The 54,529-nt window shown below is 65.4% G+C and carries 59 protein-coding genes and 4 pseudogenes (2 of these 63 only partly in view); 28 read left to right on the top strand and 35 right to left on the bottom strand.

The genetic code is table 11. From position 1 onward, the window contains the following. On the top strand, positions 1–1,114 hold the 3' portion of the coding sequence (locus tag ACQP0C_RS23310) for an MFS transporter (protein ID WP_433723056.1). The gene continues 356 nt to the left of window position 1, outside the view; only the last 1,114 of its 1,470 coding nucleotides appear in the window; the start codon falls outside the window, past its left edge; the stop codon is at positions 1,112–1,114. A 102-nt stretch (positions 1,115–1,216) separates the two neighbouring features. Here the strand turns inward: ACQP0C_RS23310 and bfr are convergent, their stop codons facing one another. The 3 genes from bfr to ACQP0C_RS23295 all read right to left on the bottom strand — a co-directional run bounded on the left by bfr (position 1,217) and on the right by ACQP0C_RS23295 (position 3,503). Beyond that, on the bottom strand, positions 1,217–1,699 hold the full coding sequence (bfr, locus tag ACQP0C_RS23305; RefSeq protein WP_433723054.1) for a bacterioferritin: 483 nt from the start codon (positions 1,697–1,699) through the stop codon (positions 1,217–1,219). A gap of 60 nt (positions 1,700–1,759) precedes the next feature. After that, the gene (locus ACQP0C_RS23300) at positions 1,760–1,960 is read right to left on the bottom strand and encodes a (2Fe-2S)-binding protein (protein ID WP_433723052.1); all 201 of its coding nucleotides are present in this window, start codon (positions 1,958–1,960) and stop codon (positions 1,760–1,762) included. Between the two features lie 502 nt (positions 1,961–2,462). Then, positions 2,463–3,503, bottom strand: a complete 1,041-nt coding sequence (locus ACQP0C_RS23295) for an epoxide hydrolase family protein (protein ID WP_433723050.1) — start codon at positions 3,501–3,503, stop codon at positions 2,463–2,465. A 37-nt stretch (positions 3,504–3,540) separates the two neighbouring features. Here ACQP0C_RS23295 and ACQP0C_RS23290 point away from each other — a divergent pair, with 37 nt between their 5' ends. Further along, positions 3,541–4,101: a TetR/AcrR family transcriptional regulator gene (locus ACQP0C_RS23290; RefSeq protein ID WP_433723048.1), complete on the top strand. Its 561-nt coding sequence runs from the start codon at positions 3,541–3,543 to the stop codon at positions 4,099–4,101. 246 nt (positions 4,102–4,347) lie between these two features. On the opposite strand, the gene ACQP0C_RS23285 is transcribed toward ACQP0C_RS23290, so the two are convergent. The 8 genes from ACQP0C_RS23285 to ACQP0C_RS23250 form a co-directional block, all read right to left on the bottom strand. Next, positions 4,348–4,545, bottom strand: a complete 198-nt coding sequence (locus ACQP0C_RS23285; protein WP_433723046.1) for a hypothetical protein — start codon at positions 4,543–4,545, stop codon at positions 4,348–4,350. A gap of 313 nt (positions 4,546–4,858) precedes the next feature. Further along, a complete protein-coding gene (locus ACQP0C_RS23280; RefSeq protein ID WP_433723044.1) occupies positions 4,859–6,082 on the bottom strand; it encodes an FAD-dependent monooxygenase in 1,224 nt (407 codons plus the stop codon). Continuing rightward, complete coding sequence (locus ACQP0C_RS23275) at positions 6,079–6,234, bottom strand: hypothetical protein (RefSeq protein WP_433723042.1); 156 nt, start codon at positions 6,232–6,234, stop codon at positions 6,079–6,081. The genes ACQP0C_RS23280 and ACQP0C_RS23275 overlap by 4 nt, the downstream gene beginning before the upstream one ends. 244 nt (positions 6,235–6,478) lie before the next feature. Then, a complete protein-coding gene (locus ACQP0C_RS23270; protein WP_433723040.1) occupies positions 6,479–6,643 on the bottom strand; it encodes a tyrosine-type recombinase/integrase in 165 nt (54 codons plus the stop codon). A gap of 159 nt (positions 6,644–6,802) precedes the next feature. Further along, positions 6,803–7,099, bottom strand: a complete 297-nt coding sequence (locus ACQP0C_RS23265; RefSeq protein ID WP_433723038.1) for a hypothetical protein — start codon at positions 7,097–7,099, stop codon at positions 6,803–6,805. A gap of 141 nt (positions 7,100–7,240) precedes the next feature. Further along, a complete protein-coding gene (locus ACQP0C_RS23260) occupies positions 7,241–7,675 on the bottom strand; it encodes a DUF6196 family protein (RefSeq protein WP_433723036.1) in 435 nt (144 codons plus the stop codon). A 402-nt stretch (positions 7,676–8,077) separates the two neighbouring features. Continuing rightward, positions 8,078–8,263: a helix-turn-helix domain-containing protein gene (locus ACQP0C_RS23255; protein WP_433723034.1), complete on the bottom strand. Its 186-nt coding sequence runs from the start codon at positions 8,261–8,263 to the stop codon at positions 8,078–8,080. A 254-nt stretch (positions 8,264–8,517) separates the two neighbouring features. Then, positions 8,518–9,222, bottom strand: a complete 705-nt coding sequence (locus ACQP0C_RS23250; protein WP_433723032.1) for a TetR/AcrR family transcriptional regulator — start codon at positions 9,220–9,222, stop codon at positions 8,518–8,520. A gap of 100 nt (positions 9,223–9,322) precedes the next feature. Here ACQP0C_RS23250 and ACQP0C_RS23245 point away from each other — a divergent pair, with 100 nt between their 5' ends. The 3 genes and pseudogenes from ACQP0C_RS23245 to ACQP0C_RS23235 all read left to right on the top strand — a co-directional run. After that, the gene (locus ACQP0C_RS23245; protein ID WP_433723030.1) at positions 9,323–10,180 is read left to right on the top strand and encodes an alpha/beta fold hydrolase; all 858 of its coding nucleotides are present in this window, start codon (positions 9,323–9,325) and stop codon (positions 10,178–10,180) included. Beyond that, the gene (locus ACQP0C_RS23240) at positions 10,177–11,400 is read left to right on the top strand and encodes a lipase family protein (RefSeq protein WP_433723028.1); all 1,224 of its coding nucleotides are present in this window, start codon (positions 10,177–10,179) and stop codon (positions 11,398–11,400) included. Before ACQP0C_RS23245 ends, ACQP0C_RS23240 begins: the two co-directional genes overlap by 4 nt. Positions 11,401–11,567: 167 nt before the next feature. Then, positions 11,568–12,298, top strand: a pseudogene (locus tag ACQP0C_RS23235) (transposase); the annotation flags it as partial. Between the two features lie 344 nt (positions 12,299–12,642). On the opposite strand, the gene ACQP0C_RS23230 reads toward ACQP0C_RS23235, so the two are convergent. Next, the gene (locus tag ACQP0C_RS23230; protein WP_433723027.1) at positions 12,643–13,014 is read right to left on the bottom strand and encodes a glyoxalase superfamily protein; all 372 of its coding nucleotides are present in this window, start codon (positions 13,012–13,014) and stop codon (positions 12,643–12,645) included. 312 nt (positions 13,015–13,326) lie between these two features. Continuing rightward, complete coding sequence (locus tag ACQP0C_RS23225) at positions 13,327–13,584, bottom strand: hypothetical protein (protein WP_433723025.1); 258 nt, start codon at positions 13,582–13,584, stop codon at positions 13,327–13,329. A 535-nt stretch (positions 13,585–14,119) separates the two neighbouring features. Here ACQP0C_RS23225 and ACQP0C_RS23220 point away from each other — a divergent pair. Continuing rightward, positions 14,120–14,887 (top strand): hypothetical protein, encoded by a 768-nt coding sequence (locus ACQP0C_RS23220; RefSeq protein ID WP_433723023.1) that lies wholly within the window; start codon positions 14,120–14,122, stop codon positions 14,885–14,887. Positions 14,888–15,007: 120 nt separating this feature from the next. On the opposite strand, the gene ACQP0C_RS23215 is transcribed toward ACQP0C_RS23220, so the two are convergent. Continuing rightward, entirely contained in the window at positions 15,008–16,276 is a 1,269-nt protein-coding gene (locus tag ACQP0C_RS23215; RefSeq protein WP_433723021.1) for a PucR family transcriptional regulator, read from the bottom strand. Positions 16,277–16,519: 243 nt separating this feature from the next. On the opposite strand from ACQP0C_RS23215, the gene ACQP0C_RS23210 reads away from it, so the two are divergent. The 4 genes from ACQP0C_RS23210 to ACQP0C_RS23195 all read left to right on the top strand — a co-directional run bounded on the left by ACQP0C_RS23210 (position 16,520) and on the right by ACQP0C_RS23195 (position 20,426). Next, on the top strand, positions 16,520–17,662 hold the full coding sequence (locus tag ACQP0C_RS23210) for an esterase/lipase family protein (protein WP_433723019.1): 1,143 nt from the start codon (positions 16,520–16,522) through the stop codon (positions 17,660–17,662). A 10-nt stretch (positions 17,663–17,672) separates the two neighbouring features. Then, complete coding sequence (locus ACQP0C_RS23205) at positions 17,673–18,800, top strand: PucR family transcriptional regulator (RefSeq protein ID WP_433723017.1); 1,128 nt, start codon at positions 17,673–17,675, stop codon at positions 18,798–18,800. Between the two features lie 594 nt (positions 18,801–19,394). Beyond that, positions 19,395–19,682, top strand: a complete 288-nt coding sequence (locus tag ACQP0C_RS23200) for an alcohol dehydrogenase catalytic domain-containing protein (protein ID WP_433723015.1) — start codon at positions 19,395–19,397, stop codon at positions 19,680–19,682. Between the two features lie 87 nt (positions 19,683–19,769). Then, positions 19,770–20,426, top strand: coding sequence for a zinc-binding dehydrogenase (locus tag ACQP0C_RS23195; protein ID WP_433723013.1), 657 nt, complete (start codon positions 19,770–19,772; stop codon positions 20,424–20,426). On the opposite strand, the pseudogene ACQP0C_RS23190 reads toward ACQP0C_RS23195, so the two are convergent. The 3 pseudogenes from ACQP0C_RS23190 to ACQP0C_RS23180 all read right to left on the bottom strand — a co-directional run. Next, a pseudogene (locus ACQP0C_RS23190) lies at positions 20,335–20,600 on the bottom strand (IS110 family transposase); the annotation flags it as partial. The gene ACQP0C_RS23195 and the pseudogene ACQP0C_RS23190 overlap by 92 nt on opposite strands. A 79-nt stretch (positions 20,601–20,679) precedes the next feature. Next, positions 20,680–21,132, bottom strand: a pseudogene (locus ACQP0C_RS23185) (SRPBCC family protein); the annotation flags it as partial. Between the two features lie 48 nt (positions 21,133–21,180). After that, a pseudogene (locus ACQP0C_RS23180) lies at positions 21,181–21,708 on the bottom strand (YbhB/YbcL family Raf kinase inhibitor-like protein); the annotation flags it as partial. 143 nt (positions 21,709–21,851) lie between these two features. On the opposite strand from ACQP0C_RS23180, the gene ACQP0C_RS23175 reads away from it, so the two are divergent. Continuing rightward, on the top strand, positions 21,852–22,553 hold the full coding sequence (locus tag ACQP0C_RS23175) for a GntR family transcriptional regulator (RefSeq protein WP_433723011.1): 702 nt from the start codon (positions 21,852–21,854) through the stop codon (positions 22,551–22,553). Between the two features lie 63 nt (positions 22,554–22,616). On the opposite strand, the gene ACQP0C_RS23170 is transcribed toward ACQP0C_RS23175, so the two are convergent. Then, the gene (locus tag ACQP0C_RS23170) at positions 22,617–23,438 is read right to left on the bottom strand and encodes an SDR family NAD(P)-dependent oxidoreductase (protein ID WP_433723009.1); all 822 of its coding nucleotides are present in this window, start codon (positions 23,436–23,438) and stop codon (positions 22,617–22,619) included. Between the two features lie 102 nt (positions 23,439–23,540). Here ACQP0C_RS23170 and ACQP0C_RS23165 point away from each other — a divergent pair, with 102 nt between their 5' ends. Then, complete coding sequence (locus ACQP0C_RS23165; RefSeq protein ID WP_433723007.1) at positions 23,541–23,960, top strand: MarR family winged helix-turn-helix transcriptional regulator; 420 nt, start codon at positions 23,541–23,543, stop codon at positions 23,958–23,960. 299 nt (positions 23,961–24,259) lie between these two features. On the opposite strand, the gene ACQP0C_RS23160 is transcribed toward ACQP0C_RS23165, so the two are convergent. The 4 genes from ACQP0C_RS23160 to ACQP0C_RS23145 form a co-directional block, all read right to left on the bottom strand. After that, a complete protein-coding gene (locus ACQP0C_RS23160) occupies positions 24,260–25,483 on the bottom strand; it encodes an amidohydrolase (RefSeq protein WP_433723005.1) in 1,224 nt (407 codons plus the stop codon). 66 nt (positions 25,484–25,549) lie between these two features. Further along, on the bottom strand, positions 25,550–27,487 hold the full coding sequence (locus ACQP0C_RS23155) for an alpha/beta fold hydrolase (protein ID WP_433723003.1): 1,938 nt from the start codon (positions 27,485–27,487) through the stop codon (positions 25,550–25,552). Between the two features lie 67 nt (positions 27,488–27,554). After that, on the bottom strand, positions 27,555–28,097 hold the full coding sequence (locus ACQP0C_RS23150) for a TetR/AcrR family transcriptional regulator (protein WP_433723001.1): 543 nt from the start codon (positions 28,095–28,097) through the stop codon (positions 27,555–27,557). Between the two features lie 563 nt (positions 28,098–28,660). Next, entirely contained in the window at positions 28,661–29,545 is an 885-nt protein-coding gene (locus tag ACQP0C_RS23145; protein ID WP_433723000.1) for an SDR family NAD(P)-dependent oxidoreductase, read from the bottom strand. Positions 29,546–29,569: 24 nt separating this feature from the next. Here ACQP0C_RS23145 and ACQP0C_RS23140 point away from each other — a divergent pair, with 24 nt between their 5' ends. Then, a complete protein-coding gene (locus tag ACQP0C_RS23140) occupies positions 29,570–30,472 on the top strand; it encodes a LysR family transcriptional regulator (protein WP_433722998.1) in 903 nt (300 codons plus the stop codon). An 811-nt stretch (positions 30,473–31,283) separates the two neighbouring features. Here ACQP0C_RS23140 and ACQP0C_RS23135 read toward each other — a convergent pair. The 9 genes from ACQP0C_RS23135 to ACQP0C_RS23095 form a co-directional block, all read right to left on the bottom strand. Continuing rightward, positions 31,284–32,207: a VOC family protein gene (locus tag ACQP0C_RS23135; protein ID WP_433722996.1), complete on the bottom strand. Its 924-nt coding sequence runs from the start codon at positions 32,205–32,207 to the stop codon at positions 31,284–31,286. Positions 32,208–32,210: 3 nt separating this feature from the next. Continuing rightward, complete coding sequence (locus ACQP0C_RS23130; RefSeq protein ID WP_433722994.1) at positions 32,211–33,071, bottom strand: fumarylacetoacetate hydrolase family protein; 861 nt, start codon at positions 33,069–33,071, stop codon at positions 32,211–32,213. A 1-nt stretch (position 33,072) separates the two neighbouring features. Beyond that, positions 33,073–34,713, bottom strand: a complete 1,641-nt coding sequence (locus ACQP0C_RS23125) for a bifunctional 3-(3-hydroxy-phenyl)propionate/3-hydroxycinnamic acid hydroxylase (RefSeq protein WP_433722992.1) — start codon at positions 34,711–34,713, stop codon at positions 33,073–33,075. A gap of 30 nt (positions 34,714–34,743) precedes the next feature. Further along, positions 34,744–35,205, bottom strand: coding sequence for an anthrone oxygenase family protein (locus tag ACQP0C_RS23120; RefSeq protein WP_433722990.1), 462 nt, complete (start codon positions 35,203–35,205; stop codon positions 34,744–34,746). Between the two features lie 2 nt (positions 35,206–35,207). After that, positions 35,208–35,372, bottom strand: a complete 165-nt coding sequence (locus ACQP0C_RS23115; protein WP_433722988.1) for a hypothetical protein — start codon at positions 35,370–35,372, stop codon at positions 35,208–35,210. 90 nt (positions 35,373–35,462) lie between these two features. Then, complete coding sequence (locus ACQP0C_RS23110; RefSeq protein ID WP_433722986.1) at positions 35,463–36,020, bottom strand: hypothetical protein; 558 nt, start codon at positions 36,018–36,020, stop codon at positions 35,463–35,465. A gap of 4 nt (positions 36,021–36,024) precedes the next feature. Continuing rightward, complete coding sequence (locus tag ACQP0C_RS23105; RefSeq protein ID WP_433722984.1) at positions 36,025–36,762, bottom strand: hypothetical protein; 738 nt, start codon at positions 36,760–36,762, stop codon at positions 36,025–36,027. A 241-nt stretch (positions 36,763–37,003) separates the two neighbouring features. Continuing rightward, positions 37,004–37,552 (bottom strand): pyridoxamine 5'-phosphate oxidase family protein, encoded by a 549-nt coding sequence (locus tag ACQP0C_RS23100; RefSeq protein ID WP_433722982.1) that lies wholly within the window; start codon positions 37,550–37,552, stop codon positions 37,004–37,006. Positions 37,553–37,828: 276 nt separating this feature from the next. Next, positions 37,829–38,662, bottom strand: coding sequence for an IclR family transcriptional regulator (locus ACQP0C_RS23095; protein ID WP_433722980.1), 834 nt, complete (start codon positions 38,660–38,662; stop codon positions 37,829–37,831). A 193-nt stretch (positions 38,663–38,855) separates the two neighbouring features. On the opposite strand from ACQP0C_RS23095, the gene ACQP0C_RS23090 reads away from it, so the two are divergent. The 12 genes from ACQP0C_RS23090 to ACQP0C_RS23035 all read left to right on the top strand — a co-directional run bounded on the left by ACQP0C_RS23090 (position 38,856) and on the right by ACQP0C_RS23035 (position 48,260). Further along, entirely contained in the window at positions 38,856–39,125 is a 270-nt protein-coding gene (locus ACQP0C_RS23090; RefSeq protein WP_433722978.1) for a nickel-binding protein, read from the top strand. Beyond that, positions 39,122–40,135: a TAXI family TRAP transporter solute-binding subunit gene (locus tag ACQP0C_RS23085; RefSeq protein ID WP_433722976.1), complete on the top strand. Its 1,014-nt coding sequence runs from the start codon at positions 39,122–39,124 to the stop codon at positions 40,133–40,135. Before ACQP0C_RS23090 ends, ACQP0C_RS23085 begins: the two co-directional genes overlap by 4 nt. Positions 40,136–40,137: 2 nt before the next feature. Further along, positions 40,138–41,127, top strand: coding sequence for an NAD(P)/FAD-dependent oxidoreductase (locus ACQP0C_RS23080; RefSeq protein WP_433722974.1), 990 nt, complete (start codon positions 40,138–40,140; stop codon positions 41,125–41,127). A 65-nt stretch (positions 41,128–41,192) separates the two neighbouring features. Further along, entirely contained in the window at positions 41,193–41,525 is a 333-nt protein-coding gene (locus ACQP0C_RS23075; RefSeq protein WP_433722972.1) for an indolepyruvate ferredoxin oxidoreductase subunit alpha, read from the top strand. 6 nt (positions 41,526–41,531) lie between these two features. Continuing rightward, positions 41,532–42,713 (top strand): FAD-dependent monooxygenase, encoded by a 1,182-nt coding sequence (locus ACQP0C_RS23070; RefSeq protein WP_433722970.1) that lies wholly within the window; start codon positions 41,532–41,534, stop codon positions 42,711–42,713. Between the two features lie 8 nt (positions 42,714–42,721). After that, the gene (locus ACQP0C_RS23065; RefSeq protein ID WP_433722968.1) at positions 42,722–43,420 is read left to right on the top strand and encodes a class II aldolase/adducin family protein; all 699 of its coding nucleotides are present in this window, start codon (positions 42,722–42,724) and stop codon (positions 43,418–43,420) included. Beyond that, positions 43,410–44,087: a maleylpyruvate isomerase family mycothiol-dependent enzyme gene (locus ACQP0C_RS23060; protein ID WP_433722966.1), complete on the top strand. Its 678-nt coding sequence runs from the start codon at positions 43,410–43,412 to the stop codon at positions 44,085–44,087. The genes ACQP0C_RS23065 and ACQP0C_RS23060 overlap by 11 nt, the downstream gene beginning before the upstream one ends. A gap of 18 nt (positions 44,088–44,105) precedes the next feature. Next, positions 44,106–44,762: an MBL fold metallo-hydrolase gene (locus tag ACQP0C_RS23055; RefSeq protein ID WP_433722965.1), complete on the top strand. Its 657-nt coding sequence runs from the start codon at positions 44,106–44,108 to the stop codon at positions 44,760–44,762. Between the two features lie 20 nt (positions 44,763–44,782). Continuing rightward, positions 44,783–45,871 (top strand): cupin domain-containing protein, encoded by a 1,089-nt coding sequence (locus ACQP0C_RS23050; RefSeq protein WP_433722963.1) that lies wholly within the window; start codon positions 44,783–44,785, stop codon positions 45,869–45,871. Positions 45,872–45,875: 4 nt separating this feature from the next. Further along, positions 45,876–46,712: a fumarylacetoacetate hydrolase family protein gene (locus ACQP0C_RS23045; protein WP_433722961.1), complete on the top strand. Its 837-nt coding sequence runs from the start codon at positions 45,876–45,878 to the stop codon at positions 46,710–46,712. A gap of 13 nt (positions 46,713–46,725) precedes the next feature. Then, positions 46,726–47,445 carry a maleylpyruvate isomerase family mycothiol-dependent enzyme gene (locus ACQP0C_RS23040; protein ID WP_433722959.1) on the top strand — a complete coding sequence of 240 codons (720 nt, stop codon included), beginning with the start codon at positions 46,726–46,728 and terminating at the stop codon, positions 47,443–47,445. A 437-nt stretch (positions 47,446–47,882) separates the two neighbouring features. Beyond that, the gene (locus ACQP0C_RS23035) at positions 47,883–48,260 is read left to right on the top strand and encodes a PPOX class F420-dependent oxidoreductase (RefSeq protein ID WP_433722957.1); all 378 of its coding nucleotides are present in this window, start codon (positions 47,883–47,885) and stop codon (positions 48,258–48,260) included. A gap of 1 nt (position 48,261) precedes the next feature. On the opposite strand, the gene ACQP0C_RS23030 is transcribed toward ACQP0C_RS23035, so the two are convergent. Beyond that, positions 48,262–48,525: a helix-turn-helix transcriptional regulator gene (locus tag ACQP0C_RS23030; RefSeq protein WP_433722955.1), complete on the bottom strand. Its 264-nt coding sequence runs from the start codon at positions 48,523–48,525 to the stop codon at positions 48,262–48,264. 37 nt (positions 48,526–48,562) lie between these two features. Then, positions 48,563–50,218, bottom strand: a complete 1,656-nt coding sequence (locus ACQP0C_RS23025) for a hypothetical protein (protein WP_433722953.1) — start codon at positions 50,216–50,218, stop codon at positions 48,563–48,565. A gap of 195 nt (positions 50,219–50,413) precedes the next feature. Here ACQP0C_RS23025 and map point away from each other — a divergent pair, with 195 nt between their 5' ends. After that, entirely contained in the window at positions 50,414–51,181 is a 768-nt protein-coding gene (gene map, locus ACQP0C_RS23020) for a type I methionyl aminopeptidase (RefSeq protein WP_433722951.1), read from the top strand. Positions 51,182–51,226: 45 nt separating this feature from the next. Here the strand turns inward: map and ACQP0C_RS23015 are convergent, their stop codons facing one another. Further along, complete coding sequence (locus ACQP0C_RS23015) at positions 51,227–51,937, bottom strand: glyoxalase (RefSeq protein WP_433722949.1); 711 nt, start codon at positions 51,935–51,937, stop codon at positions 51,227–51,229. Positions 51,938–52,059: 122 nt separating this feature from the next. On the opposite strand from ACQP0C_RS23015, the gene ACQP0C_RS23010 reads away from it, so the two are divergent. After that, positions 52,060–52,608 (top strand): PadR family transcriptional regulator, encoded by a 549-nt coding sequence (locus ACQP0C_RS23010; protein ID WP_433722947.1) that lies wholly within the window; start codon positions 52,060–52,062, stop codon positions 52,606–52,608. A gap of 69 nt (positions 52,609–52,677) precedes the next feature. Continuing rightward, complete coding sequence (locus ACQP0C_RS23005; protein ID WP_433722945.1) at positions 52,678–53,061, top strand: PPOX class F420-dependent oxidoreductase; 384 nt, start codon at positions 52,678–52,680, stop codon at positions 53,059–53,061. A gap of 77 nt (positions 53,062–53,138) precedes the next feature. On the opposite strand, the gene ACQP0C_RS23000 is transcribed toward ACQP0C_RS23005, so the two are convergent. Beyond that, positions 53,139–54,529 carry the 3' portion of a metallopeptidase TldD-related protein gene (locus ACQP0C_RS23000; protein ID WP_433734629.1) on the bottom strand. It continues 7 nt past the right edge of the window, so the window shows 1,391 of its 1,398 coding nt (coding positions 8–1,398); its start codon lies off the right edge, out of view — the gene reads right to left on this strand; its stop codon occupies positions 53,139–53,141.

Raw genomic sequence — 54,529 nt, 5'->3', positions numbered from 1 at the left:
TATCGCCGCGCGTGTCATTCAGGGCCTGGGAGCCGCCCTGATGGTTCCCCAGGTGTTCGCGTACGTCACGGTGCTGGTGCCAGCGGCGAGGCGGGACAGCGTCTACGGTGTGCTCGGCATCGTCATGGGTATGGCCACCATCGGCGGACAGGTCATCGGCGGACTGCTGATCAGCGCAAACCTGTTCGACTCCGGCTGGCGCATGGTGTTCTGGGTGAATGTGCCGATCGGAATTGTCATGTTCCTGCTCGCCCTGCGATATGTGCCGGAGACAGGCTCGGCCGCCACCCGCAAGCTGGACATGCCCGGCGTCCTGGTGCTCAGCGCTGCACTGTTCCTCCTGGTGCTCCCACTGATCCAGGGGCAGCAGGCAGGCTGGCCAATGTGGGTCTGGGCTTGCTTCGCGGGCAGCGCGGTCGCGTTCGGCTTGTTCGTCGCGATCGAGCGGGGCCTGGAACGGCGGGGCGGGGATCCGCTGGTACCGCTGACGCTGTTCGGACAGCGCTCGTTCTCGCTCGGGATCATTCTCGTCCTCGCCCTGTACGCGCTGATCTACTCGTATTATCTGGTCCTGTCGGTAACGATGCAGCAGGGCCTCGGTATGTCGGCACTGGGCGCGGGCCTGGTCTACACGCCGGCAGCCACCGCATTCTTCGTGTTCAGCATGGTAGCGAGCCGGACCATCCCGAAATATGGACGACGTGTCCTCGAGGTCGGGGCGATCATACTGGCGAGCGGTTACCTGGCGACCGGCCTCTTGCTGGTGTCCGGCCCGCGGATCACGCCGCTGCTCGTGATCCCCACCCTCATTCTGCAGAGCGTCGGTGGTGGACTGGTCATCACGCCGGCGCTCAATACGGTGCTGAGCCGCGTCAAGCCGGAGTCGGCCGGTGTCGCGTCAGGCGCGTTGTCCACGGCCCAGCAATGTGGCGGAGCGCTGGGCGTTGCCGTTATCGGAGCGGTCTACTTCAGCTCGTTCCATCCCGCGGCAGTCGGCCGGGTTGCCGCCGCCGGCCACGCCTTCGCAGTCGCGTCCTTCGGGACGTTTGTCATCGCTGTCATCGCGGGCATTGTTGTCTTCCTACTGCGGAAGCAGCCGGCGGCCAGGTCCTGAGTTCATGGCAGGGCTGCGGATGAAGGGGTCCCAGCCGTAGCGACGTCCGGGCAAGTCGGCTGCCCGGACGTCCGCCCCGAAAGACGTGCGTGCGAAACAGATTCAGTCCCCTTCGGGGGTATCGGTGTAGCGCTGCAGATACAGCGGCTCGCCGAGCTTTTCGAGCAGGTCGAGCTCGGTCTGCAGGTAGTCGAGGTGGTGTTCCTCGTCCTCGAGGATGGTCTCGAAGATGCGGGCGGAGGTGGCGTCGCCGCGCGAGCGCATCAACTCGATGCCGCCGCGCAGACGGTCCACCGCCTCCACCTCGATCTGCAGGTCGGCGCGCAACTGCTCAGGGACGCTCTGCCCGATCCGCAGCGGATTGAGCTTCTGATAGTTGGGCAGACCCTCCAGGAAGAGGATTCGATCGGTGAGCACCTCCGCGTGCTTCATCTCATCGAAGGATTCGTAACGGGTGTGCTTGGCGAGCTTGGTGAAACCCCAGTTCTCCTGCATCTTGGCGTGCAGGAAGTACTGGTTGATCGCCGTGAGTTCGGCCGTCAGCTGCTCATTGAGCAGCCCGATGATTTCCTTGTCGCCTTCCATAGCCGTGAGTGTGTCACAGCTCACAAGCCGCAAACCGGTTAGGCGGTCCTGAGTGTCGGATCAGGCGGCAGTCGCCTTGTCGATGTCGGCTGCGGCCGCGGTGCGGGCCTGGCCGATCACCTCGGCCAACCGACTCGTGCACGAGCCGCAGCCGGGCTTCCACCCGCACGCGTTCTTCACCTGCCGCGTCGAGCTGGCACCCGCGGCCACGCAGGTGTGCACGTCCTGCTCGGAGACGGCATTGCAGATACACACGTACACGGTCGGCCTCGATGACGGAGGGGCATGGTCGGCGAAGTTAGCCTCATCTAACGAGGTAAGCCTCCCCTAATGTATAGCACCTATGCGGCAGGGGCTGTCAATAGCGCATGTAGATCAAACGATGCCGCTGGTCCGCTGACTGAGGCCACCCCGTCGATCGTCGCCCGCCCCATTGGCCACTCGCCTTCGGCTGCTGCGTCATCTCGCCGTTGAGCCCACATGGGCAATTGAGTCGATTGCGGCTCCGTGGCCGCACGGTCCGCACCTGCCGCGGCGACACCATCGGGCATGCCCGTCCCGCAGGCGATTTCGACTCCCCAGCGGTGCTCGACCACGCCGACGGGTCGCGCAGCACGCTCATTGGGCAAGCTGGGCCCGGAAGTCGTTGTAGCGCAACGTCCATGGTCGGTCCAGCTAGTGCTGTGACCACGAACGTTCACAGCGCCGGCAGCTACGCCATGGGCTGTGCCGGGTTGCGCAGCGGTGGAATATCCGCAATGTTTCAGCGGCCCAGCTCGACCGCGCGGCGTATGTCGCCGGTGTAGGCCTCGGGCTGTTCCCAGGCTGCGAAGTGTCCGCCCGCATGGTGTTCCACATAATCGCAGATGTTCAGGAACGTCTCGGCGAAGCTGCGCGGCTCCGGTTTGATGTCGCGTGGGAACACCGACAGCACGGTCGGCGTGTCGATCCGGTCGGGGAGGGTGACCGGTTCGACGTAGGTGGCGAAAGAGGTGCCGATGGTGCCGGTGACCCAGTAGGCGGTGACCCAGGTGAGAAGCTCGTCCGGCGTGAAAGCCGACTCGTCGGACCAGGACTCCAGTTTCTCGACGATCCACGCCGCGAGGCCGGCGGGTGAGTCGCCGAGGGCGACTGCGAGCGTGTTCGGCCGCGTCGACTGCTCCGCGATGTACCCGCCCTCGGTCCGGAACCATCGCGCCGACCGGTCGAGGTAGGCCGCCGCGTCGGGCGCGAGCGTCGCAGGGTCCGCCGTGAGCGCGCGCCGCGGGGCAGTGTTCGTCAGGTGCAGGGCGGCTATCCGGTCCGGGTATTCGGCCGCGAGGATTTCCGCGACGGTGCCACCCACGTCGCCGCCGGACACCGTGTACCGCGAGTAGCCGAGCTCATCGAGAGCGTCTGCGACGATCCCGGCGATCCGGTTGACCGACATGCCGGAAACGGTGAGCGGAGCCGCGAACGGGAAGCCCGGCAGCGCGGGAACCACCACGTGCATGTCCGCGAGCAAAGGCAGGACGCGCTCGAACCGCAACACCGAGTCCGGCCAGCCGTGCAGCAGCACGACAGCCGGGGCGCCGGGATCCGCGGACCGTTGGTGGATCACACGCAGGTCGGCGTCGCCTGCCTGCACCGTCACCCAGGGAAGCTCGCGGATGCGGCGCTCGTGCACGCCCCAGTCGTACCCGTTCGCCCAGCGTTCGAGCAGTTCGTCGAGGCGGGCGCCGCTGATGCCGCGCGTCCCGTCGTCGCTCCACGGGGTCGTGACACGCCGCGTCCGCTGGAGTCGTTCTCGCATCTCGTCATTCATGTGTATCAGCGTACACATGATGTGTATGCTCGTACACATGAGCTCACGCAATGCGGCCGCCACCCGGCAGCGGATCCTGGAGCACGCGCAACGCCAGTTCGCCCACCACGGGTACACGGCGATCACAGTCAAAGGCGTGGCCGACGCGGCCGGCGTGTCGCCCAACTTGATCACGCGCTATTTCGGCGGCAAAGATGGCCTTTTCCTGGCGGCAACCCGGGTGGAGATCCCGGTCTCGAACTCCTTCGACGGCGACCGTTCCGCGCTGGGTTCGCGCCTCGCGGCGAGCATCGTCCAGCGCTGGTTCGGTGCACCCGGGCAGGATCCGCTGCTCGTGCTGCAACGCGCGTCCGGCGAACGCCCGGAGGCGGCGGAGGCGCTGGCCGCCTTCCTCGACGCGAACTCGCTGGAGCCGCTGCACCGCTACCTGCGCGACAGCGGCCTGGACGACGCGGACGCCCGCAGCCGAGCCGCAGCGATAGACGCGTTCGTGCTCGGCGTCTCGACCCGCCGCCGGGTCCTGCGTTCCGAACTCGGCGACCCCGCTGATCTCCAGGCCTGGCTGGGCGCCACCATCCAACGCCTCGCCGACGGGTGATGCACGACAGCGCGAAGTACTGAAACTGCGCTTCCGGTCAGCACTTCCGGTTCAGTCGCCGACAGCTGCCCGACCATCGCGATCACGGTACCGGCGCCGTGACCGAGAACGTTTGAGGTGTGGGGTCGGGCAGTTGCGCGCCCCTGCGGAATCCGCGAGACGAGACTGGCCCGATCGACCGTTCGCGCCGGCGAATTCATGCGGCGTGATCTCCTTGCGATGCAACGCTTCTGGTGCGGCGCGGTATCAGTGTGTGCTGGGGCCGAGTGCTGCCGGGGTTCGGGTCGGTGGTGGTTCCTTCAGCTCGATGAACAGTGCGTGGGTTTCGGTATCGCCGATGTTCTCACCCACACGTTCCTGGGCGCCGACCCAGCGCACCTGTCCGACCGTCAGCGCCACCTCGACCCGCTGCCCATTCGGCCGAACTGGGTCTGCGGCTTCCACCCGCTTACATCGCACTGGCACGACGCACAATGGTGGCTATCTGGCACAACGGCCGGTGATCCGGCCAACTGACGAACGCTGACTTGGGCCAACTTCAATGGCAGCAGACCGGATTCGCGCTGCGACGCTAGTTGGCCCACCCAAGGCCAGAGCCCTACCGCTGGGCCAACTGCGCTGGTACAGGGAACGAATGATGACAGCGGCTCGTCGGCCCACCTACCGCAGCGGGTTGACACGCGCCCAGCGGCATGTGCGGACGTAGTTCGGCGGTGGCCTACTGAAGCGTCGTCCCTCTCGACACATTATGTGACGCCTACGGTTTGGCCGAGGAGGTGATCGGCGGTCCGGCCGGGGCCCCGGAGTCCGGCACGCCCGCGTAGTCGGGCAGTTCGACGCCGTTGATCGCGCGTTCGACCAGCTCGGCGAACCACTCTCCGGTGAAATCGGGGCCCGGCTCGGCATCCGGCCCGGGGACGTCGCGGCTGCGGGCGTTCAACTGGGCGATCTCCTGGTTGGCCTCGACGAACGAGCGCATCCGGTCCTCGTAGCCGGCGAACCCGGCCGCCGGGTCCCACCCGGCGGCGGCCAGCTCACCGGCCAGCAGGTACGCGCCGACCAGGGCCAGCCCGGTGCCCTGCCCGGACATCGGGGACGAGCTGAACGCCGCGTCGCCGAGCAGTCCCACCCGTCCGTTCGACCAGCGGTCCATCACCACCTGGGCGACCTGGTCGAGGTAGAAGTCCGGGGTGTCGTCCACGTGCGCGAGGATGCGCGGCGTCAACCAGCCCAAACCGGCCATCCGCGCGCGCAGCAGGCGCTTCTGGGCCTCGACGTCGCGGTAGTCGACGTCGAGGTCGGCCGAGGGGAAGGAGAACATGGCCATCGCCCGGGTGGCGTCCTGGATGGGCCGCAGCCCGGCCGAGCGCCCGGACTCCTGGTAGTCGATCAGCCACTTGTCCAGCCCGAATTCGTTGGGCACGCTGTAGAAGGCCAGCACGTGCCCGAGGTGGCGGACGAACTGCTCGTGCGGCCCGAAAACCATTGTGCGCAGCGCCGAATGCAGCCCGTCGGCGCCGATCACCAGCTCGAAACGCCGCCGATCACCGCCCGCGAAGACCACGTCGACCCCGTCGGCGTCCTGGGTGAGCTCGGCGATCCGGTCGCCGAAAATGTAGTCGACACCGTCGCGGGTGTCGTCGTAGAGCACCTGCGACAGGTCCCCGCGCAAGATCTCGATCTCCGCGATGAACCCGTCACCGCCGTCGTCGTCCACGTGGAACGTCTCCAGCACGTTGCCGTCCGCGTCCACGGTGTGCGCGCCGATGGTCTGGGTGCGGGCCGCGCGCACCGCCGGGTCCAACCCCATCCGCCGGATGACCTCCTTGGTCACTCCGCGCGCGTCCACCGCCTGCCCACCCGGACGCAACGCGGGAGCCCGCTCCACCACGGTCACCTCGGCCCCCCGCCGACGCAACCAGTGGGCCAGCGCGGGCCCCGCGATACTCGCCCCCGCCACCAACACCCTGATACCACTCACCGGAGCCCCTGCTCACCCGTCCGGATCACTGTCCGGATCGATTGCTCCTGCTCGGGCTCGTCGACGCTCATCATGACGTCCCGAATTCCGTTGTCCGCGTCAGCGCTTTCGCAGTCGGGCGAGACATCAACGCCCAGAATCGACTTCCGCATCCCCAGTACCTCCATGTGTTTTTTCCCGCGCTGGGATGGTCCCAACACAGGCCCACCGCTGTCGGTGTATCCAGAGGTGTAGACGACGGATCCACCCAGAATTCATCGGTACAGCCGAGATCGTGTCCACGCTCCTGCGAACACCGTGAACTCGGCAAAGCAGTGCACGTTGAAATGTCATGTGCCGGAGGCCATGTAGAGGGCCAGAAATGTCGTTCGGGTGCCGGTCGAGATTCGTTCGCGCTCAGTCGTAGCGCAGGGTCGTGCGCGGGTCGGCAGGACCGGCGGCGATCTGTACGTCTCGCAGCTCGACTCCCGCGTCGAGCATGGTGGTCACGACCGCGTGCCGCAGCATGTGCGGATGCATCCGCGGCAACCGCATCCCGGTGTTCTGTGCCAGCTTCCGCAAGCGACGGGTTCCGCAGTGGCGGTCCATTCATCGGCCGCGAGTGTTCAGCAGAATTGGGCCGCCCGCGCGGCTACCGCACGATCGGTCGATTGCCCGGCCCACAGCTGGCGGTAGCGGCACCAGAACGACCTTGGTGCCCTTGCCGACAACTCGCTGGACTCATTGCCCGAGTGCTTCGCCGAGATCGTCGATATCGGATCCGCAGGCTTCGAAGATCGGCAGTCCCAGCAACCCGAGCATCGCCACCAACGGGAAATCGTTGGCATGGGCCGAATCCCGCGCCACCGTAAGCAGCGCCTCAAAGATGCTCGATGCACCAACGGAAATACAGGCGCAGGTTCGAAGTGCAGTGGACGCGGGAGCTCCCGGTGTAGCGGGCGAGGTAGGCGCGCAGGCCAACCGCAGCACGAGATCGTCACCGGCGAGGGCGACGTCGATATCGGTCGAGGTACCCATGCTCCACGATGACCGCGATCGGCGAGCTGTTCACCCCCTGATCGCGGCTAGTTGGAGACGTCAGGTCCCGGCCAGGATTTCCTGGTCGCGTTCGTCGAGGTGGCCGGGCGGTACGACCGTGCCTTCGCGAGGGCCCGGTGATCAGCTGGCGCGTAGTTCCTTAACGACGGCGATGACTTCGTCGAGCAAGTGGATTGGACAACCCCAATAGTCATAAATGCCGCCACGTGCGCGGTTACTCCCGCAGATGACGAATACCCCGGTCCCCAGTCTCACCTTTAGTTGGCTGGCCAGCCAGCCGACGAAGCCGCTGTTGTCGAGCTCGGCAGGGAAGTGAAAGGAGAAGATCCCGAAATGTTCGACGTCTTCATGTGCTTGCGTGAGTGGGACCAGGCGGCTCCAGCTCTGGTCGTCACGGACCACGGCCAGTGTGTCGCTGGTGAGCACAGGCGGCTGATCGGTAGGGGACTCTTCGAAGCACCACACGCCGTTCTGCACGAGGACATCGGCCTGGGCGATCACACGGCGGAGACGTTCTTCGGTCTGCTCTGGCGTTTCCGCACTGATGCTGACCATTGGTGATATCTCCTCTGCGGTCTGCTCTGGGGCATTCGGCTGATCGCCGTATCGCAGGGCGCAGCAGCACAACCTGGCATAGCGGTCCTCCGGACAACACCGTTGCTCGATCGTTGATTCCTCGTAGTGCGACGCCGATGGCTGTGGTCTGTCAGCTGCCTGTCGCTGAGTTTGCCGATGTTGGAGCCATCGGCAGTGCTGATGACGCTGAAATGACGAGGGCCCCCGCTCCACGGTGTCCCTACAGTTTCGTCGAATGCCCTCTGCCGCAAGTATTCCGCGCACCTGACTGCGACCGACGAAGCCTGCAACGCGCAGGCTTCGGTCAACGCTTCCAGTGTCCAGCGCGACCCGGCGGAGTCGTGGCGACCAAGGACACGACGCGGCTGCGCTCGGCTTCGCTCAGTCGAGGCTTGCGCCCTGCCCCAGGACGATCCCCGGCCCCCGCAGGCCGTGAGAGTTGAACCGGCGCAACCGGTCTCGCAGTGTCTGTAGGTGGCAGCCCAGCTCGCCTGCGTTGTCCGCGGTGGACTTCCCGTCCCAACTCGCCGTGATCATCCGAGCCCGCCGGATCCAATCTCCAGGCACATGCCGAGCCACGGCTAGCTTACGAATCTTGTTCTCCTCCAACACATCCAACGGAGAACATGCAATCAACACCTTCGGCAGAACTCACCCCGACAGATTCGAAACCAACAAGGTACGTGATCTTTGAGGAACGCAGCACTAATCGACCTGCCGCGCCACTGCCACGGCGGTCGTTGGAACGCCACCGACCAGATCGATTCCGCCGCCGGGCAGTCCGCCAATTCTGTTGTGGCCGAGGCGGATCCGCCTCGGCGTCACGGGGCGCGGAGGATGCGCAGAGCTGTTCGATGCAGAGCAGGTGTGAGGCTCGTCAGGCCCGACTCGCCACCGGTGGTGATGATGTGCCGGATGCACGATTCGTTGATAACGGCCAACAGGGCGATCATCGTCGTGTCGTCGATCGCGGCGATCGGCATTCCACGCTCGCGGGCGACGTCGAAGATTTGCCGGAACAGCACCGCATAGGCGTCGAAAGCCGCCACCCGCCGCTGCCGAATCGCGGGAGAGGCGCCCAGATTGTGGATCAGCAGTAACTCGGTCAGTTCCGCCGCCTGCTCGAGCAGCAACAGATAGCGGCCCAGCAGGCCGCTCAACAACTGGTCCAGGTCATCGATCTGGTTCGGGTCGACCGACGCGGTAAGGCTGCTGATGACGACCGAGACGCTGTCGAACGCTGCCAGGAAGCAATCCTCGAGCCCGCCGGGGAAGATCTCGTAGAAGGACTTCTTCGAGACGTTCACCTCTTGGCACACTTTGTTCACGGAGGTGCCCGCGTACCCCTCACGGGAAACGACGCACGCGATACTCGCGATCAGACGCCACCTCTGATGATCCTGCACTTCCTCGGCAGTAAGGCCGGCGGGCCCGTGCGGCAGGCGGACCTGGGCAAGGGGAACGCCCTGGCGCAGGTACGTGATCAACTGCGCGATGCGGTCGGCGGGGTTTGCGGAGTTTCCCATCAACGCCTTGCCAGCCTCCTTGGATCGCCCTACTATGCGAGTCATAAACCACATCGTTTAGGACTTTCTGTCCGTGATCACAATAGTTGGGGACACGCCAATGGACCTTCTTCAGTCCGCCGTCGACGGCGTGCGAATCGCCTACACCCGCAAGGGCAGCGGCCCGCCCGTGGTCCTGCTGCACAACGCGGGGGCGACCTATCGCATCTGGCTCGCGCAGATAGATGCGCTCGCCGCCGCCGGCTACACGGTCTACGCGCTAGACCTGCACGGCTACGGCGAATCCGAAAAGCCGTTCGGCATAGCGCACTACACGCTGGCCCGCTACACCCGCACGGTGTGCGCGTTCCTGAAACACCACCAGCTGTCCGAACCCGCGCTGGTCGGCAACTGCCTGGGCGCGGCCGTGGCGGTGAGCCTGGCACGGACAACCAACGTCGCCGCGGTAGTCGCGATCAACCCATTGACCAGGCTCACCGCGCGGGATGGCACGTACGGGCCGCTGGCGCGGGTGATCGGTGCGACTCCGACGCGTGTGCTGGACACCGCCAGCCGGTGGCGCACGCCGGGCTGGCTGCCGCACGCGATAGCCCGCTCTGCGTGGTTCGGCGACAGCACCGCCGCACGCACTCCGCTCTCGACCGATTTCGCCGCCGCCTTCCCGGCCTGGGCGTTGACCGGAATGGTGCACGATATGCCGAATTTCGCCGCATTGGAAACCTGGCCTCCCACCCCGGGGCTGCGGCCACCGCTGTGCACGATCTGGGGCAGTCGCAACCGGGTGCTGTCAGCGGCTGCAGGGGGGCGGCTGGCAGCTGCCTGGCAACCCGAACGTGAGGTGCGCCTGCCCGATTGCGGGCACGTGCCGATGCTCGAACAGCCCGACCGGGTCTCCGCGATCCTGGTGGAGTTCCTGGACGAGCACTTCCCGGCCGTCGTGCCGCAGGGACGGCGATGAGCGCCAAGGGCGCCGTGGCCGCGGCGCTGGTGACCATGGCCTGCACCGCGCTGGTCGCGGGCGGCGCACGCGCCGACAACGGCTCGCCAGGCGACTTCTACACCCCGCCCGCCGACATCGCGGCCGAGCCCGGAACCGTCCTGCGCACAGAGGATTTCGTCCCCGCCGTGGATCCGCTCGGTCTCGCCGGAGCGGCGACGGCCAGGCGGTTGATGTACGTCTCCCGCGACGACACCGACCGCCCGACGGCGGTGACCGGTGCCGTGTACGTTCCGCGCGCACCGTGGCCAGGCCCAGGCCCCCGCCCGCTGGTCAGCCTCGCGGCCGCAGCGCACGGCATCGGCCCGCAGTGTGTGCAGTCAATGGCCTTCGACCACCCGATCGCCGTGTCCCTGACCCCCTCGCTGGATGCGTCGATCGGATTCGAGGTCGAGTCCACAAAGATGCTGCTGGACAAGGGATATGCGGTCGCGGTCACCGACTATCAGCGTGCCGGCGGGGTGCAGGCCTACCTGGACCGGGTGGCCGGCGGCCGCGCGGTCCTCGACATCGCCCGGGCGGTGCAACGCATTCCCGGCATCGAGGTCGGGCCGATCGCTGTGTGGGGCTACAGCCAAGGCGGCGGTGCGGCCGCGGCCGCGGCCGAGATCCAGCCGTCCTACGCGCCGGAGCTGCCGCTGCGCGCCGCCTACGCCGGTGCCGTCGCCGCGAACCCGCTCGTGTTCCTGCGCCGCGCCGGGGCAGCTGCCGGGTTCGCGGTCTGGGCGGCGGCGGCAGCCTCGGCATTGGATCCGCAGGTGCGCCAGGCCATCGACGATGTGGTCAATCCTGAAGGCGCAGCTGTGATCCGGCAGGTCGGAGCCGAGTGCTTCGGCGGCTTGGTGGCCGCGCGCGAGTCCCATAATCTGACCAAGTCTGGTCGCCCACTCCTGGACGAGATGGTCGCGAATCCGGTCATTGACGCATGGCTCGATCGCCAGCAGCTCGGCACCGTCGCGCCCCAGGTGCCGATGGAGGTCCACGGCGGTCTCAACGACGATCTGGTGCCTTACCAGAGTCTGGTCGGGCTCGCCGAGCAATGGAGGGCGCTTGGCGCCGACGTCACCGTGTTGACCAACGATGCGCCACCGATACTGCCGGGCACCGCGGTCAATCACTCTCTGCCGCATCTGACCGACTTCCGGCCGCTGCAGTGGCTGGCTACTCAACTGGGGCAGTGACTGTTACCAGGGGATCACTGGTTCCGATGAGCGAGCAAACCGCGGCCCGCGCACGCCCCCACGATCGAAGTACCGCATCGTGGGCAGGTTTCAACGCAGCCGCCGTGCGATCAGCCCTCCCATGTTCACCGGAATTCGCGGGATAGCGTGTCGGAGATGCGGTATCCGTGGATGGGGCAGGTTCGGGTGTGGGGGTGTCGCAGGCCGGTGCCGTGGCGTTGGCGCGCGCGGCGGAGAAGGTCGGGCTGATCCGCGGGCTATCGGCGGCGACCGCGCGGCGGATCTGGCGCATCTGCGATGCGAGCCGAGTGTGTTGGGGCCGGTGGCCGTCCCGGATCACGGTATCGCCGCCGGTCCGCTGATCATCGATCCCGATGCGACCCTGCTCGATGGCACAGCGAAAAAGCGGGTGCGGCACCAACTTCCAAACGCGGGTTCGGGTTGCGTCCGCTGTGTGCGTTCGTCGACCACGGTCCGGACGGCACCGGTGAGCCTGCGGTACTGCTGCGGCGGCCCGGTAGCGCCGGGGCCAACACCGCCGACGACCACAAACAGGTTCTCGCGGCCGCGCTGGAAGCCGGGCTACCGGGTCGGCCGGAAAGTCCTCGTGCGCACCGATTCCGGCGGCGACACCCACGAATTCGTGCAGTATTGCCAGCGGCTGCATTAGTCGCTGGATTCAACCCTCACCGACACCCGCGCCGCAGCCGTCGACCGAGTGCCGAGGACCGCGTGGAACCCGGCCTACAACGGCGACGGCGAACCCCGCGACGGTGTCTGGGTCGCCGAATTCACCGGCCTGGCCGACCTGACCGGCTGGCCGCTGGACATTCAGCCGATAGCGCGTAAGGAACGACCGCACCTCGGCGCGCAACTGCGATTCTGTGACCGCGACGGCTATCCGCAGCCGACAGCCGGGGGCATCGACTCGCAGACCGTGCCAGGCGCCGACACCCTCGGGCCGCTTCGCGGTCGTGGTGACACCGGCCAGCCTGCGGGACCGTGACGCTGCGCATCGGCTGCTGGCCGCCGTGCGTGCCCGCTTCGCCGCCGTCGAACTGGTCTTTCGCTGACGGCGGCTATCCCGGGAGGCTCGTCACATGGGCGAAAGCTCTTCTCGCACTGACGGTTCAGACATGAATTTGCTTCCCCGAGAGCGAGTTGCGCAGTCGCTCAGCACGCTTCGTTCGCTCGCAGTTCGAGCCGCGCCGACGTGACTGTCTGCGCCATGGCAGGCGGCCGTCATGGCGATTCGGGGGCGCCATCCTGGAGAACGATGCCGTTGCCGTCGACATCGTCGAGTTGGGCCAGCCGCACGCCCCAAGGCGTGTCCTCGACCTCACCGACAGCGACGCCTTTCTCGATCAGTTCCTTACGGATCCGGTCGAGGTCGGCAACGGTATAGACGAGCCCTTTCACGGAACCGGGCGGCATGGTCGGGAACCAGGTGACCAGGGTGATGGTCGCACCGCCACCGGGCGGGGCGAGCCTGACCCACCGGGAATCCGGCCCCATGCGGTCGTCCGACACCACGGTGAAGCCGAGCTTGTCGACGTAGAAGGCTTTCGCCTTGCTCTGGTCGCGGACAGGGACCGACACGATGGCGATCTGCACAGGGTTTCCTTTCGATGGTGACGTTGGCGTGGTGCCAAGGGACTCCAACGCCATCGGCGCACGGAGCGGGAATACTTCTCCGAAATTGCTGAGTTCGGTTCCAGCTGGCCGATCATCTATTGCTGTTGTCGCCGTTCGCCTTTCACGATCGGGGGGTGCTCATGCGACCACGGGACCGGATCCGACGACGTCGATCGTGGCCCGCGCGCTGTCCTGGTCTAGCGACGGGGAACCAAGTCCGAACCCGGGCGTGGTCCATGTTTACTCCGTGTTTTCAGCCGAAGTCGTCGACGAGGTTCCCCGCTATTCGGATTACCTGTCCGGCTGGAACTCGTTGATGGCAATCGGCTTCGAACTCGTCCGGTGATTGCCAATCCAGCTTCTTCTGGATGCGCTGGGTGTTGTGCCAGCCATAATGGCGAACAACGCGTTCTCCGCGTCTTCTCTTGTGCGCCAAGAGTTCCGGTACACCAACTCGGTCTTCGGTGTGGTGAAGAAATTCTCCATGAGGGCGATGTCGTAGCTGTCCCCGACCGAGCCCATCGACTGGGCAATCCTGTTGTCGGCCAATTGATTGCTAATCGTATCGTCGTGTCGGTCGGGCCGCGGTCGGAATGCTGGACCAGCTGCCCATCGCGCACGTCCCGCGCCCACACCCCCGAGCACCGGGCTCGGTGTCGCACCGGTCCGAGCTCGTAGTCCGGCACCCGGCTCATACCGTGGACCTGCTGCCAGCCGGCCCGGGAACTCTACTCCGGCAACATCCGCCCGCGAGCCCGTGCGATCCTCTGGCGCAGTGCCGGGGTGATCACCGCAGCGGCGCCCATGCGCGGACGACATTGTCGATGGATATGGCCACACCATCGTCGCCCGCAACATGACCGTTGATCGCAAGGTTGCCAATTAGGGGTTTTCTGACGTTCTTTGCTGGAGCTTCGTTCCGTTTGCGTCAATGTTGACGGATGTCCAGTCTAATTTTGCCTTCAACCACCGCTTTTTCGATGCGGAAATGCAGCGATCCGGGCGAAATGGACATTATTTTAAACGGTGTGTCGTCCACTAAAATCTCTGATCCAGCGGCAGTTTCTCTCTAAGGTCGCCTGCTATGAATCGTTGGGATACAGGTGGGCCGGGTCCGCATAGTCGGTTCGCCAGAGACTTGCAGCCGTTCGAGCGGCTGCAGCTGTCGCGGGCAGTATTCGGCAGCGTCATCGCCGTCGCCGAGCGGCTGAGTGGATCGAGCGCGAGCGGCTGGGGAAGCTATCTTCTCGGCGGCCTCGGCGCTGTCGAGGCACGCGAGCTGCACCTGAGTCTTCTGCGGGTCTGCGGCGTGCTCGTCGATGAGATCGAGGCGTGGATGGCGAGCGCGGCGGCCGGTGCGGTCGACCACACCGCTGAACTCGGCGATATCGCGTCGGTCACCGGTATCGAGCGCGCCGATGTCCATCGCAAATGGAACCGTTGCGGGAACGACGACCAGGCATCTGCCCTGGTGATTTCGCAGCCGTGGCCCAACCTCGATCCGCAGGGTGCGCCGACTGATTCGCACTATGAGCAGGATCGAGGATGGTGGCGTATCGGTCCGGCCGCCCGCCGCAGCGCACGATATGCGGTCATTGTGGTCGACCATGTCATCCGGCGCGTATACGAACTCGATCCTGATGGCTGGGACAGCGATACCACGGGCATCCGATGGCGATTCCGGGCGACCGGCGCCGCGGCGCTGTCCGAAGCACAGGTCGACGCCGCCGTCGAACACGGTGTGCTCCCCGCACGCCTAGGCGACAGCCTTCCCGCTCAACTCGACTCCGGGTGTGTGCCATGGCATTTCTTATCCGCCGCAACTCGCGGCTTGGACCCGAGGCTCGACTGATCTCCGGCCTGCCGCGGCGACAAACCGCTCTGCCGGGTGCGTCGCGGTGTGCGGCTGGTGGCCCCAGCGCCGCTAGGACCGTGGCCGCTGAACGCACTTCGGACAGAGGGCGGCAGTCGGTCAGTGGGTCCTGGCTTCGTCCGCCGGTGCGTGCACCGCTGCTGCCCTTTTCTGGTCTGGCGCATGGTACATGCGGTGGATCGTGAGGGCTGCGGCCAGTAGTCGTGAATTCGTTGGATCGGTGGGGTCGATGCCGGTGAGTTCGGCGATTCGGCGCAGCCGGTAGCTGAAGGTGTTGGGGTGCACGTGAAGTCGCGCGCCTGCGGCTTTGCGGTCGGAGCCGTGGTACAGATGGGCCTCGAGGGTCTCCAGGAGGTGCGGGTTGTCCAGCAGTGGGGTGATCCGTTGGGCCAGTCGGTCGCGGGCGTGGCCCGGTCGGGTGAGTTGATATTCCAGGAGCAGGTCGTCGAGGTGGTACACGCCGGTCGGGCGCCCGAGCCGTCGGGCGAGTGAAGCGAGTTCGGCGACCTCCTCGGCGGCATCAGGTACTCCGGCGCGCGGGACCGCCGCGCATTCGGCGATATGGGCCGATGCGCCGAACTGCTTGGCGAGTTCGTCGGCCAACCCGAGGTGGCGCGTCGGGTCGGGTTTCTCGGAATATGCTGGTAGCAAAGCGATTCCGACGGAGCCGTCGAAGGTGGCGAGAGCGGTGCCGTTGCTGAGCGCGTCGAGGGTCCGGTGCAGGATTCTGATACGGCGGCGGGCGAGCAGGTCGGCCACCGAGGTCGGCTGGTTATCGGATTGGATGTGAATGCCCAGCACGGTATAGCGCTCGGCCAAGGGGATATCGGCACGCGCGGCCTGTTCGTCCGCGTGTTGGCCGCGCAACAGCGCCGAGCACAGTTCTCGACGTGCTTCTCGTTCGGCGTTGTAGATGGACTGCTCGACCTCGGTGTAAGTCTCGACCACAGTGTTGTTGATATTCTTCAGCAGGTCGAGCAGACGGGCACAGACCTCGACCAGATCCGAGATCTCCACGGGCGCAGCGATTGCGGCCGCTTCCGCAAGTACCGACTGCGCCGAGTCGTGGATCGCGTCGATCAGAATTCCCAGCGGAAATCGGTCCTCGGCATGTCGTTCGGCAACCGGCGCGACGAAGACGGTGACTTCGGCCCTGGTGAACTCGCGCTGCTCGTCGATGGCTTGCAGTACGGCGCGCCCGCACGCATAGATGGCGGGCAGGACTTCGGCAGTGAAATGTCCCTGAGGAAGTTCCGTCGAAGCGCCGAGGCCGGCGTCGAACATGCGTTGAGCGATCTGCGGCCAACGTTTCATGAGTCTGGACACCAGCGTGGCATCGGCGGTGGCCGGGGATGGAGCGACTGACATGGGCTGATTGTTGCCGACGACAGTGATGGCGACAGCGCTTCCGACCTGGCGGCCAGAACTTTGTCACCGACGACAGACACATGGCGCCTTTCTTCGTCGGGACGTGCAGTGACGTTGGCTAACGACCGGTCCTAGATTTCAAATACCGCGCAATCACGATGGCGCCCATCACATTTCGTGAGATATGTGACCTGTGGCATAGCGACCGTCGGGACGCGGAACCGATCGGATGGGAAGTACGAAATGTTTGCAACGAAGCAACGAAGCTGTCGCGCGTTCACGGGTGCCGCTCTCATCGCGGGACTGACCATCGCCCACGGCCTCGGGATCGGGGCGGCTGGTGCAGCCCCCGTCGAGCCGCGTCAGCAGCTCGTCGCTGAGGAAGACACCGCTGGGCTTGCGCCTGCTCTGGGTGGGCGCCAGCCCAACGCGATCGTCGACACCGCAAGTGCATCCGGCTGGGCCAAGAGCACCGCGTCCAGCACTGTCGGTGAAGGTCCCGAAATGGCCTCGGCCCTGGCGGCATTCGCATACGGTCTCACTCATCCGGACGCCGCGCCCGCCGGCGCGAACCGATGGGACTGCAAGCCGAGCGCCGAGCATCCGAACCCGCTGGTTCTGCTGCACGGCACCTGGCTCAACGCCTACGACACTTTTGCTTACCTCTCGCCGCGGTTGGCGCGGGCCGGATTCTGTGTGTTCGCCTTCAACTTCGGGCGATCGGGACTGATGCAAGGCGGCGGGATCGGGTCGGTTCTGCCCGGACGCTACGGAGTCGGGCCGATGGAGGAATCCTCTCGCCAGTTGGCCGATTTCGTCGACCAAGTGCGCACCGCCACCGGTGCGGAGAAGGTCGACATCGTGGGCCACTCGCAGGGAGGGACCGTGGCCAGCCAGTATCTGAAGTTCGACGGTGGCGCCGACAAGGTCGGCAAGCTGGTCACCTACGGCGCCACCCACCACGGCACCTCATTGCTGGGCATCGCCTCGCTCGGACGAGCCATCAACAACCTCGGCGTCAACATCCTCGGCTTCTACGAACCGATCGTCGGCCTGTCGAATATCGAACAGGCGGTGGGCTCCCCGTTCTACGCGCGGCTCAACGCGGACGGCGACACCGTGCCCGGTATCGACTACACCGTCGTAGGGTCCCGGTACGACGAGGTCACCAACCCCTTCGACTGGACATTCCTCCAAGCGGGACCGGATGCTGTGGTGCACAACATCACTCTGCAAGACGGCTGCGAACAGGATCTGTCCGACCACCTGACCATCATGTACTCACCGCGCTCGGCCGCGATCGCCCTCAACGCACTCGACCCGGCGCGATACCCGAACCTGGACTGCGCCTTCAACCCGTGGTTGATCGGCGGCGGCAGTCTCTGAGGACGCGACCATGAGACCGCAGACTCCCACCGGCATCGCCTCCGACAGTGAGCGCATTGTGCGCCACCTGCTCGATGCCGTCGCACCGCGCCATGCCGCGGAAAAGAGTGTGCTGCGCGGAGAGATCGGACTTGTCGTCACGAACTGTCTGGCTCTCGTGGCGAATGGTGTTGGGGAACCATCGATCCGAATGCACGGCATCCGCCGTGCTGCGGCGAGGTGGGCGCGTGTCGGCTTTCCGATCGACGCCGTCCACCACCTCGTGCAGGAGGGATTTCGACTGCATCTCGACGCCCATACGCCTGATGCGGTATCGACCGCATGGCGGAGCACGGAGACACGCCGACTGATCGAGGCGTTGCACGCGGTTACCGCGGCGGTGTCGATGGCCTATTTGGACAGCGGGTCGGCGGCATCCGCCGAAGAGGCTGAGTTGCACGCCCTATCGGTCGCGCTGCTACGCGGTCACCACACCTCCAAGATCGGCCGCGAGCACAACGTACCGGTCGCGGACCGGTACGTTGTGCTCGCGTTGGCCATCGGCGACATCGACGAGGCGCCGATAGCGAGACCGAATGTGTTGGAGCTGCTGCGGGATCGACTCGGTGGCCTGGCCGGCCGACCCATCCCAGCTCTGTTGAGCGACTGCGGCGGCACGCTCCTGGTGCCCCTGGTGCCCGCCGGTGACCAAGAGCTGCATCGTCTGATCATCGGGCTCGCCGCCACGACACCGGTTACCGCCACCGCGGTGATCGCGGCCCCCGAGCAGATCCCCACAGCGACCGACCGAGCGCACGAGCTGCTCGACATTGTCGAGCGTCTGCGATGGGGACCCGGGATATATCACTTCGATGATCTTGCGGTCGAATACCAGCTCACTCGACCGGGTCCGGGTCGCGACCTGCTTGCGACCATACTCGACCCGCTGGAGGACCACCCCGAGTTGTTCGACACTCTGCGTGAACACATCCGCAACGGATTGAACAGGCGCTTGACCGCACGCGCCCTGCATATTCATCAGAACACCATCGACCATCGCCTCAAGCGGATCGGTCAACTCGTCGGACTCGACGCGGGTCGAGCTGAATTCCTGTGGCGCTTGCGTGCGGCTTTGATCGTCCGCAGCTATGTCCGCTAGTCATCGGGCAGACTCCGCATCGCTGTGCTGCCGGACTGGATCGCTGGCCAAGAGATCAGCCGAGATCAGGTGGCTCGTCTGCCTGGGCGGCCAGCCGGGAAGGCGTGTGCGCCGCAAGCCGCTGAGCGGTGGTCGAGGTCCATATTTACTCCATGTTTTCAGCACAATCTGGCCGAATGCGTTGGGACGCAGGCACGGATGACACGGTCCGCGCGGGTGCTCACCTGCTGATCGCAGCGCGTGGCTACCACGTAGAACACATCACGTTCCTCCAGCCGGTCATGCGGGTAACCAGCTATCCCGAAATGCTAGATTCACCATGTGAACCAGTGCGCTGCGGCGAGCGGTCCTGGTCACGGACCTCAGTAGGCCGCACGAATCCAGCGCGCACACCTGGTCATGCTGAGCAGGTCAGCAAAGGTCTAGATGGGGGACTGGCCGCCGATGGCAGTCTGCGCACGGGTCTGCTCCATTGAAAAGGAAAGCTCCGGAACCTAGTCGCCGACGAGGATTCCGGCACCGGCATTGCTCCTGTCCAGAACGCCCTCGGGTTTCGCGGGCGCTGAGAGTCGAAGGTCGCTCATGCCACAATCCATGCGCGCGCTCGTAGCCGGCAAGGTTGGCGAGCCAACCGATGTCCTGCGGCTGGAATCCCGGCCTGTGCCCACGCCAGCGGCCGGTCAGGCGTTGATCCGCGTGAAAGCGACGCCAATCCACGCCAGCGACCTGCACGTGCTGCGTGGCCGATACGGTTTCTCCCCCGAGTTCCCCACTGTTGTGGGTCTGGAATGCGTGGGCCGAATCGAGGCCCTGGGTCCGGATACCGAGGGGCTGAAGATCGGACAGCGCGTGGTAACCGTTGGTGTGACCGGTACTTGGTAGGAATATCTCGTTGCCGATACACGAAGGCTCCTGCCAGTTCCCGATCATCTGAGCGACTCCAGTGCCTGCCAACTCGCCATCAACCCGTTGACCGCGCTGCTACTGGTGACTCACGAACTCGGCGTAGAGCCGGGTGAATGGATGTTGCAGACCGCCGCGGGCTCCACCGTGGGCCGGCTCGTCATTCAACTGGCCAGGCATCTGGGTATTCGGACGATCAATGTCGTGCGGCGGCGCGATGCCGTCGAGGAGATCAAGACGCTCGGTGGTGACGAGGTCATTTGCACCGAGGACGAGGACCTGGTGCAGCGTGTGGCCGAGATAGCAGGACCGGCTGGCGTGCGCAAGGCCATCGACTGTGTCTCGGGCGACGTGGGTGCCCAGGTATCTCAGGCATTGGCTCCCGGAGGGGAGGTCGTAGTCTACGGCGCACTCTCTACCCATCGGCAGGCTGACCCGGCAGCGCTGACGATCCCGCTGCTGGCACGCTCGATTATCTACCAGACCAAGGTCGTCCGTGGCTTCTGGCTGTACCGCTGGTTCAGCACTGCCGCACCTGAGGATGCGCTGCGTGCGCTCTCCCAGGTTCGCGGTCTCGTCGCTGATGACGTGCTGAGCATCCCCCAGGGCCAGCCGTTCCCGCTCGAACACTTCACTGAAGCCATCTCGCTCGCCGAAACACCCGCACATGGCGCCAAACCACTGTTCGTCTTCGAAGAGGGCCGTGGCAACGGCGACGGGTAGAACGCCATCCTGACCAGGCGGCGCGCCGCTGGTCGTAGTAGGCGCGGGCGCCTGGGCTTTCTGCACAACGCAGAAGGCCCAGGCGTCGATGGCGTTGTAGAGGCGGCGGTTGCGGATGTGGCGGGCCAGGACGGCGCGTTTTCTGATGGGCGCGGGCGAGGACCTTGATCGACCCACGAGCCGTGGATGTTCACGAGATCGACCGGCGGCCACCGGCTACGGTTCGACGACGAGGTCTCGGCGCGCCGTCTGGTCAGGCGGCGGCTCTGCGGCGGACGGTGCGTTCGAGGATCCCGAGGGTGGCCTTGAGGGCGGACTCGGGGACCACCGGGAAGACGAGGCGCTTCCGCCATTCTCCGTCGACTTCCGACCAGTCGTAGTAGGACGTGACGCGGGTGCCGCCCTCGGCCGGCTCGAGCCGATAGCCGTAGATGTGGCGCGCATGCGGCCGGATCCGAGCTTCGACTGTCCAGGCGATCTCCTGGTCCGGGACGAACTTGGTGATGACGACCTCGACGTCGTACTTGCCAAGGGGAAGGTCCCCGAGGGCTTCCCGGTCCATGTGGACCAGGAATCGGTCGCCGGGCTGTTCGACCGGATCCCCTTCGGCGTCGAGGAGCATTCCCGACGCGTCGATGTCCACGTGCCCCTTCGGATCGGCCAGCACCGCGAAGATGGCGCTGGCGGGGGCGGGGACCAGTCGGGAAACCTCGATCCGTTCGGTGTTCTCGCCGGCGCGGTCTTCGCCTGCGCGCGGCGTTTCCGCTGTGGCGGTCAGGACCGCACGGCCGAGGATGTGCGAGGTCATGGTGAAGCCGAGCACGGCCGGGGTGGCCTCGGCCGGGACTCCGATGGACTCGACGTCGAGGGCGTGCACCACGACGAAGTAGCGATGCGGGCCGTGCCCGGCTGGCGGCGCCGCACCGATGAAGCGGGCCGCGCGGGCGTCGTTGGGCAGTTGGAAGGCGCCCTCGGGCAGGCCCGAGCCGGTGTCGTCGCCGGCGCCCTCGGGCAGCTCGGTCACGGTGGCGGGAATGTCGGCGACCGCCCAGTGCCAGAACCCGGATCCGGTGGGGGCATCGGGGTCGTAGACGGTGACGGCGTAGCTCTTGGTGCCTTCCGGGGCTCCACTCCAGGACAGCTGCGGCGAGACATCCTTCCCGCCGGGGACGCTGGAGGAGAACTGCTCGGGTAGCCAGGCGGCGCCGTTGTTGACGGTAGTGCTGGTGACGGTGAACGAGGCCGCCTCGGGAAGACGGGCGAAGGGATCGTTAGCGTTCATCGCATCGTTCCTTTCAGATCATGCAGCGGAGTGGCGGGAGCGGGGCGGAGGAGTGCCCTTGGCGTCGGGTAAAGGTGCCGCCACCACCCGATCGACGATAGCATAGATAATCGATTATCCTATCGATCGTCTATGATAGGGACATGGCTCGGACGGCTCATACCTCGACCTCGTCGGAAAAGCAGATGCTCTCCGAACGGATCTACGAATACCTGCGGGACGCGATCATGCGCGGGGACTTCGCCCCCGGTGACGCGCTCAAACCGCAAGATCTCGCCAAGGAACAGGGCGTGAGCCTGGCTGTCGTGCGGGAAGCGCTGGTGCGGGTGGTCGGTGAGGGCCTCGCCGATCGGCTGCCCAACCGTGGCTTCGCTGTTCCGGCCTTTTCCGATCGCCGCTGGCAGGACGTCGCGGAGGCCCGCCGGACCATCGAACCGCTCATGCTGCGCATGTCCATCGAGCGCGGCGACATCGACTGGGAGGCCCGCGTGCGAGCCGCCCACCACCGTCTCGCCCGCACCCCGGCGTTCGTGCCGGAGGAGGGCGAGTACTACAGCGAAGCATGGTCCCAAGCCCACCGAATCTTTCACCGCACCCTGCTGGAGGGATGCGGCAACTCTGTCCTGTTGGAGACCTTCGACCGGATGTGGTCCGCGAGCGAGTTGGCCCGCCGCCTGTCGACGTACCGCAACCCCGATCGAGATGGCGCCGCCGAACATCGCCGACTGGAGGCGGCGGCGCTGGCTCGCGACGCCGACGCCGCAGCCGAGGCATTGGCCCAGCACCTCGCCCTGACTGCGGCCGCGCTGACCAGCACTATCCACGAACCCGCGCAGGACGCGTGATACGCCTCGCCAACCCGGCCGGATCACTGGAGTCGCCATCGCCGAGGTCAGTGGTCGATACGGCTAGGCGATCCAAGCTCCGGTCAGCGCCTGTACGGCCGAACCGTCGAAATCGGTGAGTTTCATCCCGGTGAAAGCGCGCGCGGTGTCCGAGGTGAGGGTTCGGAAGGCGGGCCGCTCGCAGTCCAGCAGCTCGACCATCTGTGTCGCCACGTCCTGCGGAGACTGTGCGTTTGCGAAGGCAGCGCGGGTGCGGTCCAGATAGGCCGACAGCGCGGGTGCATATGGACCCGCCTGTTCCAGCACGGTGTCACTGACGGCCACGTTGTTGACGAATTCGCTGGCCACCGCTCCCGGCTCGACCACGCTGACGGCCACACCGACTCTTGCCGCGACCGGCGCCAGCGACTCCATGTAGCCTTCGACGGCGAACTTGGCCGCGCAATAGGCCTCGTTGAACGGCTGGCCCACCACACCGCCCACGCTGGTGACGGTCACCACGCGCCCTCCGCTCGCGCGGAGCAGGGGCAGTGCCGCCTTGGTGACCAGGAGGACGCCGAAGAAGTTGACCTCCATGACGGCGCGCACGTCATCGATGCTCTCCTGCTCCAGCGTGCCGAGATGACCGGCGCCGGCATTGTTGACCAACGCGTCGAGGCGGTCGAGCCCGGACAGGCAGGCCGACACCGAGTCGGGGTCGGTCACATCCAGCTCCCGGACCTCGACGCTCACACCGGCCTTTGCCGCAGCCGCGCGCAGCGCGCCCGCCTTGGCGGTGTCGCGCATGGTGGCAAAGACCTTCCAGCCATTCTCGGCGGCGGCGATGGCGGTGGCCAGGCCGATGCCGGAGGAGGTGCCGGTGATCAGGACGGTCCTGCTGGTCATCTTCGCAAATCCCTCGTTTGTTTATGTTGCATAACCATTATGATTCATAACTATCTATGGTGACATTACGAGTTGTCAAGCATCTTGGTAGATATGGTTCCCATGTCGAACACTTCGGATGAGCTGGCCAGCGACGTTTTGGGCCTCTTCGCGGCCATCACTCGCCGCTATGCACAAGAATCCGAGGCTGCGGCCGCTGCACACGAACTGACCCCCCTCCAGGTCAAGGCGCTGCTCGCCGCCGAAGACCCCGTCCCGATGCGCCGCATCGCTGATCGCCTGCACGCGGAGCCCTCCAACGTCACCATGATCATCGACCGCCTGGAATCGCGCGGCTTGGTCGAACGCCGCCCGAACCCGGGTGATCGTCGCATCAAACTCGTCGCCGCCACCCCCGCTGGCCGCGCCGCCGCCGCCGACCTCCGTACCCGCATGCCCTTCGCTGCGGCCCCGCTGGTCCGACTCACCACCGAGCAGCGCGAATCCCTGCGCAAGCTACTGCGACTGATGCTGGAGGCATGACGCAACACGCACCCCGCTCGAGCCGCCGACTACCTCCGTTACGGGCCCGAACGGTCCAGGCTGATGAGGTTCGGCGTATCCGCTTGTCGGCTGTCGCTGGGCGGGGTCGTCGCGACCTGCTCGATCGCCTGCCTCGGCTGATATGGGTTCCGGTCGTAATCGCCGAAAGACAACGGATTTCGGGCTGTGGCCGCGCGTCGGCTCGGCTGCGATCCGGCCACGTGTGCGTGCTCGAGGGGTCAGTCGTCGAAGCGGTGCCGTGCGGCCTCGATGTGACGCAGGTGCTGGTGAAATAACCATCATGCCGAACTTCGTTGCTCGGCGCGATCGAGTTCTGAGCGTGCCGCGGCGACCAGTGCCGCGACCGCCGGTGGTAACGACCGCCCAGCATCTGGTGCGAACCGCGGCGAGTGGTTGGCGGGCAGCCGCGACGGCAGCCTGCCCGCATCGAGCAGCAGTTGCCGGTGTTCGGCAGTGAACCGGCTCGGATCGACGCCGCCGATATGCCAGAACACCGACGGACACCCCGCGGCCGCGCCGAGCAAACCGAAGTCTTCGCTCCCGGTGATCGGCGTCGCCAGCGGGAGTACGGTCAGTCCGCGCGCGGTCAGTTGGGCCATGACGCGCTCGGTGTCGTCGGGGGTGTTGAATGTCAACGGGAAGCTGTCGAAGATCTCCATCACCGGTTCACGGTGTGCACCAGCAGCTTTGGCTTCCGCCGCAACGATTCGTTCGATCGCTTCGAGCATGTCCCGACGCGAGCCGGAGGTGAACGTCCGCAAGCTCAGCAGCAATTCGGCATTGTCGGCGATGATATTGGCGCGTTCACCGGCGTGCAGCGCCGCGGCGGTGAGAACCGGAGCGGCCGATAGCGATGCCTGCCGGGCGGTCAACGCCTGCAACCGCAGCACCAGCGAGGCTGCCATCGCGAGCGGATCGACGGCCAAATGTGGAGTCGAGGCATGCCCGCCGGCGCCGGTGAGCGTCACCCGGATCGAGTCGGCGGCGGCCATCAACAGACCACCTCGGGTCAGAATCAGCCCGGCTGGCAACGGGCTCACATGCTGACCGAAGCAGATCGAGGGATGCGCAACCTTGTCGAGCAGCCCATCGTCGAGCATCGCCTTGGCGCCCGAACCCGTTTCCTCGGCGGGCTGGAAGATCGCGACCACGGTGCCGGGCAAACCGTCGGCCGCACCTAGAGCGGCGCAGGCACCCAGTAGCGCGGCGACATGGAAGTCGTGGCCGCACGCGTGCATGATCCCGGGCCGGGTTGACGCGTAGTCGAGATCGGTGTCCTCCTGGACCGGCAGCGCATCCATATCGGCGCGCAGCCAGATCACCGGTCCAGGTGCGCCACGGAGCACGCCTAGCACTCCGGTACCGCCGATACCTGCGCTCACCTCCCAGCCGGGCAGCGACCGCAACTCCCGGGCCACCAAGTCTGCGGTCGCGTATTCGACCCCCGATAGTTCGGGATGCGCATGCAGGTACCGGTAGACCTGCTGCCAGTGTTGATCCACTACGAATCCCGCCGTCGTGCCGTGACATTGGTTGCCATGGGATTGTTCTTCACCTGTCGGCATGGCTTACCGCTCGACGGGGATGGACATACTCGAGGTGGATGGCGCTTGCGCGGCTGGGCGCGTCGAGCCGTCAGCGATGTTCCGCAGCATCGCGGCAACGGCGGCGGGGTGCGTGAGTTGGGGATAGTGTCCGGTCCCGGCGACGGTCGCGACCGCAGCGGTGCCGGAATCACTGATGAGCGGATCCTGTTCTCCGGCAATGATTCGGACGGGGACGGGAAACGGTTCGGTTCCACCGAGCAGCGCTTGGAGCCCGGCGCGTTCTTCGGGTCGGTTCGCGGCGCGCAGCCAGTTGGCCGTGTGTCGGGCAACGCCTGGTCGGCGCAGTTGGGTGGCGGTGCTTTCCAGAGCCTTGCGAACTTCGTCGGAGGAAGACTCTCCGCTGTCACCGAGCAACGTTCTCGTCAGACGCTCCGCCGACATCCGCTCGAGCAGTCGTGTCGCGAACATCGGTGTACGGAGCAATCGGTTGGGCTCCGTTTGGAGGAAGTAAGGGGAGATGAGGACCACTGCCGTGATGCGCTCAGGATGAACGGCCGCGTAGCGCAGTGCCACCGCGGCCGCCGCCGAATGGGCGACAAGGATCGGACGGGTTCGTGCCGGCCCGAGCAGATCGGTGACCCACTCCAGGGGAGTAGCCGCTGTGGGGGCCGAACGGCCGAGCCCGGGCAGATCGGCGACGAGAACCGACTCGTCGTCCAATTCGTTGATGACCCCCTGCCACGACCGACCGTCGAGGGGAAGACCGTGCAGGAGAACGAAATCGGGCGATGTTCTGTCTCCGGCCAGATATGTCCGGGATCCGCCGACGTCATGGAAGCCCCCGGGAAGATCCGTCGGCGTCGCTCCGTAGCCGTCCGCGACCAACCGGTCGGCCCACCGGCGCAGGACGGTCTCGACCGGTGGCTGCTGGAGCCCTGCCGCGTGCGCGACCCGCTCGGCTGAAGCCGTGTCGTAACGGTCCTCGACGAGGAATCCGAGAGTTTCGGGGTTGGCGCCGGTCAGCGCGGCCGGCAGGCGGCGGATCAGCCCCACTGGCACTTGCGTTTTCGGCGCACGCACGCCCAGATGGTCGGCAAGCAGCCGGACCAGATCGGGCAGATCGGGTGTGCGCGCATCGAGCACCCAGTGCAGGCCGCCGGGTGCCGGATCACTCTCGGGAATCGCGGTCATGAACTTCGCAAAATGATCCACCGCGACCACGGGCACGAACGTGCGGGCGGTTCCGGGCAGCGCGGGGAGCCGACCCATCCACAGATCGCGAACCAGCTCGGCCAAGCCCAGGTACTGATCGACCTCGCCGGTCTCCGAATAGCCGATCACACTGCTGGGATTGACCACGGTCAGTGGGACACCTAATTGCGCCGCGACGACCCGCATGGCGGCATCCGCTTCGGTTTTGGAACCTTCATAGGCTCCTGTGCTCCGGTAGAGCTTCGCCAATTCCGCCTCGGGGAGGGGATACCGCGGCTGCGCGTCAGTGCCGACCCGATAACCCGACACGTGGATCAGTCGACGCAGACCGGGACGGGTTGCGGCCCAATACAACACATTGAGGGCGCCGTCGACGTTGACTGCCACCGCCTCCGCACGTCGCAGCCCGAACCGGTAGACACCGGCGGCGTTGAACACATCCCGCACGCCCGTCAGTCGCTCGTCGTCGGCTGCACTCAGCCCCAAATCCGCACCGTTTGTGCAATCACCGGACAGCACCGCGAGCCGTTGTGCCGACACTCCGTGATCACGGAGCCAGCCGCGCAACTCCTCCTCCCGACTCGCCATGGGCTCGCCCGCGGCATTCGTGTGTCGCCGAGCCGGGTCGCGGATAACCGCGGCAACCGCGCGGCCCTGATCGAGTAGATGCAGCACCGTCCACTTGCCGATAAAGCCGGTCGCACCGAATACCACGGCGTCCGGAGTGCTGGTAATAGCCTTCTCCATTCTCATATTCTCTAGACCGATCTACATAATGTGTACATGACTCACTCCTGAGAATCCCGAGCGATCGTCAGTCTGCGGCGAGCAACTTGCCGATGCGGCGTCCGACCTGGTCGATGGGGGCCCGACTACGGCTGGCGCGAGCGAGGACCAGTGCACCTTCGATCAGCGCAAGTGCTGTCGCCGCGAGTTCTTCCGCCTCCACCGGATCGCGGCCGTCGACGCGGAGCGCATCGGCCAGCGCCTGCTGCCAGCTTGCGTAAATCCCACCGCAGATCGGCTGGAGGTCCTCGTTGCTCGCCGCAACCTCCAGCGCCACCGTCGCCACTGGACAGCCTTTGCTGTAATCGGCCGCCACCATTCGGTCTCCCAGCGCAGCCAATACCGCCCGCACGAGATCGCCGGGAGTCTGCGCCGTCAGAGCCAATTCCGCGACGATGCGATCAACCTCCCGGCCCGCCACTGTGAGCGCCTCACCGACCAGCTCATCCTTGCCGCCGGGAAAGTGGTGGTAGAGCGAGCCTCGCGGCGCCTCGGCCAACTCGAGCACCTGTTTGAGTCCGGTGCCGTGGTAGCCGTTCGCCTCGACAAGCACCCGAGCCGCTTCCACCATTCGCGTTCGCGTCGAATCTCCCTGCACAACCGCACAGTAGACCGGTCTGCATAATTGTGTCAAACGTGCTCGTGGGCTGGCCGCCACAACGATCGATCCGTCCAAGTCGTGGTAGTCGATATCGTTTCTGCGCAGGCAATTTCGTCGGGCGAGCACTGAGCGAGCCCGGATCGTCTACGTAGCAGCGGCGAAGTCCTTCTCCCATCGGTAGATGTGGAGTGGATCGGGACCCGGGCGGTATCGCTATGCTCGCTGACCGACCGAAATCCGGTCGCGGGTCGACGCCCGTCCCGAGGTTCACGCCGTTGTGTACTGCCATAGGCGCCGTTGCCGGGCAGCTGGGGTGCCGAGCACCCGCACCTCGAGACGGACGTATTCCGGATTAGCGCTGGGAACATTCCGGTAGTGCACCAACGGATCCAGCTCGGCGTCGTTTGTCCGCTACTGCAGCCTGCGGCCGCTGAGCAGCAGTCCGGACCTCGACGTCCAAGCCTCCGTGTTGCTCTGCCGTTGATCTACTCCTGTTCGGATACATCGTTCACCGCCTCTTCACGAACAACATGTCATCCGAATTGCAGAACTCGGCAGCGCTGGAACGCGGACTCCCGGGAAGCGTCCTCCCAGGCTTCGATATCGTCGCGGACTTGGTCGAGGTGGGCGAGGATGCCGTCGACGGCATCGGCGCCGAGCGCGAGTCGCAGTCGTGTCCTATCGACATCGAGGGCTGTGAGTATGAGGGCTGCGCCGCGGGCGGGGTCGCCGGGCTGTTGTCTGTCAGATGCAGCGATGACAGCGCGCATGCCACCGACCGTGCCGGCGTAGTCGGACAATTCGGAGCTGAGCGTGGTGTTTCCGGGCAGGCCGGTGCGGAACGACCCCGGCTCTACGATCATCACCTTGATGCCGAGCGGCCGGACCTCCCTCGCCAGCGCCTCGGACATGCCCTCGATGGCGAACTTGCTGCCGCTGTACGCGGAGAAGCCCGCCCGCGAAGTCTGGCCGAGCAGGCTGCTGACCTGGACGATCGCTCCCGCTCGTTGAGCGCGCATATGCGGCAGGACGGCGCGTACCATTGCGGCTGGCCCAAAGACGTGCAGTTCGAACAGATCCCGAAGTTCCGCGTCGGAGGTCTCCTCGAACGCTCCGATATGGCTGCGGCCGGCGTTGTTGACCAGGACGTCGATGTGGCCGTAGCGGGCTGCGATGTCCGCGACAGCGGTCGCGGTCGCGGTCTGATCGGTGACGTCGAGGCCCAGCGCCTCGATCCGATCCGGGTGGGCGGCGACGAGGTCTGCCAGGGCTTCGGGTCGCCGCGCGGCAGCGACGACAATGTTCCCCGCGGCGACTGCCGCCTCGGTGATGGCCCGACCGAAGCCGGAATTGGCGCCTGTGACGATCCAGATCGCGTTCACTTCTTCAGCGTGCAGCCGGTTCAGGGGCGCGTCCAAGACCTGTCATGATAACCATTGGTTATGGACCTGCACGGACGCGATCTGCGCTACTTCCTGGCTGTCGCTGAAGAGCTGAATTTCACGCGTGCTGCTGAACGACTCTATGTGTCGCAACCGGCACTGAGCAAGCAAATCCGGGCACTCGAAAGACAGTTGGGCGCACCACTTTTCACACGAGATCCGCAGCGGGTGATACTCACCCCCGTCGGTGAGGCATTGCTCCCGCATGCACGGACAGTGCTGGAGGCACTGGATGCCGCGACCGCAGCGGTGGAGCAAGCGCGAACGGCCCAGCGAAGCACCCTCGTGATCGGAATGGGTGCCAGCCCGGGACGCGGCGGACTGCTTCCGGCGGTGCGGTCGCGGTTCCTCGCGGCCTACCCCGAAGTCATCTTGAAGTTACGTCAGGTGGGCTGGCAGGACCCGACCGCCGGACTGTCGGACGGCAGCAGCGATCTGGCATACATTCGGCTCCCGTTGCCGGATCCGGAGCGCTACGCCACCACAGTGGTATCGGAGGAGCCCCGGCTGATCGCGCTGCCTCCCGGACATCACCTGGCGGGCACAACGGCATTGGACTTCGCGGACCTGCTGAACGAGCCGTTCCTCGCGCTGCCGCACGCGGCAGGACCACTGCGGGACTACTGGCTGGCAATGGAGAAGCGAGCCGGACGGCCGGTCCGCGTCGGCGCCGAAGTGGCCGGTATCGATGAGGTCAACGAAGCTCTGGCGGCGGGTCTCGGGGTGATCGTGACCGCCGCGGGCGACATCCCATTGCTCGACCGCGGCGGGGTAACTTTCCGCCCGATCCGCGATCTACCCCCGCTGCTTTTCGCGCTCGCCCGCCGCGCAAACGACCAGCGTCCTCTGGTTCGGGCCTATGAGCAGGCACTGCGAGCAGTCCGCGACGTCGGCGAGAAATAGGACCGAGCACTGCATCAGCGATAGCAACTCGCGGATCCCATTGCTGCGGTGGTCGATGAACGGAGCCTATCCGGAGATGCGATTGCATCGTCCACGCGACTGCGGTCGTGTGTGGTTGCTTCTCTGATGCAACAAACAACTTCAGGTCGATCGTTGAGTACGTAACAGCTTGGGGCGCACCAGCTTCAGAGCGGACCGAAGGCCCCGACGAGCGCGCGGTCAGGTATGCGCGGTGGGATCTGCCGTTCTGGCCCGGCCTGCAGATCGAATGGATGGAGATTCCGCGTCACCCCAGTCTGTTCAGGAACCTTCTTCGCCACCCCGACTGCCCAAGGCCGCGGTTCGCATCTGTTGCCGACCTGAGGCCTTGGTCATGCACCTGGAGCGAGTTCAACGATGGAACCCTGGGCCCGACCGAGCTCGTAGACGGATTCGGCGGGATCGGGGACGTAGGCGCTTTCAAAGGAATCGACCCGACTCCGGGCGCAGTTGTGTCTACTGGGCGCACTTCGATTGGAGTCTGTTGCAGAAGGTCGAACCAGCTCCCGACACCTACGTTCGGAAACTCTGAGGCGCCGCCGAGTTCACCCGATGGCCGGCCGAACCGAACACACTCAACTCGGCAATTGCGGACGTCGTCGGTAGCCTGGATCTCGTCTTCGGTCATCTCAGTCCGCGTTCAGGGCGTGAGATCGGCTTGTCCGAATGTTTCATGGATGCCTGAATTTCGGCTCAACTTGTTTGTTCGGTGGAGGTGGACACGAGTCCCGGGGTTTGTGACCGGTGGGGCCTGTCATCGTTGTTCGCGCACTCAGGGGGCTTTGTGGGCTCCGGTCATGAGTGCGGCCAGATCTTCCGGGTGCAGGAAGGAAGGTGGGGGCGGCGGACCCCAATTGAACAAACCCTTTGCGCCTTCCAGGGTTTCGGGGCTCCACAGTTGGTCGTCGACGATGCAGTCCATATCGGAGTAGTACTCGCTGAAATTGCCTGCGGGATCTTTGAGGTACCAAAAGAAATTGGAGCCTGCGTGGTGACGGCCCAGGCCCCACACGTGGCGTTCCGGGTTGTCCTCGAGCATCGTGAAAGCTCCCCGTCCGACCTCGTCGATGTCGTCCACCTGCCAGGAGGTGTGGTGCAGAAAGCAGACCGGGGCGGCCAGGACCAGGACATTGTGATGGTCGGTGGAGCAACGAAGGAACGCGCCGTGGTCCTTGATGTAGTCGCTCGCCTTGAAACCGAGTCCCTCGACGAAGAATCGCATGGTGGTTTCCAGGTCGGTGGTGCCCAGGACGGCATGCCCTAGTTTGCGGGGCCGGACCCGGTCGGTGCGATCGATGAAAGCGGCTCGTTTTCCTGTTCTCTCGACACGGCCTGGGCCGTTGTAGGGAGTGGGAGGTGTATGAGACTGGATGATGCGCGCAGTAGCACTCATATTGATCTGCGAACCGGTGATCGGTTCGGTCGCGCGAAGTGCGTTGGGGCGCAAGTGCACCGGTATGCCCAGGCGTCCCAGGCGGGCGGCGGTGACGTCGAGGTCGTCGGCATCGTCGGCGGCGATGCCGAGCTCGACCAAGCGGCGATGGGCCGAGTGGACGATCTCGAGCTGATCGCCGCCGTCTTGGGTCGCGAACCAGCCGTCACCGCGGGGCGTCAGCCCGAAATCGGTGTAGTAGGCCATGGTTTCGGTCGGATTGGGGACACCGATGGTGACGTGGGAAAGTCCGTGCAGTGCCATGGCCTACTCCTCCGACTCGGCCACGAAGGTCTGGTGCAGTTCACCGATGCCCTCGATCCAGCTGTCCAGGCGTTCGCCGGGCTGAATGAACCGCTTGGGATCGCGGCCGAGGCCGACGCCGGCCGGGGTGCCGGTGAAGATGATGTCGCCCGGGTAGAGGGTGGTGGTGTGCGACAGCGTGGAGATGAGCTTGGGCACAGAGAAGATCAGTTCGCGGGTGCGGCTCTTCTGCATCTGCTCGCCGTCGAGGGTGCAGCCCAGTTCGAGGTCGTCACGATTGTCGAGCTCATCGGTGGTTACCAGCCAAGGACCCATCGGCGCGAAACCTGGGAACGACTTGCCGAGGCTGAATTGTGGTGCGGGACCGGCCAACTGGGAGGAACGTTCAGAGATGTCCTGCCCGGCGGTCAGCCCGGCGACGTAATCCCAGGCGTCGGCCTCGCTGACCTTGGCCGCGGTGCGGCCGATGATCGCCACCAACTCCACTTCCCAGTCGACGGCGCCGCCGGTCGGAATCACGACCTCGGTGTCGGGGCCGCTGAAGCTACTGACGAACTTGGTGAAGACCGGCGGGATCTGGGTCGGGGATTCGAAACCGGACTCCGCGGCGTGCGCGCTGTAGTTCAGGCCGATCGCGAAAGTTTGGCGGGGTGTGGGGGACGGAGCGCCGAGCGCGCGCCGATCGATCTCGACGCCGTCGGTGTCCGCATGTTCCGCTGCATCGGCCCAGGCCCGGAACGCATCCCAGCTCTCGTAGATCGGGGACAGTCCGGGTCCGAATCGGCCTTCGCTCGCGGTCGCGATATCGATGGCCCGCTGTCGGTGAACGAGAACTGCCCGGCCGCCGAGGTTTGCGATACGCATGTCACTTGCTCCTTGTCTGTATGGCCAGATCGGCCGATGGATGAAACTGTGCCCGGAGGTGCCGGGAGTATTGGGAGATGAGGCCGTCGACGGCTTGTGTGTCGTGCACGGCGCCGAAGATGTAGTGATCGGCGCGTACCAATGCCGCGGTCGCACCGAATTGCGCAAACCAGGAATGCCATTCGTCATCGGCGTCGATCAGTGTGGCGGCCGTGGCGATCGGCGGGACCGCGTTCGATGCGAGTGCCAACGGCGCGAGGACGATCAACCGAACCCCGAGCGCGGTGAGTTCGGCGCAGGCTTGCTCGCCGAGCATTTCGGGAAGTTGTGTGTCAATGGTGAGCAACATGGCGGCGTTCGCGCCGACCAGGTCGTCGAGAAGGGCTGTCCTACCGTCGAGTTCGGCACGGAACTGGGGCGACAAGGTGCCACGCAGTTCGGGGAGGTCGATTCCCGTCGCAATGACGCCGGGCCCGAGTACCGGCTGAGCTGAAATCGGAAGCACCACAGCAGGATCGGCATTGCCCGAGATCATCCGAGCATCGCGCTGCGCGGCGGCTTCTTCGTCGAGCACGCAGATGACCTTGCCCAGCTCGACCGACATGGCGATCGCGTGCTGGATGTGGGTGAGTCGCTCGCTGGTGTAGGTGTCCAGCAGCGCTGGATCCGATTGCCCGCGCAGAACTCGATCAAGTTTCCAGCTCAGGTTGGCCGCGTCACGGATGCCCGAGCACATACCCTGACCGGCGAACGGCGGCATATTGTGCGCCGCATCGCCGACGAGGAAGAGCCGGCCTTCGTTCCACTGGTCGGCCCATCGCGCCTGAAAGGTGTAGACCGCATGCCGTTCCAGGACAGTGTTCTCGGGGGTGCGGCCCCACGGCTCCATCAATCGCCACGCGGTGTCGCTGCGGTTGAGGTCGTCGAGCGATTCACCCGGTAGCCGCATGAACTCCCACCGGCGCCGCCCCGGACCGCCGGAGACGATCGTGGTCGGCCGGACGGGATCGCAGAGCTGCCAGTTCTGCGGCGACCACACCAGATCGTCCTGTGGAATGGTATCCACGATCAGCCAGTCGAAGTAGAACCCCAGATCCTGCATCGATGTCGACATCTGTTCGCGGACAAAACTATTGGCTCCGTCCGCGCCGATCGCATACCGAGCGTGGGTCTGTGCGGTGGCACCGTCCGCACCGGTGTGGGTGAGCACCACATCCTGGTCGGGTTCGGCGACGAGCCGGATCACCTCGCGGCCGCGCCGCACCGTTACCTGCGGCATGGCGGCGACCGCGTCGCCGAGCACCTGCTCGAGTTCGGGCTGGGAGAAGAAGTTCGCTACCGGCCACCCGGATGGGCCCAGCCCGGACCAGTCGATCCGAACCAGCGAATCGCCGTTGCGGTTGCGCCATTCGTAGTGGTCGGGAACCGGGGCCGAAATGGCCTCGATCTCGCCGCGCAGGCCTATGGCCTGGAACACCCGCCCAATTTCATGGTCGAAATGCACCGCACGTGGCAGCGGGTACAGCGCGGGCCAGCGCTCCAGCACGATCACCGAATGACCTGCCAGGCCCAGCATGCGCGCGACCGCCAGCCCGACCGGACCGGCACCGACCACCGCTACGTCGTATATCGGCTCCTGCACGAAAACTCCCTTATCCGAAACACTTTGAGATCACAGCGCCGCGATTACCGCGGCAATGAGGAAGATGAGCGCCACGACCGCGACGCCGGTACGGGCGAAATGGAAACGCCGCCAGAACGCGCGGAGCCCCTCGACGCCCTCGGGTGGTGTGCCCTCGGCGAGCCGGCGGAACTTCGAGTTGATCGGTTCGCCGAACAGGATCGAACCGATCATGATCACCGCCAGGCAGAACAGGCCGAGCCAGCCGAACAGTCGCGAGCTACCCGATGACTGGGTGGAGAACAGCACTGCGCCGAGCCCGGAGAGCGACACGAAGATGGGCATCATCGGATCGACGTGTTTCAATGTGCGCCGGAAGTCGGTCGCGTACTCGGCCACCGACATCCGGTTCCACACCGCGAGCCGGTCGACGGCGATGACCCAGATTCCGCCGGTGGCGAGCCCACCGAACAGCAGCATCAACATCGCGCCCGCGTGCCCGAGATTCGACATGATCAGTCCTCGTTTCCGGTGTGGTCGCTGTCCACGGCGACGTATTGGAAATCGGTGTATTCGCTGAACTGCGCCTCGCTGAGGCCTTTTCGGCGGACCAGGAAGCCGAAGGCGCAGCTGCCGGGTTCTCGTGGCTTTCCGTAAACGGTCAGAATTTCCTTGAACAAGTGTCGAATCACTTTCTGTGGCAGGCGATTTTGTCGCGTGCTCGAACCGCTCCGCATTCGATGAGTGCGGAGCAGGAATGGATCGGATGCTTATCCCGCGACGGGAACGGCTGCGGAGACGAGTCCGGACCAGCCGAGAATGTCGAGGTCGATCGGTTCGGCTACGGTGCCGCAGGTGCCGCAGGTGCGGGCGTCGAGGTCGGCGCTGAAGCGGGCGCAGGCGGTCGCGTAGATGGGTGCGGCTTCGGAGTCATTGTCGTGTTCCCATTCCAGGCGGTGTAGTTCCTCGCCGCATGTGTGGCAGAACCAGGCCGCGGCGACGAGTCCCGCTTCGAGTGCGACATAGCGCAGCATGACGCCCTCTTCGATGGGCTCGATACGGTGCGGGGTCCCTGCTGGGACGTAGACGTTGTCGCCTACCTGAGCAATGAAGTAGTTGACATTGCTGTTGCGCATACTGATTCGAGACGAGCCCGACATCTGGACGATGATGGTGTCCCTGGCGAAGATCTGATAGAACGGCTGGTCGACCCAGTTCCTCGAGAGCACCAGTTGGGGGTCGACGTCGATCGGCAGGACCGCGAGATCGGCGTAATTGCCAACTGTGGCACCGGTTTTGAAGGCTGACAGCATACGTCGGCGCGACATGTGATTATCCCTCTTCCTTCGCGGTTTTGCGCAGTGCGTGGTAGGCGGCATTGGCGACCCGGGTTTGTTCGACCACTCGGCCCCAGCCCCACGGGGCGGCCGGGAATTCAGTGTTCACGTGCCCGCAATTGCCGCAGGTGCGACCGGCATCGGAGTTGCGGATCGCGGCGAATTCGTGGGATCCGACCATGGTGGAGAACTGCCGATAGACATCGTCGGCCTTGCCGAATCGGGTCGGATCGAAGTCCGGTGCGCCTTCGGGGCCGGCATCGTATTCGTGTCGAAGCATCTCCTTCTTGCAGCTCTGGCACTTGGCGACCATGGCTTCCTGCTGCCCGGCCTCCTCTGACTGCAGCTGGGTGACCGTTACCAGCACGAACGCTTCGGGGTTCTCCTGGTCACGCAGAAAGGAATTCACGCCGTGGAACTTCTGCAGTGCCATGATCTGGCCGGTCTGCAGCATCGCGTCGTTCGCGCCGAAGATCACCGTCACCTCCGACACCGAGTTGGCGTGGAAGAAGTGGCCATGATCCTTGCCCGGTTCCCCGTACATGAGCGCGCCGCACGGCACCATCGCGCCCGCATCGTCGTACGGGAAGATCGGGACCAGTTCGGCGCCGGCTTTGGCCATCCGCTCGTACACGCTGACCTTCAACGGTTCTCGCATGCCCGTAGGCGGCGGGATTCGCTTTCCGGCGGTCATCTCGGGGATGGCTGCAGCGGCTTCGATGGCTTGGCTCACATCATTCTCCTTCGAACTGTGCCTCATGCCTGCCGCGATCCAGGGGATAGGGCCGGCGAGCACGCATGGGCGGGCCGGACGCGAGGTGGCGACTCCAGGTACGGGGCAGGGCCTCGATGGCGTTCGGGCCTGTCCTGCCGATCTGTCGCATCATGCGGAACAGTGACCCGCGTCACGGGACAACAGTAGCAACTGGCGCTATCGTCGGCAAGCGACCGTCAATGCTTGCCGTAGTGCTCCGTCAGCCCCGACTCTTATATGGCTCGAGCGCGGCGACGTGCTTACCGTCGGCGTCGAACCTGACCAACGTGCGCCACTGGATGCGCACGCGATTGTCGTTCCACAGTGCCTCGACCGGATCGATTCGGAAGAAGACCTGACTGCCGCCGCCACCTGTTCGCTTGAAGCTCTGGTAGATATCAGCGTCTTTGAGCCACTCGAACTGCTCATGGCTGACCTGGATCGCGCGGTCGATCTCGGCGGGTTCGGTCACCCGAGTGGCGATTCCATTGACTTGGATCGCACGGAGTGCGGCCCGCCCTGCGAAGCCGTCTGCTGGAAGGTGATCGAGTGTGTAGCTGACTCGGTTGTCGGCCAAGAGGGCGGCGTACTTCCGTGTGTAGGTGAAGGTGTGCACGTAGGTGGTCAGCCCGTCGGAGGCGAAGTGCATGGTCGCGGCCAGCGGAGCGCCGTCCGGGGTGACGACGGCGAGCGCTCCGATCTCCTCGATCCGCAACAGTTCGACGATCTCTTGCTCGACTTCGGCGGGTGTGGGTTCGTTCAGTGTCATGAGCCGAATTCCTCTGTGTCACTTGGATGTAGAGGCGATAGTCCCGATGGGGATGAGGGGTGGATACGACACACCGCTACCTCACCGGAGGTTATGTAGCGCGATACGGAACAGTTGTCCGCATCACGAACCGTAGGTTAGCAAGGGGTGAGCCCGAGAGGGGCGAATTGAGAACAATCGAAATCCGCGTGACCGTGAGACGAGTTCGGTGACCTCCGCATGAGCCTGATGGTTCGCGAAGGTCACCGAAAGTGGTTGGTCGTGCAGTGTTGTCGGCTACCCGATCCGGCCGCTGAGTTCGCTCGCGATTCGAACGGTGGCGGCCGCGGTCGCAGCCACCCACTCCTGGTCGACGCGCGAGCGGGGTGCTGTCACCGCGATCGATGCGCGTGCCCGCCCGGCGCGGTCGCGCACGACGGCGCCGACCGCGCTGACATCGGTTTCGCTCTCGGCGTTATTGATCGCATAGCCCCGGTCGCGTGTTTCGGCCAGTTGGGTGATCAGGGCGGCTCGGCTGTTGAGTGCGGTATCGGTCGGCGCCTCGAGTTCCTCGTTCGGATACAGCGCCAGCAGATCGTCCTCGTCGAGTTCGGCCAGCAGTGCTTTGCCGCTGGCGGTTGCATGGGCGGGCAGTGTCCAGCCGATACGGCTGCCGGTGCGCACGATCTGCTGGCTTTCGATGCTGTCGAGGAACAGCACCTCGGGTCCGCGCAGGATTGCCAGATGGACCGTCTCGTTGGTCTCGGTCCACAGCTTGGTCAGCGCGCTGCGGGCGATCACCCGGATGTCCATGTTCTGTACGACGGCCAGTCCGATGTCGACCAGGGCCGGTCCTGGCTGATAGGCCCGGGAGAACTCGTCCTGTTCGACGAACTGGTGGTAGCTCAACGTGGAGAGCATTCGGTGCACGGTCGAGCGGGACAAACCCATTTCGCGGCTGACCTCGTTGACCCGAAGCTGTTTGCTGTTCTCGAACAGCCGCAGCAGGCGCAGTACGTTGTCGACCGCTCCGATCAGGCCGGCGGGTCGCTCGTCGGATTCCTCATCCGAACTGTCCACTCGCGCAGGCTTGGTGGTGCTGCCCAGCTGATCGAGGCGATTGGCATTCATGAGTTCACGGTATCCCACGGCGGTGCGATTCCCGCTGGTCGCGCCATTCGCCACCTGGGCAATGTGCGCCAAAGTATTCCATGATGGGGAACATGGGCCCTTATAGCGGAACTAGAATTCTTGCGACGTGATCCACAACATGTCATCATGAGGCACAGTGTTCCATATCATGACACCAATGTCAGGAGACGATATGCCTCTCTTTCTGAGCCTTCATCAGGCGCCCGGACTGTCCGCCGAGGAAGTCGCGGGCTTCGGGCCCGAGGTAGCCAAGGGTGTGCACGCGACGTTCAAGCGGCTGGAAGCCAATACCGATGCGGGGTTCATCGTGACCCTGTACGAGGCGGGCGACGCAGCGTCGGTCGAGAAGGAGTTCGAGCGGGTCGGATTCCCGTTCGACTCCATTACCGAGGTCGACCTGACACTCGATGAGGCGGGTCTGAGCGCGCTGGTCGCGGAATGACAGCGGGAGTGCGGGCGACGGCCGAACCTCGGATCGAGCGGGACATCACGCTGCAGTTCCGGGCCGACTGGGGCCAGGCGAATATGACGCGCATCTGCGGGTGGCTGGCCCAGGAGATCGGCGACAGGTCCGGTGTCGGTTCACGTTTCGCCACCTGGGCGGGACGCGGCGGCCGTGATCAGACCGATGCTCTGCTCGCGGGCGAGGTCGACATCACCGTCATGACCCCGGCTGCGGCTGTCCGGCTCGTCTTCGACGGATCGGGACCGATCGGGGTCGGCCCGCAGCCGAGCTTACGGGCGCTGGGCTCGATCGCTCACCGTGACCGCCTGGTCATCGCGGTCGATGCGAGCCTGCCGGTGCATACGGTGGCCGACCTCGCGAAGGTGGCCGACCAGCTGGTTATCGCGACCTGCGCGGAAGACGGGATCAACACCATCGGTATGGCCGCCCATCACGGATTGCGGCTGGCCGGGGCGGACCCGGAAATGCTGGTGGCCAATGGTGCCCGTTTCATGTACTGGGAGCGGCCGTTCCCCGCACTCCACGCCTTCACCACCGGCCAGGCCAATGTGCTGATCAACGAAGCGATCATGATGCCGGTGTGGCAGCAGATCGCCGACCGGCGGCCGGTGCGCTACTTGGACTGGGGAGACGACGTCATCGACGGCTTCGCCGAACTCGGCTGGGGCGCCGCGACTGTCGACGCCGGATACCTTCCCGGTCTTGAAAGTGATCTGCGCACACTGGATTTCGCCGACCTGGTGGTGCTGTGCCGCGCCGACCTGCCCGACGACATCGCCTACCTGGCGACCTGGTGCATGGTCCAGCAGCGCAAGGCCCTCGAGGCCCAGTACATCCATATGGACCCCGATCACACACCGGTCGGCTACCCCCTGGATCCGGCCACGATGGCGAAGACCCCGGTCCCGCTACATCCGGCCGCTCAGCGGGCGTACGCCGATCTGGCGCAAGCCAAGCCCGCCACCGACGGGTTGATCTGGAGCTGACCATGATCGAAACAGATCTGCTGATCACCGGAGCCGGCCCGGCGGGGCTGTTCGCCTGCTACTACGCGGGCCTGCGCGGACTACACGTCACCCTCGTTGACAGTCTCCCGCACCTGGGCGGGCAGACCGCCGCGCTGTATCCGGAGAAGAACATCTACGACGTCGCGGGTTTCCCGGCGATCCGCGGCCGAGAGCTCATCGATCGACTGACCGAGCAGGCGTCGACCGCCGACACGACCATTCTGCTGAATCAAGAGGCCACTACCCTCGAGGACCAGCCTGACGGTTCGCTGATCATGACCACTGCGACCGGCACCCGCATCCATGCCGGCGCGGTACTGGTCACTGCGGGTATCGGCCGCTTCAGCCCGCGGCCGCTGCCGGCGTTGGACGGATTCACCGGGCACGGCGTCGAATACGTCGTCGGTTCGCCCGAGCTCTACGCAAACGATCACGTGATCGTCGTCGGCGGTGGAGACAGTGCGGTGGACTGGGCGAATTCTCTTGTCTCGCATGCCCGCTCGGTCACCGTCGTCCATCGGCGCAACCGCTTCCGGGCGCATGAAAGCGCGCTGGCCCAGCTGTCTGCCACCTCGGCGCGGATGATCATCAACAGTGAGATCGCCCAGGTACATGGCAACGGCTTCCTGCGTGCGGTGACGGTGCGCGATTGCGTCGACGACACCACCGAGCAACTCGACGCCACCGTCCTCATTCCTGCGCTCGGTCATATCGCTGCGCTCGGCCCACTGACCCAGTGGGGGCTGCGGATGACCGACAAACAGATCGAAGTCGATACCACCATGGCCACCAGCCGATCTCGCGTTTTCGCCGCCGGCGACATCACCACCTACCCCGGCAAAGTGCAACTGATCGCGGTCGGATTCGGCGAGGCGGCCACGGCCGTCAACAACATCGCGGTGACTCTGCGGCCCGGAGAAGCCCTGTTCCCGGGCCACTCCACCGAAATGCCACCCCAGCATGTGGCCTGAAAACGCCGCCCCAGCTGGCTGATACGCGAACCCGGCCCCGGCCAGCGGCCTGAGAGGAGCCTGACATGGCGTATGTCATCAACGACGCCTGCATCAACGAACTCGACGGTTCTTGCGTCGACATGTGTCCGGTGGATTGCATCTACGAGGGTCTCACCAAGCGATACATCAACCCGAACGAATGCATCGACTGCGGCAACTGCCTGTCCGAATGCCCGGTGTCGGCGATCCAGAGCCCCAAGGACATCACCGACCCGACCTGGCGGCAGGACAATGCTGCGTTCTTCGCATTACCGCTACCCGGTCGCGAAGAAGCCCTCGGCGACCCCGGCGGCGCGGTCGGACTCGGCGCGGTCGGTGTGGACACCCCGCTCGCGGCCTCATGGATCAAGGAGTAGTAAGTCATGCGTGTTCCCTTTCTGATCATCGGCGGCGGCATCGGTGGTATGACCACCGCGCTGGCCCTGGCACAGGCGGGCTTCGCTGTGCACATCGTTGAACAGGCTCCGGAGTTCGGTGAAATCGGTGCCGGTATCCAATTGGCGCCCAACGCGATTCGGATCCTCGACCAGCTCGGGCTGGCCGGTGCGATCGAGCGGATCGCGGTCCGGCCGAAAAACCTGGTCTTCCTCGACATCGACTCCGGTGAGCAGCTGGCCACTGTCGATCTCGCGGACCGGTTCGTCGCCCGCTACGGACGGTCCTACTCGGTGCTGCACCGTGGCGATCTACTCGACGCGCTGCTCGACGCCTGCCGCGAGCAGGCGAACGTCACCCTCGAGACCGACAAAACGGTCACCGGGATCGCCAACCGCGAGAACAACACGGTGGTGGTCGATTTCGCGGACAGCACCGAGTATGTGTGCGACGCGGTTGTCGGCGCGGACGGCCTGTGGTCCAAAACCCGCACGTTGCTGTCCGACGATGCCCCCATCTGCTCGGCCTACGTCGCCTACCGCGGTGCGCTCCCGATGAGCGAGGTCAGTGCGCCCGTCGAGAACGACGACGAAATCGTCTGGATCGGACCGAACAAGCACCTCGTGCAGTACCCGATCCGGGGCGGCGACCTGTACAACCAGGTCGCGGTATTCCGCAGCGACCATTTCGATCCCGCCATCGCCGGGACCGAGGAGTGGGGCACCCCCGACGAACTCGACGAGCACTTCGGTACCGCCTGTGGGCAGGTACGCGGGTCCATTTCCCAGTTCAAACGCGAGAAGCGCTGGCCGATGTACGACCGTGCGCCACTGGCCAACTGGACCGTCGGGCGGGTCACCTTGCTCGGCGACGCCGCGCATCCGATGCTGCAATACCTGGCCCAGGGCGCGTGCCAGGCCATCGAGGACGCCGAGTGCCTGGCCCGGTTCATGGCCGAGCACAGCGGTGACGTCGACGAAGCCTTCGCGGCGTATCAGGCCGAGCGTATTCCGCGCACCGCCCAGATCCAGTCGGTCGCCCGCATGTGGGGCGAGATCTGGCATACCGAAGACCCCATCGTCCGAGAACTGCGCAACAGGGTCTTCGCCCGCGACACCACCGAGCACTACGTCGACCTGGACTGGCTATACCAGGTCCGCGTCGGATAGGAGAACTGATGAACGACGCGGTGCGCGAAGTAGTGCAAGCCAGTGGTGCGCTTGCGTTCGCGGGCCTCAGTGACATGGTGTGGGGCCACGCCTCGGTCCGCGACCCTGAAGGTAAGGGCGTGTGGATCAAGGCATCCAGTTGGGGATTCGAGGAAATCGACACCGACAAGGTCCACCTCGTCTCGCCCGACGGTGCGGTGCTGACGGGGGAGGGGAAACGACACCTCGAATTTCCCATCCATACCGAGATCATGGCGCGGCGCACGGATGTGGGATGTGTCGTGCACACCCACGCACCCGCACTCGCCGCCTTCGCCTCGATGGACGCCGAGCTGCAACCGATTTCGCACGACGCGGTGCCGTTCACCTATCCGCAGCTACCCCGCTTCACCGAAACCGGCGCTCTCATCGCGACCCCGGACCTGGGCCGCTCACTCGCCGAGACACTCGGTGACGCACACGGCATCTTGATGCCCAACCACGGTGCGGTGACGGTCGGACCTGACGCCGCAAGCGCTGTCATGTACGCGGTGCTGCTCGAACGTGCCTGCCGCACACAACTTCTCGCACTGGCTGCGGGTGGATCGAAGGTATGGTCGGATGAGCAGGAGACACGCTTCAAACGTGATCAGATCTGGAACCCGGGACAGCTGGGCGCCGGCTGGGAGTACCTCGTCAGACGCGCAGCGCGGGCCGATGTCCACTGATCGGCTCATCGATTGGCTCGAGTCGGAGACCAAACGCCTGCTCGAGACCATCGACAAGTACTGGGAATCGGACTTCAACGAGCAATCGGCTCTGCCCGGGTGGACCACCGGGGCATTGGTCACCCATCTGGCGAACCACGCCGACAGCGTGAACAACCAGCTGACCGGCCGCGATTCGGGCCGACGATGGACCATCGACACCGGTGCGGACCGGCCCGGCGCGGTGCTGATCACCGACGCGTTCGACTCGGCGGCCCGGCTCGCAACGACGGTGTCCGGGCTGCGCGCCGCGGACTGGGGGCGCTTGATCCGCACTCCCACAGGGAAACTGGTCACCGCCTCCGGCTTGGTGTGGCTGCGGCTGCGCGAAGTCAGCGTCCACCACGTGGACCTGGGTGGTCGCTTCGAGGACCTGCCCACGGATCTGATCGACGCACTACTGGCCGACGCGGTACGAGCGGTGCGACACAGAGCTGACTGGCCCGCACTCGTGCTGCGACCGACCGGATCCGATAAGGCACTGCGCACCCGGCCCGGGAACTATCCGGGGCCCATCGAGATCACCGGAAGCCCAGCCGGACTGCTCGATTGGGTGACCGGCCGCAGTGCTGGGGGCCTACTCGAAACCCCGAACGGAAGCCTTCCGGCCCGCCCGTTCTGGATCTGACCCATGGAAACGAGAACAATGAAGATCACTCACTTCGGGCACGCATGCGTGCTCCTCGAGATCCCCGCGCCCGGCGCCGAGATCCGCCTCCTCATCGACCCCGGCACCTACGCCACCGGATTCGAAGAACTCCGTGGCCTGGCAGCGGTGCTGATCACCCACTCCCATCCCGACCACATCGACATCGACCGAGTGACGGCGCTGCTCGCGGCCAATCCGACCGCCGACGTCGTGGCCGATTCCGCCAGCGCCGCCCTGCTTTCGGGCCTCGACCGGACCGTCACCACGGTGCAGCCGGGCGACAAACTGTGGGTCGCCGATGTGCGGGTAGACGTAATCGGCGGCGCGCACGCGTGCATTCACGCCGCGCTGCCGAATGTCCTCAACAATGGCTACGTCATCGACGGATCGATTCTGCATCCCGGCGACGACCTCGAGACCTTCCCCGAAGGGCATGCGATCGATGTATTGCTCATCCCGGCCGGCGGACCGTGGATGAAGATCGGCGAAGCCGTCGATTTCCTGCGCCGCGTCGCGCCCCGCGTCGCGATCCCCGTACACCAGGCCGGACTCGCTCAGATTCATCAGCAACTGCACTACCAGCTGTTGCGCAATCTCGGTCCCGCTGGTTGCGAGCTCGTCGTTCTGGAACCGGGCACCGCGCACGCGGTCTGAACAAAACAAGGCGGATATAAATGAGCACCATCGAAAACGTCGACACCACGACCGCACCCGACCCGGCCCTGGAGCAGCTTTACCGGGACTTCACAGCCGAGCACCTGAACCCGCTCTGGACGCAGACCAACGACCTCATGCCGATGACGCCGGCGTCCAAGGCGATTCCCTTTGTCTGGAAGTGGTCCACGCTCTATCCGATCGCGCAGCGCGCCGGCGACCTCGTCCCGGTGGGACGAGGCGGGGAACGGCGAGCCATCGCTCTCGCCAATCCAGGTCTGGGCGGCGTACCGTACGTCACTCCGACGCTGTGGGCCGCTATTCAGTACCTGGGCCCGAAGGAAACCGCACCCGAGCATCGCCACGCGCAGAACGCTTTCCGATTCGTCGTGGCGGGAGAAGGCGTCTGGACGGTCGTCAACGGCGATCCGGTCGCGATGCGTCGCGGCGACTTCCTACTGACCCCGGGCTGGGCATTCCACGGCCACCACAATGAGACCGATCAGCCGATGGCATGGATCGATGGCCTCGACATTCCGTTCGTCAACTACACCGATACCGGGTTCTTCGAATTCGGTTCCGATGGAGTCACGGACGAGGCCACACCGGATATCTCACGCGCCGAACGACTCTGGGCGCACCCCGGGTTGCGCCCACTGGTCGGATTGGGTGACAAGACCAGCTCACCGATCGCCGCCTACCGGTGGGAGCACACCGACGCGGCACTGCGCGAACAGCTCGCTCTCGAGGACGAAGGCCACGCGGCCACCACCGAACCCGGACATGCCGCGGTGCGCTACACCAACCCGACCACCGGCGGCGATGTCATGCCGACCATTCGCGCCGAATTTCACCGCCTGCGCGCCGGCGCGCACACCCGACCGCGCCGTGACGTCGGCTCGTCGGTCTACCAGGTATTCGATGGCACCGGACGATTCCACCTGGGGGACAAGGTTTCCGAGATCGGAAAAGGCGACATGATCGCCGTCCCATCCTGGACCGAATGGTCGATCGACACCGACCACGGCCTGGACCTGTTCATGTTCTCCGACGCCCCGATCGTCGAACGCCTGCATTTCGACCGCACCCAGATTTCCGAAGGAGCCTGATCCGATGCGACTCGCCACAATACGCCTTGATTCGAACGCCGGTGCCACCGCCGCCGTCCGTGTGGAACGCGACGAATTCGCCACTGTCATCGAAGGTTTCGCTGATCTGTCCGAGCTGCTCGCGCAAGCCGATTGGCGGGCTATCGCCGAAGCGGCCGAGGGCGTCGCAGTTGTGCTCGGGGGCGTCGAATACGCCCCCGTGGTCCCCGAACCCAGCAAAGTCATCTGTGTCGGCCTCAACTACGCGACCCATATCAAGGAAATGGGGCGGGAACTGCCCGCCTACCCGACCTTGTTCGCCAAGTTCCGGGAAGCCCTGACCGGGCCGTACGACGACGTCATCGTCCCGACCTACGCCGCGGCGCAATGTGATTGGGAAGGTGAGCTCGCCGTCGTCATCGGCAAGACCGCCTACCAGGTGGATGAAGCCGACGCTGAGGCCTACATCGCCGGTTACTCGGTCATCAACGACTTCACGATGCGCGACTACCAAACCCGCACTCTGCAATGGGACCAGGGCAAGTCATTCGAGAAGACCGCCGGTTTCGGTCCTTTCCTCACCACCACGGACTCATATACCTTCGGAAGCAAGCTCGAGACCAAGCTCGAAGGCCGCACGGTGCAGACCACTACCACCGACGACCTGGTATTCAAGCCTGCCAAGTTGATCGAGTACATCTCCCACATCCTCACCCTGCAACCGGGTGACGTCATCTGCACCGGAACTCCCGGCGGTGTCGGCCACGCACGCAAGCCCGAGGTCTACATCCAGAACGGGGAAACGGTCGAGGTCACTATCGAAGGGCTGGGGACGGTCCGGAACAAGACGATCGTCAAATAGGAGTCTCGCGCTGATGGGATTCCACGATCTCGCTCGCACCGAACAGTCGCTTCTCGCCCGCCGCGGCACCGCCTATTTCGCGGAGCGGCTCGCCGCGCTCACCGATGACGAACTCGGGGAACCGACCCTGCTCAAAGGCTGGACCCGCCGCCACCTCATCGCGCATGTGAGCTACAACGCGGTCGCCCTCGGTAATCTGCTCGATTGGGCGGCAACGGGTATCGCAACACCCATGTATACCTCGCCGGAGCAACGTGGGCGGGACATCGAGGAGGGCGCCACGATGTCGCCCGCCGCCCTGCGGAACTTGTTCGACCACACAGTCGCGCGGCTCGACGAGAAATGGCGCAACCTCCCGGACGCGGCTTGGGACACGAAAGTCCGTACCGTGCAGGGGCGTTCGGTTCCGGTCGTGGAGACACTGTGGATGCGCTGCCGCGAGGTGTGGATTCACGCGGTGGACCTCGCCAACGGTGGTCGTTTCGATGTGTTCCCCGACGTGATCTCGAGCAGCCTGCTCGACGACGTCGTCAATGTCTGGCGCAATCGCGATGTCGGCGCGGGTCTGGCCTTACGGGTCGATGATCGGGCACCGGTCGCTGTTCTACCCGAGGTCTCGACCGGCACCACGATCACGGGATCGCTTGCCGCGGTCACTCGCTGGGTGACCGGCCGCGGAGCGATCGGCATCACCACGACGGGCCCGGCGGTTGCCGCGCCCAGCTGGCTCTGAGCGCGAAGGTGTCCAGTGGCAATCAGGTGCCAGAGGTCGATGCTCGGCGCGGTACCGATCAACGGGAGCGCGAGGAGTGTCGCCGGGATCGACAGCCAACCGCCGTCTGCCCACACGCCATAGCCGCGCCGGACACCGCGATCGAAGGCGCTGAAAACGTAGCTGACGTTGGGGACGAAAATCATGCCCACCGCGATCCAGGCCGCGATCCGGGCGGTCGCGGGCTTGCTCGCTGTGAACAGCAGAATCGTGGCGACCAGGGCGAACAGGACGCTGATGATCACAATGACATCGCTTCAGAAGATGACTCCCGAACTTCTTGCGGGGCCTATCGCGGCCCGCTCCATCGCATGTACCGCGGTACGTCATGACGCGTATTAGCGCGTTCGGTCCGCAGACGGATGTCGCGGCCAACGCCGCCGCCTACCGTTTTCGGTATGACCTGGAACGAGCTGAGTACGAGCACTTTCGCCCTGCTGACCACCTACAAAAAGGACGGCACGCCGGTCGGCACACCGGTGTGGGTGGCGCCGGACGGCGACCGGATCGTGGTGTGGACCAACCCGAAGACCTGGAAGGCCAAGCGGATTCGTCGCAATCCGGAGGTGGTCCTGCAGATATGCGACGGCCGCGGCCGCCCGAAGAGCGAGGAGAAGTTCGCGGGCAAGGCCGAGGTCCTGGATGCGGCGGGAACTCAGCGCGTGCGCGATCTGGTCTCCCGCAAGTACGGGTTCATCGGCACCGTTATGATCCGGCTGCACAAGCTGTTCAAGGGCGCGGACGGCTCCGTCGGGATCGCGATTACGCCCGAGTAGTTCAGGCCGATTTCGCGAGTCCGGTCGAACGCCAAGTGTCGGCGAGTTCCTGCAATGGAATCTCCAGGGCCGCGGCCAGCGACACGATCGTGCCGAATGCGGGTGTCGGCAGCCGTCCGGTTTCGATCTTGCGCAGCGTCTCGGGTGAGATGCCTGCCGCTCGGGCGATCTGGGCCGGGTCGCGATCGGCGCGCGCGGCCCGCAGTCGGGCGCCGAGGCGGCGACCGGCCTCGACCTGGGCGGGTGTCAGCGGAAGTCGGACCATGCGACCACACTATGGGTGGTATTTAAATACCGCAAGCTCAACTGTTGAACTTCACCCGGAACGGCCCGCCGACACTGTTGAACAGCAGATCCCCGTTCGGGAAGAACTGGATCAGCGCGTACGCGCCGTTGCCCAGGTTGCTCTGCCCGAAGATGGTGCGGTGCACCGTCTTTCCTGACTGCCAGTCCAGTCCGGTCACCTCCCAGCCGTCGGCCTTGGTGTAGCCGTTGACGAACACGACGCCGGATTTGCTGCTCGCGGTGGGCACCATGCTGGTGGCGACCACATCAGCGCGCGACCACGCCGAGGTCCAGTGGTGGGCGGCCGTATCCCATTGGAACCGTTCGATACCCGATGGGGGCGCGAAGACCGGCCCACCGGCGAGCACGTCTACGAGGCGGTCCATCGCACCCTCGGGTCGGGCATTGTTGACCACGAACGCGCCATAACCGTCCACGACGACCGACTGCTCGCTCTGGATGAACTCGGGCTCCGGATTCAGCCCCGCCGTGACCTGGATCTGGTCGGCGATCCGGTTGGATTTGGTGTCCTGCTTCGGTTGGAATCCTTCGGGAATGGCGTCGCGCCAGAATGCGACCAACTTCATCCGATCGGCCCCGTCGGTGATGACGACGAGCCGGTCGTCCTTGCCGTAGCCCATGAGGGTGGGGGTGGACCCGGTGCCGATGCCGAACTTGACCGCGGGTGGTTGCCGTCCGAAATCGTAGGGCGCCGCCCACGCGCCGTCGGTGGCGTCGGCCGACAGCTTGGATCCGGTCCACACCACCTTGCGCATGATCTTGTCGGAGGCGGCGTAGATGCCGCCCTGCTCGTCCACCGCCATCGCATTGGAGACCACCTCGTCGGCGCCGAAGTGGATCTGCTGTGGTTCACCCTGCAGGCTGCGGTCGAGGATCGACAGGCCGCGGGTGCTCAGTATCGCGAGCTTGCCGTCGTAGGTCATATTCAGTCCGACGATGGACTCGGGCAGGCCGCCGAGTCCCGCGCCGGTGCCGAGCCATGGTTTGAAGTCGAGTGTGCGCAGAATGCGTACGCCCGCCTGGGGATTGTTCGCATTCGTCAGGCCGAAGACGACGATCTCTGCGTTCTGCGTGACGTAGTAGACCCGATTGTCCTTGTCCACCAGGCTGTAGACGCCGTTGGTGAGCCGCGTCCAGTCGACGCCCCAGTCGTTGTGCACGGCGGTTTCCACCTGGCCGATATCGGTGAAGTTCTGGTTGAGTACCTGGTCGAGGGCTTGCGGTGCGATCGGTTTCGTGCCGGGCGCATCGGCGCGGGCGATCTCGTGGAACATGCCATTGCCCACCTGGACGTAGACCACGCCCTGGGTGGAGGAGATCCACATGTAGTCCGGTTCGGTGGCGGCGAGCGTCATGATGTTGACCGGTCCCGAGGTAACCCGCGCCTGTTGTTTCGGGTCGATATGGAACTCGCCCTGTGGCGTTTGGTACGGGAAGGTGTCGGACTGGCCGGGATCTATATGGGTGAGTCCGTAGGTCGCGGCGGCCAGATAGGGATTGCGGGCGGGCCCGGACACGGTGCCCGACTGGTTCTGGCTCGTCGAGGATTCGCGGCCACAAGCGGGGGTCGCGAGAGCGAGGGCCAGCGCGATGGCGAGCGCTAGAGCCTTGCGGCGCGCGGTTGTGTTGGTTCGCTCGCTGCGCTCGCTCATGGTGGCTCCTCTACGCTCGCTGTCGGGCAGTCGATCGGTGGAACACGTGCCGCGGATGGGCGGCGAACAATGAAAAAAACCAGTGCTCATTCGCGTTCGCGAACATAACACATCGCCTGGTCACGCAGGGTGAATGGTATTTTTATACCGGCCGCCGCTATGCTCGGTATAAAAATACCGAGATGGAGGTCGGACATGGTGGAGTTGAAGTCGGCGGAAGAGATCGAACGCATGCGGGTGGCAGGGCGCTTCGTCGCCCAGATCCTGGCGGAACTGCGCGAGCGGGCCGGAGTCGGGGTGAACCTGCTGGAGCTGGAAGCCCATGTGCGGGAACGGATTCACGAACGCGGTGCGGTGTCGTGCTACTGGGACTACGCGCCGTCCTTTGGGCGCGGGCCGTTCCGCAACACCGTCTGCCTTTCGGTGAACGACGCCGTCCTGCACGGTCTTCCGTTCGATTACGCGCTGCGCGACGGGGATGTGCTGACCATGGACCTAGCGCTCGGTATCGACGGGTGGGTAGCCGACTCGGCCACGACAATGATCGTCGGCACCGCCGACCCGGAAGATCTGCGACTGATCAAGGCGACCGAAGACGCACTGGCCGCCGCCATCACGGTGGCATTGCCCGGCAACCGGATCGGCGATATCTCCGCCGCCATCGCGGAGGTCGCGCGGGCGAACGGCTATCCGGTGAACACCGAATTCGGCGGGCACGGACTCGGGCGCACGATGCACGAGGATCCGCATGTGTCCAATGTGGGCCGCGCCGGTCGCGGGTTCCCGCTGCGACCCGGTTTGACCATTGCCATCGAGCCCTGGTTTGCGCGCACGACCGACCGTATCTATACCGATCCGGATGGCTGGACCATTCGCTCAGCCGATGGTTCGCGGACCGCGCACTCCGAACATACGGTCGCGATCACCGAGGATGGACCGCAAGTGCTTACCGCGGCCGCGTGAGATCGACCACCGGAAGGTGTGATCCAGGCTGAAACCGGTTGCCGATCAATCGGTTTCGGCCAGCCAGTCGGCCAGGTCGGTGGCGGCGCTCAGGTCCGCCGCCACGGCGGCGCGCTCGGTATCCGACAGCGCTATTGCTCTGAGTTCGGCTCGTGCCGTCGCGGCCCGCTCGGCATTGCCGGTGGCAACGGCCAATTCGGCGAGTGCCGCAAGCGCTCGAGCCTTGTCGAGGGGCGATGCCTGCGCGCCGAACCGGCCGAGGCCGACCTCGAGCACTCGGATCGCGGTCGCGTCATCGTTCTTGAAATCGCGCAGGATGCGCGCGTTGTCCACAACCCGTGCCAGCCCGTCGAGTTTGCGGGAGCCGCTGTACTCGACTTCCTCGGGTTCGTCGCGCTGGATGTAGATGATGGTGTTGCCGACCGGGTCGACCACGCTGAATCGGCTTTGGCCCGGACGGAATCTGGTGATGCGTGGGCTGCCTTTCGCGGGGACCTTCCCGTAGCGCTTGCGCAGTGCGGCGGTGAATGCGCGATGCCGCTCGGCGACATCGTCGAGCATTATCAGGCAGCCGACCTGTTCGGCAGGGAGTTCGGTGCCAGCGGGCGCGGCGGCGAAATGGACCGCGCAGCCATTGGCCTGCACCGCGCCGTAGGCGTAGGGCCGGGTCTGTTCATGGGTGACCGTGTATCCGAGGGTTCGGTAGAAGTCGAGAGTTTCGGTCAGATCGCCGCTCCAGAGCACCGGAACCGCCATATCGCCCATCATCGCGTACCTCGATCGCAGTAATCAATTTTGACTACCAGAGGTTAGGGCGGTGAAACGGCGGAAGTCAAATTTGAGTAGCATGGCCATTCCGTGAGAAAAGGGAGTCCGGAATGTCGGCGGTGCGTCTGCTCGTCCTCGGCGTGATGCGGTTGCGTCAGCCCACCTACGGCTACGCGGTGCGCCGCGAACTGCTGTCCTGGCGTGCCGAAACCTGGACGAATGTGAAACCTGGATCGATCTACCACGCGCTCAAACAGTTGACGCAAGAAGGCAAGTTGAGTGCGTTCGGCACAGAGGGCAGCACCGAGGGGCCCGGCCGCACCCTGTTCGAACTGACCGAGGCCGGGGAGGCGGAGTTTCGCAGACTCATGGACGAGGCGCTGGTCAGCGTCGATATGGAGGAACTCGGTGCGGGCATCGCATTCATGGATGCGCTGCCCCGCGCGCACGTCATCGAGAAACTGCATGAACAACGCCGCAATGCCGCCGCGGTCCGCGACGACCTGCTCGCCATGGTCCCGAAGTTCCCCGGCCGCTACGAACCGCCCCATGCGACCGATCTGCTCGAGCTGTGGAGCGGGGTTTTCGACAATCTGTCGCACTGGACCGGCGGTGTGCTCGAACGCCTGGAAGCGGGCGAATACCGAATGTCGGACTGACGGGCGCGGTGCGCGTCTGCGGCTCGAGCGTGCCGCGCCCGCTGACCCGATCCCCGATAGGCTGCCCATATGACGAACACGCTGGATGCGATCGCCAAGGCCGATTACGTGTTGTTGACGACCTTCCGCAAGGACGGCACGCCGGTCGGCACCGCCGTCTGGGCTGCCGAAGACGACGGCAAGCTGTACGTATGGACCGAGACCAACAGTTGGAAGGTCAAGCGGCTGCGCAACAATCCGGCCGTCACCCTGCAGCCGTGCAATCCGTCGGGCAAGCCGCGCGGTGAGGTCATCGAGGGCACCGGTCGAGTGCTCGATGCCGAAGAGACCCAGCACGTCCGCAAGCTGATCAAGCGGAAGTACTGGCTGCTCGGCCCGATCCTGGTGAACGCGAGCATCATTCGCCGGGGCAAGTCCGGAACCATCGGCCTCGAGATCACCCCCGCCGCGTAACCGCCCACGCCACGTAGTCGCCCCGCCACTTGATCAGCCGCGCCGGGCTCGCCGCAGTGAGCCCGGCACCGGCCGGATCAGGTCGCCTGGCTCACCGAGGACATGTGGAAATCCGGAATTCGCAAGGGCGGCATAGCGGTTCGGGTGAACCAGTCCTTCCATTCGCGGGGCAGGGTGGTTTCGGTGGCCCCCGCCTCGGTGGTGCGGCGCAGTAGGTCGATCGGGCTCTCGTTGAAGCGGAAGTTGTTGACGGCGGCGGTGACCTCGCCGTTCTCCACGAGGTAGACGCCGTCACGGGTGAGGCCGGTGAGCAGCAGCGTGGCCGGATCGACCTCGCGGATGTACCAGAGCGTGGTGAGCAGCAGGCCGCGTTCGGTATTGCCGATCATCGTGTCCAGCGTCGCGCCGGAGCCGCCGGTCAGCAGCAGATTCCCACCGGGAACCGTGGTGGGGGCATCGAATTCGGCGGCGGTGGCGCGCGGGTAGACCAGGGATTCGATGACGCCATCGCGCAGCCAGTCCACCCGCTGGGCGGTCAGGCCATTGTCGAAGACCGACAGTGATTCCGAGGACGATGACGTCGCGACGAACGGACGGTACTCGAGTCCGCTGGCGGCGGGATCGGAATAGAGCGTCAGCGGGATCTCGCTGAGCCGCTCGCCGATTCGGGTGCCGCCCGCCTTGGCGAAGGCGCTGTGTCCCTCGTGTGCGCCACGGCCCTCCATGGTCCAGGCCATGTAGATCATCAGATCCGCGACCGCTGAGGGCGGCAGCAGGGTTTCGTAACGTCCGGCGGGCAACTCGACCCGCCGCTTGGACCAGTCCAATCGCCGCGACAGCTCGCTCAGCAGGCCGGGTATATCGACATCGGTGAAGTTCGCGGTCCCGACACCGACCCACGCACTGGCCAGATCCGCACCCTCGCCGCGCTTTCCATTGATCTCCACCGAACCGGTGGGCTGGACGAACCGGCGGCGAACGCCGGTCGAGGTGCCGAGCCAGGTGGTGTGCACTTGGTGGTGGGCGAATCCGTAGAGGCGGTCAGCGCCGTCGAATCCGCCCGCCAGATCGCGCGCCACCTCGGTGAAGACCTCGATACCGGTGCTGCCCGGCGCGGATGCCCAATCGGCGGTATCGTCGCCGCCCGGCAGGCCGTCGGCATCCGGTGTCAACAGCGGCATCGCGTCCTTGGCGGGTTCGGCGGTGCGGGCCGCCGCCTCGCTGGCGTGGACCACGGCCTCGATATCGTCGGGGTCGACGCTGGTGGAGCTGACACTGCCGACGCGCGCGGCGTTCGGGCCGTCCCGGAATATCGAGATGACCGACCATTCCCGCGAAATCGAGGAGCCATTGGTGGTCATCGAGTTGCCCGCCCAGCGCAGCGACGCCTCGTGCGCGTCGGTGACGATCACCATCGCCTCGTCCGCGTGCGAGAGCGCCAGTGCCTGCTCGACCACCGCGCCCGCGG

Origin of the sequence: Nocardia sp. CA-129566 (assembly GCF_050956075.1) — a bacterium.
In the GTDB taxonomy this organism is placed as follows: domain Bacteria; phylum Actinomycetota; class Actinomycetes; order Mycobacteriales; family Mycobacteriaceae; genus Nocardia.
The sequence above is the reverse complement of the archived record's forward strand: the minus strand, read 5'-3'. Positions and strand labels throughout refer to the sequence as shown.

Bases quoted from the DNA above. Each gene is read 5' to 3' on its own strand.
- ACQP0C_RS23290 (WP_433723048.1), top strand. From the start codon at position 3,541: ATGAGCTCACGCAATGCGGCCGCCACCCGGCAGCGGATCCTGGAGCAC.
- ACQP0C_RS23140 (WP_433722998.1), top strand. From the start codon at position 29,570: ATGGACCTGCACGGACGCGATCTGCGCTACTTCCTGGCTGTCGCTGAA.
- bfr (WP_433723054.1), bottom strand. From the start codon at position 1,699: ATGGAAGGCGACAAGGAAATCATCGGGCTGCTCAATGAGCAGCTGACG.
- ACQP0C_RS23070 (WP_433722970.1), top strand. From the start codon at position 41,532: ATGCGTGTTCCCTTTCTGATCATCGGCGGCGGCATCGGTGGTATGACC.
- ACQP0C_RS23265 (WP_433723038.1), bottom strand. From the start codon at position 7,099: ATGGGTACCTCGACCGATATCGACGTCGCCCTCGCCGGTGACGATCTC.
- ACQP0C_RS23295 (WP_433723050.1), bottom strand. From the start codon at position 3,503: ATGAATGACGAGATGCGAGAACGACTCCAGCGGACGCGGCGTGTCACG.
- ACQP0C_RS23120 (WP_433722990.1), bottom strand. From the start codon at position 35,205: ATGTCGAATCTCGGGCACGCGGGCGCGATGTTGATGCTGCTGTTCGGT.
- ACQP0C_RS23005 (WP_433722945.1), top strand. From the start codon at position 52,678: ATGACGAACACGCTGGATGCGATCGCCAAGGCCGATTACGTGTTGTTG.
- ACQP0C_RS23015 (WP_433722949.1), bottom strand. From the start codon at position 51,937: ATGGCGGTTCCGGTGCTCTGGAGCGGCGATCTGACCGAAACTCTCGAC.
- ACQP0C_RS23085 (WP_433722976.1), top strand. From the start codon at position 39,122: ATGACAGCGGGAGTGCGGGCGACGGCCGAACCTCGGATCGAGCGGGAC.
- ACQP0C_RS23215 (WP_433723021.1), bottom strand. From the start codon at position 16,276: ATGTCAGTCGCTCCATCCCCGGCCACCGCCGATGCCACGCTGGTGTCC.
- ACQP0C_RS23240 (WP_433723028.1), top strand. From the start codon at position 10,177: ATGAGCGCCAAGGGCGCCGTGGCCGCGGCGCTGGTGACCATGGCCTGC.
- ACQP0C_RS23030 (WP_433722955.1), bottom strand. From the start codon at position 48,525: ATGGTCCGACTTCCGCTGACACCCGCCCAGGTCGAGGCCGGTCGCCGC.
- ACQP0C_RS23095 (WP_433722980.1), bottom strand. From the start codon at position 38,662: ATGAATGCCAATCGCCTCGATCAGCTGGGCAGCACCACCAAGCCTGCG.
- map (WP_433722951.1), top strand. From the start codon at position 50,414: ATGGTGGAGTTGAAGTCGGCGGAAGAGATCGAACGCATGCGGGTGGCA.
- ACQP0C_RS23250 (WP_433723032.1), bottom strand. From the start codon at position 9,222: ATGGGAAACTCCGCAAACCCCGCCGACCGCATCGCGCAGTTGATCACG.
- ACQP0C_RS23275 (WP_433723042.1), bottom strand. From the start codon at position 6,234: ATGCGGAAGTCGATTCTGGGCGTTGATGTCTCGCCCGACTGCGAAAGC.
- ACQP0C_RS23150 (WP_433723001.1), bottom strand. From the start codon at position 28,097: ATGGTGGAAGCGGCTCGGGTGCTTGTCGAGGCGAACGGCTACCACGGC.
- ACQP0C_RS23205 (WP_433723017.1), top strand. From the start codon at position 17,673: ATGAGACCGCAGACTCCCACCGGCATCGCCTCCGACAGTGAGCGCATT.
- ACQP0C_RS23045 (WP_433722961.1), top strand. From the start codon at position 45,876: ATGCGACTCGCCACAATACGCCTTGATTCGAACGCCGGTGCCACCGCC.
- ACQP0C_RS23035 (WP_433722957.1), top strand. From the start codon at position 47,883: ATGACCTGGAACGAGCTGAGTACGAGCACTTTCGCCCTGCTGACCACC.
- ACQP0C_RS23155 (WP_433723003.1), bottom strand. From the start codon at position 27,487: ATGGAGAAGGCTATTACCAGCACTCCGGACGCCGTGGTATTCGGTGCG.
- ACQP0C_RS23245 (WP_433723030.1), top strand. From the start codon at position 9,323: ATGGACCTTCTTCAGTCCGCCGTCGACGGCGTGCGAATCGCCTACACC.
- ACQP0C_RS23110 (WP_433722986.1), bottom strand. From the start codon at position 36,020: ATGTCGCGCCGACGTATGCTGTCAGCCTTCAAAACCGGTGCCACAGTT.
- ACQP0C_RS23165 (WP_433723007.1), top strand. From the start codon at position 23,541: ATGTCGAACACTTCGGATGAGCTGGCCAGCGACGTTTTGGGCCTCTTC.
- ACQP0C_RS23260 (WP_433723036.1), bottom strand. From the start codon at position 7,675: ATGGTCAGCATCAGTGCGGAAACGCCAGAGCAGACCGAAGAACGTCTC.
- ACQP0C_RS23075 (WP_433722972.1), top strand. From the start codon at position 41,193: ATGGCGTATGTCATCAACGACGCCTGCATCAACGAACTCGACGGTTCT.
- ACQP0C_RS23210 (WP_433723019.1), top strand. From the start codon at position 16,520: ATGTTTGCAACGAAGCAACGAAGCTGTCGCGCGTTCACGGGTGCCGCT.
- ACQP0C_RS23060 (WP_433722966.1), top strand. From the start codon at position 43,410: ATGTCCACTGATCGGCTCATCGATTGGCTCGAGTCGGAGACCAAACGC.
- ACQP0C_RS23200 (WP_433723015.1), top strand. From the start codon at position 19,395: ATGCGCGCGCTCGTAGCCGGCAAGGTTGGCGAGCCAACCGATGTCCTG.
- ACQP0C_RS23065 (WP_433722968.1), top strand. From the start codon at position 42,722: ATGAACGACGCGGTGCGCGAAGTAGTGCAAGCCAGTGGTGCGCTTGCG.
- ACQP0C_RS23080 (WP_433722974.1), top strand. From the start codon at position 40,138: ATGATCGAAACAGATCTGCTGATCACCGGAGCCGGCCCGGCGGGGCTG.
- ACQP0C_RS23175 (WP_433723011.1), top strand. From the start codon at position 21,852: ATGGCTCGGACGGCTCATACCTCGACCTCGTCGGAAAAGCAGATGCTC.
- ACQP0C_RS23170 (WP_433723009.1), bottom strand. From the start codon at position 23,438: ATGACCAGCAGGACCGTCCTGATCACCGGCACCTCCTCCGGCATCGGC.
- ACQP0C_RS23025 (WP_433722953.1), bottom strand. From the start codon at position 50,218: ATGAGCGAGCGCAGCGAGCGAACCAACACAACCGCGCGCCGCAAGGCT.
- ACQP0C_RS23055 (WP_433722965.1), top strand. From the start codon at position 44,106: ATGAAGATCACTCACTTCGGGCACGCATGCGTGCTCCTCGAGATCCCC.
- ACQP0C_RS23135 (WP_433722996.1), bottom strand. From the start codon at position 32,207: ATGGCACTGCACGGACTTTCCCACGTCACCATCGGTGTCCCCAATCCG.
- ACQP0C_RS23100 (WP_433722982.1), bottom strand. From the start codon at position 37,552: ATGACACTGAACGAACCCACACCCGCCGAAGTCGAGCAAGAGATCGTC.
- ACQP0C_RS23090 (WP_433722978.1), top strand. From the start codon at position 38,856: ATGCCTCTCTTTCTGAGCCTTCATCAGGCGCCCGGACTGTCCGCCGAG.
- ACQP0C_RS23050 (WP_433722963.1), top strand. From the start codon at position 44,783: ATGAGCACCATCGAAAACGTCGACACCACGACCGCACCCGACCCGGCC.
- ACQP0C_RS23040 (WP_433722959.1), top strand. From the start codon at position 46,726: ATGGGATTCCACGATCTCGCTCGCACCGAACAGTCGCTTCTCGCCCGC.
- ACQP0C_RS23130 (WP_433722994.1), bottom strand. From the start codon at position 33,071: ATGCGTATCGCAAACCTCGGCGGCCGGGCAGTTCTCGTTCACCGACAG.
- ACQP0C_RS23220 (WP_433723023.1), top strand. From the start codon at position 14,120: ATGAATCGTTGGGATACAGGTGGGCCGGGTCCGCATAGTCGGTTCGCC.
- ACQP0C_RS23010 (WP_433722947.1), top strand. From the start codon at position 52,060: ATGTCGGCGGTGCGTCTGCTCGTCCTCGGCGTGATGCGGTTGCGTCAG.